Origin of the sequence: Pseudomonas sp. NPDC087639, assembly GCF_044743385.1 — a bacterium.
GTDB lineage: Bacteria > Pseudomonadota > Gammaproteobacteria > Pseudomonadales > Pseudomonadaceae > Aquipseudomonas.
Map to the genome: position 1 here is coordinate 4,374 of NZ_JBIUWI010000015.1, position 57,671 is coordinate 62,044.

The 57,671-nt window shown below is 61.3% G+C and carries 42 protein-coding genes (1 of these 42 only partly in view); 12 read left to right on the forward strand and 30 right to left on the reverse strand.

Going from position 1 to position 57,671, the window contains the following annotated elements:
- A partial coding sequence (locus tag ACIOVB_RS08890; protein ID WP_401266801.1) for a nitrite/sulfite reductase occupies positions 1-1,610 on the forward strand: 1,610 nt, incomplete at its 5' end.
- Positions 1,594-2,088 (forward strand): DUF934 domain-containing protein, encoded by a 495-nt coding sequence (locus ACIOVB_RS08895; RefSeq protein WP_187679813.1) that lies wholly within the window; start codon positions 1,594-1,596, stop codon positions 2,086-2,088. The genes ACIOVB_RS08890 and ACIOVB_RS08895, both read left to right, overlap by 17 nt.
- Before the next feature lie 64 nt (positions 2,089-2,152).
- Here the strand turns inward: ACIOVB_RS08895 and sohB are convergent, their stop codons facing one another.
- Positions 2,153-3,184, reverse strand: coding sequence for a protease SohB (sohB, locus tag ACIOVB_RS08900; RefSeq protein WP_187679811.1), 1,032 nt, complete (start codon positions 3,182-3,184; stop codon positions 2,153-2,155).
- Between the two features lie 204 nt (positions 3,185-3,388).
- On the opposite strand from sohB, the gene ACIOVB_RS08905 reads away from it, so the two are divergent.
- The 6 genes from ACIOVB_RS08905 (at position 3,389) to ACIOVB_RS08930 (ending at position 9,826) form a co-directional block, all read left to right on the forward strand.
- The gene (locus tag ACIOVB_RS08905) at positions 3,389-4,099 is read left to right on the forward strand and encodes a histidine phosphatase family protein (RefSeq protein WP_401266803.1); all 711 of its coding nucleotides are present in this window, start codon (positions 3,389-3,391) and stop codon (positions 4,097-4,099) included.
- Between the two features lie 64 nt (positions 4,100-4,163).
- Positions 4,164-4,478, forward strand: coding sequence for an SCP2 sterol-binding domain-containing protein (locus ACIOVB_RS08910; protein WP_150752030.1), 315 nt, complete (start codon positions 4,164-4,166; stop codon positions 4,476-4,478).
- 195 nt (positions 4,479-4,673) lie between these two features.
- Positions 4,674-6,392: a hydrogenase maturation protein gene (locus ACIOVB_RS08915; protein WP_401266807.1), complete on the forward strand. Its 1,719-nt coding sequence runs from the start codon at positions 4,674-4,676 to the stop codon at positions 6,390-6,392.
- A gap of 239 nt (positions 6,393-6,631) precedes the next feature.
- Complete coding sequence (locus ACIOVB_RS08920) at positions 6,632-7,495, forward strand: LysR family transcriptional regulator (RefSeq protein ID WP_187679828.1); 864 nt, start codon at positions 6,632-6,634, stop codon at positions 7,493-7,495.
- A 112-nt stretch (positions 7,496-7,607) separates the two neighbouring features.
- Positions 7,608-8,753: an SRPBCC family protein gene (locus ACIOVB_RS08925; RefSeq protein WP_401266809.1), complete on the forward strand. Its 1,146-nt coding sequence runs from the start codon at positions 7,608-7,610 to the stop codon at positions 8,751-8,753.
- Positions 8,750-9,826 (forward strand): SMP-30/gluconolactonase/LRE family protein, encoded by a 1,077-nt coding sequence (locus ACIOVB_RS08930; protein ID WP_401266811.1) that lies wholly within the window; start codon positions 8,750-8,752, stop codon positions 9,824-9,826. Before ACIOVB_RS08925 ends, ACIOVB_RS08930 begins: the two co-directional genes overlap by 4 nt.
- Before the next feature lie 62 nt (positions 9,827-9,888).
- On the opposite strand, the gene ACIOVB_RS08935 is transcribed toward ACIOVB_RS08930, so the two are convergent.
- Both ACIOVB_RS08935 and ACIOVB_RS08940 read right to left on the reverse strand, forming a co-directional pair.
- Positions 9,889-10,053: a hypothetical protein gene (locus tag ACIOVB_RS08935; RefSeq protein WP_187679806.1), complete on the reverse strand. Its 165-nt coding sequence runs from the start codon at positions 10,051-10,053 to the stop codon at positions 9,889-9,891.
- A gap of 109 nt (positions 10,054-10,162) precedes the next feature.
- Positions 10,163-10,405: a DUF465 domain-containing protein gene (locus tag ACIOVB_RS08940; protein WP_187679805.1), complete on the reverse strand. Its 243-nt coding sequence runs from the start codon at positions 10,403-10,405 to the stop codon at positions 10,163-10,165.
- 206 nt (positions 10,406-10,611) lie between these two features.
- Here ACIOVB_RS08940 and ACIOVB_RS08945 point away from each other — a divergent pair, with 206 nt between their 5' ends.
- Positions 10,612-11,133 (forward strand): DUF4142 domain-containing protein, encoded by a 522-nt coding sequence (locus ACIOVB_RS08945; protein WP_187679804.1) that lies wholly within the window; start codon positions 10,612-10,614, stop codon positions 11,131-11,133.
- 63 nt (positions 11,134-11,196) lie between these two features.
- Here the strand turns inward: ACIOVB_RS08945 and ACIOVB_RS08950 are convergent, their stop codons facing one another.
- The 12 genes from ACIOVB_RS08950 to ACIOVB_RS09005 form a co-directional block, all read right to left on the reverse strand.
- Positions 11,197-11,466, reverse strand: coding sequence for a hypothetical protein (locus ACIOVB_RS08950; RefSeq protein WP_401266815.1), 270 nt, complete (start codon positions 11,464-11,466; stop codon positions 11,197-11,199).
- Between the two features lie 121 nt (positions 11,467-11,587).
- Positions 11,588-14,221 carry an excinuclease ABC subunit A gene (locus tag ACIOVB_RS08955; protein WP_401266818.1) on the reverse strand — a complete coding sequence of 878 codons (2,634 nt, stop codon included), beginning with the start codon at positions 14,219-14,221 and terminating at the stop codon, positions 11,588-11,590.
- Positions 14,222-14,250: 29 nt separating this feature from the next.
- On the reverse strand, positions 14,251-16,362 hold the full coding sequence (locus ACIOVB_RS08960) for an ATP-binding protein (protein ID WP_401266821.1): 2,112 nt from the start codon (positions 16,360-16,362) through the stop codon (positions 14,251-14,253).
- 134 nt (positions 16,363-16,496) lie between these two features.
- Complete coding sequence (locus tag ACIOVB_RS08965) at positions 16,497-17,186, reverse strand: GntR family transcriptional regulator (RefSeq protein ID WP_187679800.1); 690 nt, start codon at positions 17,184-17,186, stop codon at positions 16,497-16,499.
- 213 nt (positions 17,187-17,399) lie between these two features.
- On the reverse strand, positions 17,400-18,059 hold the full coding sequence (locus ACIOVB_RS08970) for a DUF799 domain-containing protein (protein WP_401266824.1): 660 nt from the start codon (positions 18,057-18,059) through the stop codon (positions 17,400-17,402).
- Positions 18,056-18,424, reverse strand: coding sequence for a DUF4810 domain-containing protein (locus ACIOVB_RS08975; RefSeq protein ID WP_401266827.1), 369 nt, complete (start codon positions 18,422-18,424; stop codon positions 18,056-18,058). Before ACIOVB_RS08975 ends, ACIOVB_RS08970 begins: the two co-directional genes overlap by 4 nt.
- A 29-nt stretch (positions 18,425-18,453) precedes the next feature.
- On the reverse strand, positions 18,454-19,140 hold the full coding sequence (locus ACIOVB_RS08980) for a CsgG/HfaB family protein (RefSeq protein WP_161986630.1): 687 nt from the start codon (positions 19,138-19,140) through the stop codon (positions 18,454-18,456).
- A 170-nt stretch (positions 19,141-19,310) separates the two neighbouring features.
- Positions 19,311-22,388 carry an error-prone DNA polymerase gene (locus ACIOVB_RS08985; RefSeq protein WP_401266830.1) on the reverse strand — a complete coding sequence of 1,026 codons (3,078 nt, stop codon included), beginning with the start codon at positions 22,386-22,388 and terminating at the stop codon, positions 19,311-19,313.
- A complete protein-coding gene (locus ACIOVB_RS08990; protein ID WP_401266832.1) occupies positions 22,385-23,800 on the reverse strand; it encodes a Y-family DNA polymerase in 1,416 nt (471 codons plus the stop codon). The genes ACIOVB_RS08985 and ACIOVB_RS08990 overlap by 4 nt, the downstream gene beginning before the upstream one ends.
- A gap of 7 nt (positions 23,801-23,807) precedes the next feature.
- On the reverse strand, positions 23,808-24,425 hold the full coding sequence (gene imuA, locus ACIOVB_RS08995) for a translesion DNA synthesis-associated protein ImuA (RefSeq protein WP_401266835.1): 618 nt from the start codon (positions 24,423-24,425) through the stop codon (positions 23,808-23,810).
- Positions 24,425-25,042 (reverse strand): transcriptional repressor LexA, encoded by a 618-nt coding sequence (gene lexA / locus ACIOVB_RS09000; RefSeq protein ID WP_187679794.1) that lies wholly within the window; start codon positions 25,040-25,042, stop codon positions 24,425-24,427. The genes imuA and lexA overlap by 1 nt, the downstream gene beginning before the upstream one ends.
- Positions 25,043-25,080: 38 nt before the next feature.
- On the reverse strand, positions 25,081-25,998 hold the full coding sequence (locus ACIOVB_RS09005) for a LysR substrate-binding domain-containing protein (RefSeq protein ID WP_401266838.1): 918 nt from the start codon (positions 25,996-25,998) through the stop codon (positions 25,081-25,083).
- A gap of 103 nt (positions 25,999-26,101) precedes the next feature.
- On the opposite strand from ACIOVB_RS09005, the gene ACIOVB_RS09010 reads away from it, so the two are divergent.
- Together ACIOVB_RS09010 and ACIOVB_RS09015 are read left to right on the forward strand one after the other, a co-directional pair.
- Entirely contained in the window at positions 26,102-27,844 is a 1,743-nt protein-coding gene (locus tag ACIOVB_RS09010) for an amidohydrolase (RefSeq protein ID WP_401266840.1), read from the forward strand.
- A 146-nt stretch (positions 27,845-27,990) separates the two neighbouring features.
- The gene (locus ACIOVB_RS09015) at positions 27,991-28,728 is read left to right on the forward strand and encodes a TorF family putative porin (protein ID WP_401266843.1); all 738 of its coding nucleotides are present in this window, start codon (positions 27,991-27,993) and stop codon (positions 28,726-28,728) included.
- Between the two features lie 34 nt (positions 28,729-28,762).
- Here ACIOVB_RS09015 and ACIOVB_RS09020 read toward each other — a convergent pair whose 3' ends face one another.
- The 11 genes from ACIOVB_RS09020 to ACIOVB_RS09070 form a co-directional block, all read right to left on the reverse strand.
- Positions 28,763-29,041: a DUF971 domain-containing protein gene (locus tag ACIOVB_RS09020; protein WP_401266846.1), complete on the reverse strand. Its 279-nt coding sequence runs from the start codon at positions 29,039-29,041 to the stop codon at positions 28,763-28,765.
- Complete coding sequence (locus ACIOVB_RS09025; RefSeq protein ID WP_401266848.1) at positions 29,038-30,000, reverse strand: HEAT repeat domain-containing protein; 963 nt, start codon at positions 29,998-30,000, stop codon at positions 29,038-29,040. Before ACIOVB_RS09025 ends, ACIOVB_RS09020 begins: the two co-directional genes overlap by 4 nt.
- Entirely contained in the window at positions 29,997-30,845 is an 849-nt protein-coding gene (locus tag ACIOVB_RS09030) for an ABC transporter ATP-binding protein (RefSeq protein WP_401266851.1), read from the reverse strand. The genes ACIOVB_RS09025 and ACIOVB_RS09030 overlap by 4 nt, the downstream gene beginning before the upstream one ends.
- On the reverse strand, positions 30,845-31,630 hold the full coding sequence (locus ACIOVB_RS09035; RefSeq protein WP_401266854.1) for an ABC transporter permease: 786 nt from the start codon (positions 31,628-31,630) through the stop codon (positions 30,845-30,847). Before ACIOVB_RS09035 ends, ACIOVB_RS09030 begins: the two co-directional genes overlap by 1 nt.
- A 219-nt stretch (positions 31,631-31,849) precedes the next feature.
- Positions 31,850-33,253 carry an ABC transporter substrate-binding protein gene (locus tag ACIOVB_RS09040; protein ID WP_401266857.1) on the reverse strand — a complete coding sequence of 468 codons (1,404 nt, stop codon included), beginning with the start codon at positions 33,251-33,253 and terminating at the stop codon, positions 31,850-31,852.
- Positions 33,254-33,396: 143 nt separating this feature from the next.
- Positions 33,397-33,642 (reverse strand): ferredoxin family protein, encoded by a 246-nt coding sequence (locus ACIOVB_RS09045; protein ID WP_003225615.1) that lies wholly within the window; start codon positions 33,640-33,642, stop codon positions 33,397-33,399.
- Between the two features lie 26 nt (positions 33,643-33,668).
- The gene (locus ACIOVB_RS09050) at positions 33,669-35,399 is read right to left on the reverse strand and encodes a fumarate reductase/succinate dehydrogenase flavoprotein subunit (protein WP_401266860.1); all 1,731 of its coding nucleotides are present in this window, start codon (positions 35,397-35,399) and stop codon (positions 33,669-33,671) included.
- The gene (locus ACIOVB_RS09055) at positions 35,396-36,148 is read right to left on the reverse strand and encodes a GntR family transcriptional regulator (RefSeq protein ID WP_401266863.1); all 753 of its coding nucleotides are present in this window, start codon (positions 36,146-36,148) and stop codon (positions 35,396-35,398) included. Before ACIOVB_RS09055 ends, ACIOVB_RS09050 begins: the two co-directional genes overlap by 4 nt.
- 220 nt (positions 36,149-36,368) lie before the next feature.
- The gene (locus tag ACIOVB_RS09060; protein WP_401266865.1) at positions 36,369-37,337 is read right to left on the reverse strand and encodes a Gfo/Idh/MocA family protein; all 969 of its coding nucleotides are present in this window, start codon (positions 37,335-37,337) and stop codon (positions 36,369-36,371) included.
- A 12-nt stretch (positions 37,338-37,349) separates the two neighbouring features.
- The gene (locus ACIOVB_RS09065; protein WP_187679784.1) at positions 37,350-38,237 is read right to left on the reverse strand and encodes a Dyp-type peroxidase; all 888 of its coding nucleotides are present in this window, start codon (positions 38,235-38,237) and stop codon (positions 37,350-37,352) included.
- Between the two features lie 232 nt (positions 38,238-38,469).
- Entirely contained in the window at positions 38,470-39,510 is a 1,041-nt protein-coding gene (locus tag ACIOVB_RS09070; RefSeq protein WP_401266869.1) for an AraC family transcriptional regulator, read from the reverse strand.
- Positions 39,511-39,721: 211 nt separating this feature from the next.
- On the opposite strand from ACIOVB_RS09070, the gene ACIOVB_RS09075 reads away from it, so the two are divergent.
- Positions 39,722-40,669: a transporter gene (locus tag ACIOVB_RS09075; RefSeq protein ID WP_401266872.1), complete on the forward strand. Its 948-nt coding sequence runs from the start codon at positions 39,722-39,724 to the stop codon at positions 40,667-40,669.
- A gap of 189 nt (positions 40,670-40,858) precedes the next feature.
- On the opposite strand, the gene ACIOVB_RS09080 is transcribed toward ACIOVB_RS09075, so the two are convergent.
- The 4 genes from ACIOVB_RS09080 to gspE form a co-directional block, all read right to left on the reverse strand.
- Positions 40,859-53,344 (reverse strand): filamentous haemagglutinin family protein, encoded by a 12,486-nt coding sequence (locus ACIOVB_RS09080; RefSeq protein WP_401266875.1) that lies wholly within the window; start codon positions 53,342-53,344, stop codon positions 40,859-40,861.
- A 174-nt stretch (positions 53,345-53,518) separates the two neighbouring features.
- Positions 53,519-54,622, reverse strand: coding sequence for a substrate-binding domain-containing protein (locus ACIOVB_RS09085; RefSeq protein WP_401266878.1), 1,104 nt, complete (start codon positions 54,620-54,622; stop codon positions 53,519-53,521).
- 488 nt (positions 54,623-55,110) lie between these two features.
- A complete protein-coding gene (gspF, locus tag ACIOVB_RS09090) occupies positions 55,111-56,322 on the reverse strand; it encodes a type II secretion system inner membrane protein GspF (protein ID WP_187678575.1) in 1,212 nt (403 codons plus the stop codon).
- Positions 56,322-57,671: the 3' portion of a type II secretion system ATPase GspE gene (gene gspE / locus ACIOVB_RS09095; RefSeq protein WP_401266880.1), read on the reverse strand. 57 nt of this gene lie beyond the right edge of the window; only the last 1,350 of its 1,407 coding nucleotides appear in the window; the start codon falls outside the window, past its right edge — the gene reads right to left on this strand; it ends in the stop codon at positions 56,322-56,324. The genes gspF and gspE overlap by 1 nt, the downstream gene beginning before the upstream one ends.

Consider the following 57,671-nt stretch of genomic DNA (forward strand, 5'->3'; position numbering starts at 1 on the left):
AGCAGTTCCGTGATCAGACCCGACGCTATCTGGCAGGTGAGCTGAGCGAAGAAGAGTTCCGCCCCCTGCGCCTGCAAAATGGCCTGTACATCCAGCGTTTTGCGCCGATGTTGCGTGTGGCAGTGCCTTACGGCCAGCTGACTTCGCGTCAGACCCGCATGATGGCCAAGATTGCCCGTGACTACGACAAGGGCTACGCCCACATCAGTACGCGGCAGAACGTGCAGTTCAACTGGCCGGCGGTGGAAGACATCCCGGACATCCTCGCTGAACTGGCCACCGTGCAGATGCACGCGATCCAGACCAGTGGCAACTGCCTGCGCAACGTCACTACTGACCAGTTCGCCGGTGTCGCCGCCGACGAGGTGATCGACCCACGCCCATGGTGCGAAATCGTCCGTCAGTGGACTACGTTCCACCCGGAATTCGCTTACCTGCCGCGTAAATTCAAGATCGCCGTCAACGGTTCGACCGCTGACCGTGCAGCCATCGAAGTCCACGACATCGGCCTTGAGCCGGTGCACAACGAAACCGGCGAGCTGGGTTTCCGCGTGCTGGTGGGCGGCGGCCTCGGTCGTACCCCGGTAGTCGGCGCGTTCATCAATGAGTTCCTGCCGTGGCAGGACCTGTTGAGCTACCTCGACGCGATCCTGCGGGTCTACAACCGCTACGGCCGTCGCGACAACAAATACAAGGCGCGGATCAAAATCCTCGTCAAGGCACTGACGCCTGAAGTGTTCGCACAAAAAGTCGATGCGGAAATGGAACACCTGCGCGGTGGCCAGACCACATTGACCGAAGCCGAACTGGATCGCGTCGCCAAGCACTTCGTCGACCCGGACTACAAGGCGCTGGAAAACCAGACTACCCAGTTGGCCGATCTCGATAAAGAACATCCAGGCTTCGCTCGCTGGCGCACCCGCAATACCCTGGCGCACAAGAAGCCGGGTTATGTGGCCGTGACCCTGTCGCTGAAACCGACTGGCGTCGCGCCGGGCGACATCACCGACAAGCAGCTTGACGCCGTCGCCGATCTGGCCGACCGCTACAGCTTCGGCCAACTGCGCACCTCCCATGAGCAGAACATCATTCTGGCCGACGTCGAGCAGAGCCAGTTGTTCACCCTGTGGGGCGAGCTGCGTGAAGGCGGTTTTGCCACGCCGAACATCGGCCTGCTGACCGACATCATCTGCTGCCCGGGCGGTGATTTCTGCTCGCTGGCCAATGCCAAGTCGATCCCGATTGCCGAATCGATCCAGCGTCGTTTCGACGACCTGGACTATCTGTTCGACATCGGCGAACTGGACCTGAATATCTCCGGTTGCATGAACGCCTGCGGTCACCACCACGTCGGCCACATCGGCATCCTCGGGGTGGACAAGAAAGGTGAAGAGTTCTACCAGGTGTCCCTCGGCGGCAGCGCCAGCCGTGACGCGAGTCTGGGCAAGATCCTCGGCCCGTCCTTCGCTCAGGAAGCCATGCCTGACGTCATCTCGAAGCTGATCGACGTGTACGTGGAACAACGTACCGAAGACGAGCGCTTCATCGACACCTATCAGCGTATTGGCATCGACCTCTTCAAGGAACGCGTCTATGCAGCGAATCATTAAGAACAACGAAGTCGTCGACGAAACCTGGCATCTGCTGCCGAAGGATTTCAACATCGACGAGATCAGCAACTGTGACGATCTGATCGTGCCATTGCAGTTGTGGCGCGAACATAGCCGTATGCTCAAGGCCCGCGACGGCGGCCTGGGCGTATGGCTGGACGCCGATGAAGAAGCCGAGGAGATTGGTGACGACGTCGCCGATTTCCAGGTAATCGCGCTGAACTTCCCGGCGTTTACCGACGGCCGCAACTACTCCAACGCGCGTCTGCTGCGTGACCGTTACGGTTTCAAAGGTGAACTGCGGGCGATTGGCGATGTGCTGCGCGACCAACTGTTCTACATGCATCGCTGCGGTTTCGACGCCTTCGCTGTACGTCCGGACAAAGATCCCTATGAAGCCCTCGAAGGTCTCAAGGACTTCTCGGTGACCTATCAGGCCGCCACTGACGAACCGCTGCCGCTGTTCCGTCGCCGCTAAGCCTGCGGTTTACTGGACACAAAAAAACGCCGGTCATTGACCGGCGTTTTTTATGCCTGACTGTTTACCAGAAGCGTTGCTGGGTCAAACGACTCCACCAACTCAACAGCACGCGATCGACCGAACCGCTGGCCGCCATGCCAATGCGTTCCTGCAGGCTTTTGCGTTCGGCGTAATGCAGGTGATAAACCTCGGCCTGTTTGGCTTTCTGTGCGAGGTATTCATCGCTGGTCTTGAGTTCATCGACCAATTGCTTGTCCAGCGCCGCGACGCCGAGCCAGACTTCGCCGGTCGCCACGTCATCGATAGCCAGTTGCGGCCGGTAGCGGGCAACGAAGTTCTTGAACAGTTGATGGGTAATGTCGAGGTCTTCCTGAAATTTCTCGCGACCTTTCTCGGTGTTTTCGCCAAACACCGTCAGGGTGCGCTTGTATTCACCGGCGGTCAGCACCTCGAAATCGATGTCGTGTTTTTTCAGCAAGCGGTTGACGTTGGGCAATTGCGCGACCACGCCAATCGAGCCGAGAATTGCGAACGGCGCGCTGATAATCTTTTCGCCGATACACGCCATCATGTAGCCGCCGCTCGCCGCGACCTTGTCGATGCACACGGTCAGCGGCACGCCGGCTTCGCGGATTCGCGCCAGTTGCGACGAAGCCAGTCCATAGCTGTGCACCATGCCACCGCCGCTTTCCAGACGCAGGACGACTTCGTCCTTTGGTGTGGCGAGGGTCAGCAGCGCAGTGATCTCATGACGCAGACTCTCGGTGGCCGAGGCTTTGATGTCGCCGTCGAAATCCAGCACAAACACCCGTGGTTTAACCTCAGGCTTTTTCTTCTGTTTCTTCTCGCTTTTTTCGGTCTTGGCCTCGCTCTTGCGCAAGGCTTTGAGCTGATCCTTGTCGAGCAGGGTTTGCTCCAGGCGCTCACGCAGGCCTTTATAGAAATCATTGAGCTTGCTGACCTGCAACTGGCCAGCCGACTTGCGCCGCCCCTTGCTGCGCAATGCTGCAAAACTGGCGAGCACCACCAGAATGGCGATCACCAGAGTGACGGTCTTGGCCAGGAAGCTGGCGTATTCGGACAAAAACTCCACAGAGACTCCTTAAAACGATGCGTGGATGTAACACACACGCGGGATGGCTCCAGCATACCCATGCGCTGGCTCGTCGGCCAGCCGTGAAACCTCTGGCAACACGCCTGTAACGGGCATTTCAAACAAGCGTATGTTTTTTCATTGACAGCTCTCCATCATCCTCATAACCTCGCCAAACCTTCAACGTACCGGGATGACGCGGACGTGGGCAGCATCTACTTGATTCGACATGGCCAGGCCTCCTTTGGTGCAGACGACTATGACGTCCTGTCGCCGACCGGTGTGCGCCAGGCAGAAATCCTCGGTCAACACCTCGCCGAACTGGGGATCAGCTTCGATCGCTGCCTCTGCGGTGACCTGCGCCGCCAGCAGCACACGGCTACCAGCGCGCTGGAGCAATTCACCGCAAAAGGCCTGTCGGTGCCAACCCTGGAAACCGATTCCGCGTTCAACGAATTCGATGCCGACGCGGTGATCCGCGCCCTGCTCCCGGCGATGCTCCCGGACGAGCCGGAAGCCCTCGACATCCTGCGCAACGCCGCGCAAAACCGCAGTGAATTCCAGCGCATTTTCGCCCTGATCATCGAGCGCTGGCTGGCTGGCACTTACGACACCCCGGGGCTGGAAAGCTGGCTGGGTTTTGTCGCAAGAGTCCAGGCCGGATTGCACCGGATTCTCGAACAAGCAGAGAAAAACCAGAAAATCGCCGTGTTCACGTCCGGTGGCACCATCACTGCCCTGCTCCACCTCATTACGCAAATGCCTGCCAGACAGGCCTTTGAACTGAACTGGCAAATCGTCAACACCTCGCTCAACCAGCTGAAATTCCGCGGTCGCGAGGTGGCGTTGGCCTCCTTCAACAGTCATGCGCACCTGCAACTGTTGAAGGCTCCGGAACTCATCACTTTCCGCTGAGTCCGGATTACTGTGACCCTTGCTGTAATCAACCAGCTCTTATTACCCTAGAAAGGATCGAACCATGACCTCCGTAGCTGATGCCGTACAAGCAATGAAAGCCAAGTTCAACCCAGCCGCTGCTGCCGGTCTGGATCTGGTCTTCGGTTTCCGCATCGACGAGACCAAAAACTTCTCGCTGATCGTCAAAAACAGCACCTGTGAACTGCAAGAAGGCGAGAACCCGGACGCCCAGGTCACTCTGGTGATGGACGGCGAAACCCTGGAAGGCATCGTCGACGGTTCGACCGACGGCATGCAAGCGTTCATGGGCGGCAAACTGCGCGCTGAAGGCGACATGATGCTGGCAATGAAACTGTCCGAGCTGTTCCCTTCGTAAGACTGCAGTTCAGCTTCAAACAAATCCCGCCCTTATGGCGGGATTTTGCGTTTGAGCGCCAGGGAAATTGGCTGACACAACGTTGATCTCGATCACTGGTGTGCGAGCGGTCACTGATTAATCTTCCGGCTCCATCGAAGGCCAGGGAAGGCTCACCGGGAGCCTGCGGCTGATCCCATTCAAGGAAGAACTTTCATGCGACCACTCAACATCATTCTGCTGTCGTCGGCGTTTAACGGCCTGACCCAACGTGCCTGGCTGGACCTGCGTGAAGCTGGGCATTCGCCCAGTGTCGTGGTGTTTACCGACGAGGCCTCAGTGTGCGAGCAGATCGAACACAGCGGCGCCGATCTGGTGGTCTGCCCGTTCCTCAAAGACCGCGTCCCGCAAGCACTGTGGAGCAATACTGAACGCCCGGTGGTGATCATCCATCCCGGCATCGTTGGCGATCGTGGCGCCAGTGCGCTGGACTGGGCGATTACCAACGAGCTGACACGCTGGGGCGTGACGGCGCTGCAAGCGGTCGAGGAAATGGACGCCGGGCCGGTCTGGGCTACCTGCGAATTCAATCTGCCGCCCGGATTGCGCAAATCCGAGTTGTACAACGGTCGAGTCAGTGATGCGGCCATTCGCTGCATTCGCGAAGTGGTGGAAAAATTCGTTGAAGGCTTCGTGCCAGTGGTGCTGGACTACACCGACCCGACAGTACGCGGGCGTTTGCAGCCGAACATGAAGCAGGTTGATCGCAGCTTCAGTTGGCACGACTGCGCACGCTTCATCAAACGCAGCATAGACGCGGCGGACGGCCAGCCCGGCGTGCTGGCAAGCCTGGCCGGCGGGCAGTATTACCTGTACGACGGGCACCTGGACTCGCGCACTGGCATGCCCGGCGAAATTCTCGCGGTGCATGACGATGCGGTGCTGGTCGCGGCCGGTGATCAGAGTGTGTGGATCGGCTCGCTGCGGCGCAAACCGCAGCCCGGCGAAGAGACCTTCAAGCAACCGGCGCGGCACGTGCTGGCCGGGCAATTGGTCGATGTCCCGACGCTGGACGGGTCGATTGCCAGTCAGCCGTTCAGCGACGAGTCGTATCAGCCGATTCGTTACCGCGAGTCCGGGCATGTCGGCGAGCTCACCTTCGAGTTCTACAACGGCGCCATGAGCACCGAGCAATGCCGGCGCATGGTTGAAGCGTTGCGCTGGGCCAAGTCCCGCGACACTCAGGTGTTGCTGATCAAGGGTGGGCGCGGGAGCTTTTCCAACGGTGTGCATTTGAATGTGATTCAGGCCGCGCAGGATCCGGGCGCTGAAGCCTGGGCGAATATTCAGGCGATCGATGACGTCTGTGAAGAGTTGCTGAGTGCCCGGCAACTGGTGGTCAGCGGGGTGACGGGCAGTGCCGGCGCCGGTGGTGTGATGCTCGCTCTGACTGCCGATGTTGTATTTGCCCGGGCCGATATCGTGCTCAATCCGCATTACAAGAGCATGGGCCTGTATGGCTCGGAATACTGGACGTACAGCCTGCCTCGCGCCGTCGGCCCGGCAATGGCCGAGCAATTGGCTCAAGCGTGTCTGCCGGTGAGTGCCAGCCAGGCGCTGCAACTGGGCATGGTTCAGGAAATCGGCCCGCGTTGCCCTGATGAGTTTTCATTGTGGTTGTTGCAACGGGCCAACAGCGTTTTGAGCGATCCGACTTACGCCGCTGTGCGTGAACGCAAGTCACGGATTGATCAAGTGCTGATCCAGCAATGCCGCGAAAGCGAGTTGCAGGAAATGCAGGAAGACATGCTTTACAACCGCAACGGGTTTGCCGAGAAATGCCGCAATTTTGTTTACAAGCGCAAGGCGTGTGGCACCCCGGCGCGGCTGGTGGAGGATTGGGCGCGGGTGCGTTCGGTCGAGTTGGCCAGTTGAGTCGGTGGTGACCGCTTTCCCCTCACCCTGGCCCTCTCCCGAGGGAGAGGGAACCGAGCCGGTGATATTGGCGATCTAAACCGACCTGAGGGTCTTGCTTTGAATCCATAATCGATTCGATCTTTCAGGTCGATGTGTGACGCAAGACACCTCGGTCAATCCCCTCTCCCTCAGGGAGAGGGTTAGGGTGAGGGGCTTTTGCCTTTACAATGCTCGCCACCTCAAACACCGGCCCGCCCATGGACATCGACCTCGCCCGCACCTTCCTCGAAATCGTCCGCCACGGCAGTCTCGCCGCTGCTGCGCAGAAGTTGTTCGTTACGCAAACGGCGATCACCGCCCGGGTGCAAAAGCTCGAAAGTCAGTTGGGCAGTACCTTGTTTGTACGCAATCGCGCCGGGGCGAAATTGACGCCCAATGGCGAAGCGTTCGTGGTCTACGCCAATCAACTGGTGCAGACCTGGGAAGCCGCCCGCCGCGATTTGCCGCTGCCCGAGGGTTATCACAACGTGCTGCACATCGGCGGTGAAGTCAGCCTGTGCAACCCGTTGATGCTCAGTTGGGCGGCCCAATTGCGCGAGAAAATCCCCGGCCATGCCCTGCGCATGGAAATCCGCGATGGCGAAAACCTGCTGCGCCAACTCGAGCTCGGCGTGCTCGACGCCGCGTTGGTCTATCAACCGGAATACTGGCCGGGATTGCAGGTCGAGCAGGTGCTGGAAGAAAAACTGATTCTGGTGCGTGCGCCGGATCGGCCCGATCCGTACGTTTACATCGACTGGGGGCCGGACTTCCGCCGTCAGCATGATGCCGCTCTGCCGGAAAAAGCCAAAGCAGCGCTGAGTTTCAATCTCGGCCCGCTGGCCCTGCAATACATCCTCGAAAATGGCGGCAGCGGCTACTTCCGTACGCGCGTAGTGCGCACCTATCTGGAAAGCGGCGCACTGGAACCGGTGACCAAAGCCCCTGAATTCGGCTATCCGACCTATCTGGTGTACTCGCGCGATCGCGACTCGGCGACGCTGCAGCAAGCCTTCAATCTGCTGCGCGAAGTGATCCGCACCGATGACGACTGGTCACAACGCTGGAACCCGTTGAGCTGACGCTACCGATTTGCCGCGCAGCATGGCGCATGTGGCCTCAAGGTCTGGGCTGCACAAACGGCGGGATCGGCTAATCTGCCGGGTATAACAACAATACCCACAGGTGAACGCAGTGAGGCAGACCACCGAGGCATTTCGCAGCCGCTATCGCGCGGCGATCCATCCGTTTTACAACCCGTGGCTGCACGGCGTCTTCGTGCTGCTGTTCGGTGTGTTGGCCATCGGTGCGTTCTGGAGCACCGTGCAACAGGTCGGTTGGCTGGAATGGCTGACCGTGCCGCTGACGCTGTTGTTGTTCAACTTTGGCGTGTACATGGTCCATCGCCATCTCGGCCACCATAAAAAAGCTTTCGCAAAAATGTTCTACGCCCGGCATGCGGGCGACCATCACAGCTTCTTCACCCCCGGCCACATGACTTACGACAGCGCCCGGGATTGGCGAGTGATTCTGTTCCCGGCGTGGTTGATCGTGATTCACACGCTGGTCATCACTCTGCCGTTGTGGTGGCTTGTCGCGCAGGTCAACGCCAATGTTGCCGGGTTATTTGGCGGCTGCATGGTCCTGGGTTATCTGGCCTACGAGGTGTTTCACGCTGCTGAACACCTGCCGCCAGACAACCCGCTGACGCGCCTGCCGTGGATTCGCCAGATGCGGCGTTTGCACGAACTGCATCACCGTCGCGAGCGCATGCAGGAGCGCAATTTCAATATCGTCCTGCCACTGATGGACTACCTGTTCGGCACCCTGTACTGGGAGCCGGAAACCTCCCCTTCGAGCTATTCGAGAATGCCCATGACCCGCATGCAGCACACGATCGATATCGCCGGCGACCCGATTGCCGTGCTCGCCTATGCCGCCAGTGTCAGCCACTGGCCCGAGTGGCACCCGTCTTCATTAAAGATCGACGGCGCGCAAGGCCCGTTGCACGCCGGGTCACGGTTTGAAGAAGATATTCATGCCGGCGGACGTGCCGGTCACCTCAGTTGGGAAGTCACCGAGTACCTGCCCGGCCGACGCTGGTGCGCGCGAGCGCAAGGCGATCACGGTTTGTCATTGCTGTTGACCTACGAGTGCTCGGCTGAAGGCAACGGCACACGGTTTGTGCGCACGCTTGATTATCGCTTCGACGGTTTGGGCATGCGCATTGCCAATCAGTTATTGCTCAAACGCCGCATCGAGCGGGAGTCGGCGGCATCGATGCTCGCGTTGCGCGATAGAGCGGCACAGCATCTGGCGTCCGTGAGGGCCAGCGCATGAGGTGGCGGCGGTTTTTATTGCTGCTGATTGTTGTCGTCATCGCGTATCTGCTGCTGATGCCCACCCGGGTGGAACCGGTCGCGTGGAAACCGGCGTCGGCGCCCTCCCTCAGTGAAGGCGTCTATGCCGACAACCAGCGTCTCAAAGCGACCGAACAGGTCGGGCCCAGTGATATCGAAGGCCCGGAAGCGCTGCTACTGGAGAGCGATTTTCTGATCACCGGGCTGCATGACGGGCGGCTGATCCGCACCAGTCTCGACGGCAAGACGCGCAAAGTTCTGGCTGATACCGGCGGAAGACCGTTGGGGCTGGCGCGGCATCCCAACGGGTTGCTGGTGATCGCCGACGGGGTCAAAGGCTTGCTCTCGCTGGATGCTCAAGGCCAGTTGATTCCCTTGACCACCGCTGCCAACGACCTTGAATTTGGTTTCACCGACGACGTAGCGATCGACAAGTCCGGGCATTACGCCTATTTCAGCGATGCCTCCAGTCGCTGGGGTTACGGCCATGACGGCGAGGCAATCATCGAGCACGGCGGCGACGGCCGTCTGCTGCGCTATGACTTCCAGACTGGCAAAACCAGCGTACTGCTGGACAAACTGGAGTTCGCCAACGGTGTAACCCTCGGCCCGGATGACGCCTACGTGCTGGTCAACGAGACCGGCGCCTACCGCATCAGCCGCTTCTGGCTGACCGGGCCGAAGGCTGGCACCCACGACGTGTTCATCGACAATTTGCCGGGGCTGCCGGACAACCTGGCGTTCAATGGCAGCAACCGCTTTTGGGTGGCCCTCTATGCACCGCGCAATGCGTTACTGGATGGCACCGCCGGATATCCGTTCGTACGCAAGATGATCGTGCGGGCGCTGACCGTATTCCCCAAACCGGTGGAAAAGCGCGGATTTGTGTTGGGGCTGGATCTTGAGGGCAAGGTGATTGCCAATTTGCAAGATGCCAGCAGCGGCAATTATTCGCCGATCACCACGGTGCGCGAGTATGGGGATTGGTTGTATTTCGGATCGCTCAAGGCAACGCATATGGCGCGGTTGCCACTGACTGAAGCCCTGAAGTAAGCCTGCTGAATTTGCGCTGGAGTGACTGACGCCATCGCTGGCTTGCCAGCGATGGCGGTCTGTCAATTAGAGGATTTATCGAACTTGTCGGGGTCTTCATCCTCCGGCAGTTCTTCAACCGGCTCTTCAGGGAATGCGGTGGTATGCGCCGGGCTATTAGGCTCGGGATGGGTCGGAACCGGGTCGAATGCGCCCTGCTCTTCACTGGGGAATTTGGGATCGTTCATAAGGCACCTCGCAAAGAGTCGATGATGGAAGACTCTGAACATTCGAGGTGCCGGGCGTGGCCGTCGTTCCAGTCAATCTGCAACCGTAGGTCGGCAGGTTAATCAGGGGTCAGGCTTTCGCCTGTAACTGCTGGACGATCTTGTCTTTGACCTGCAAGCGCTTCTCTTTGAGTTTCTTCAGTGCGTCGTCACTGGGGGCATCCGACTGGGCGGTTTCGGCCTTGACCACTTCGGCATCAGCTTCGGCATACTTGTTGATCAATGAATCCAGTAACGGATCGTTGGAGCGTTTGTGCTGGATCTCTTCCTTTGCAATCTTCAAGTCCTGTAACAGGTCATGGGGAACCGGCATGGAACACCTCCATCAGTTGATCGGGTGGCCAACGCGACCGATTGCGCTGCCCAGTTACCAGAATGGCCTCGGTTGAGCCGTTCTGTCGACCACCTGTCAGACCAGCGGTGGCCGTTCGTCGCCCTGTCGCAAATGCGATAAAACCTTTGTCCGTCGCCCTGCCTCCACTGCATAACGCTCACAACAAACTGCGTGGAGATACACAAATGGACGGATTCAAGCTGCGTCATCTGGTACTGGCTGTCGCTTTGAGCACTGGCATGAGCAGCGCCTTCGCTGCCACCGACAACAACTTCGTCGATAACGCCGCTGCCGGTGGCATTGCTGAAATCGAAACCAGCCGCCTCGCTCTGGAAAAAAGCCAATCAGCGGACATCAAGGCGTTCGCCACCATGATGATTACCGACCATGGCAACGCCAATGATGAACTGGCGACGATTGCCAAGGCCCATGACATCGAGGTGCCGGACACCACCACGCTGGTCAAGCAGGCCAAAGAGAAAATCCTCGACATGCGCGACGAGTCCTTCGACGCGGCCTACGCCAACAATCAGGTGAAGGCTCACGAAGACACCATCGAGTTGTTCAAGAAGCAGGCCAACACCGTGACGGATGACAAGGTCAAAGGCGCGACTGAGCTGAAAGCGTTCGCCCAGAAAATGCTGCCGGCGCTGGAAAAACATCTGGCAGCGGCGAAGGAACTGCAAGCCAAGCATCCGAGCAAATAAATGATCGGCTGCGAATAACGAGGCCGCATCCAATGGATGCGGCCTCGTTATTTGCGACCCTGATTAACCCCCATCCGTGTCTATATCTGCATCCGTCTCCTCACCCGGTTTCGCACGATCCGGCTCAGGCTCGAAACCCGGGCTGAACTCATTGTCGTTGTCGGTGTGCTGGTTCTTCTGATCCACCGCCGGATCAGCACTTTGCGCCTGCTCCGTATCACCCTGGCGTTGTGCAGGTTGCGTCGGCGCCGGTTGCCCCGGCACTTGCGGGTCGATGGCCGGATCATTGCGATTGATCGGCTGCCCCGACTGATTTTGCTGTTGATCGCTCATAAGCACCTCGTTGTTCAAAGCCAGCGCGACTGAAACCAGTCGGGCCTTGAAAGTTCGAAGCCGGCGCCGCGCCAACGTTCAAAACATCGCAATCGCCAGCCGTGCCCATCGACGCGCGCGACTATCGGCTCAAGGCCCGGGCCAGAAACGGCGCTGTCCGGCTCTTTTTACTCGCAGCGACTTTCTGCGGTGTACCCGCCACAACAATCTTGCCGCCCTGATCCCCCGCCCCCGGGCCGATGTCGATCACCCAGTCACTCTGGGCGACCACGCGCATTTCATGCTCGACCACGATCACCGTGTGCCCCGCTGTCACCAGCGTATCGAGCTGTTCCAGCAATCGATCGACATCCCGTGGATGCAGGCCGGTGGTCGGTTCATCCAGCACATACAAGGTCGCGCCGCGCTGGTTGCGCTGCAGTTCGGTGGCCAGTTTGATCCGCTGCGCCTCGCCGCCGGACAGTTCCGTGGCCGGTTGCCCCAGCCGTAGATAACCGAGGCCGATATCACGCAGCACCTCCAGCGAACGACGAATACCCGGCTGTCCGGCAAACACCGTCACCGCTTCATCGACCGTCAATTGCAGCACTTGGGCAATGCTCAAGCCTTCCCAGAGAATCGCCAGGGTCTGCGGGTTGTAACGCGCGCCATGACAGGTCGGGCACGGCGCATACACGCTGGGCATAAACAACAACTCGACGCTGACAAAACCCTCTCCTTCGCAGGTCGGGCAACGGCCCTTGGCGACGTTGAAGGAAAACTGCCCGGCGTCATAACCGGCCGCCTGCGCCTCGGGCGTCGCGGCGAACAGCTTGCGCACGTTGTCGAACAGACCGGTGTAGGTCGCCAGATTGGAGCGTGGCGTGCGGCCGATGGGCTTTTGATCGACCTGCACCAGGCGCTTGATCGACTCCAGCCCGGCGATCACCTGACCGCTGCTGACCTGCGGCGCGTCGTCCTCAAGGCTGAGTTCTTCAGGTTCGGCATCAACGCTCGGCCGCCCCAGTTGCGCGCCGACCAATTCCAGTAAGGCCTGACTGACCAGACTCGACTTGCCGGAACCGGACACGCCGGTCACCGAGGTGAAGCAACCCAAAGGAAATTCGGCGCTGAGATGACTCAGGTTATTGCGGCTGATGCCATCGAGTTTCAGCCAGCCCGATGGCTTGCGCGCCGCTCGTGTCGGACGCTGCTGCTCAGCGAACAGATAAGCGCGGGTCTGCGATTGCTCGATGTCGGCCAGACCCGCTGGCGGGCCGCTGTACAGGATCTGCCCACCCTTCTCACCCGCCGCCGGGCCAACGTCGATCAACCAGTCGGCGCCGCGCATGGTTTCCAGATCATGCTCGACCACAAACAGCGTGTTGCCGTCGGCCTTCAAACGCTGCAAGGCTTCGAACAGCGCCTCGCCATCAGCGGGATGCAGCCCGGCGGACGGTTCGTCGAGCACGTAGATCACGCCAAACAACTGCGAACCCAATTGTGTGGCCAGGCGCAAACGCTGCAATTCACCGGACGACAAGGTCGGCGTGCTGCGCTCCAGCGCCAGATAACCCAGCCCCAGATCAGTCAGTGTGCTGACCCGCTCCAGCAGATCTTCGGCAATGCGCTGCGCCGCCAGCCGCTTTTCCAGCGACAGGTTCGGCGTGTGGCGCACATCCGGCGCGCCGGCATGGCCGCTCGCACCGTGGACGACGCGTTGCTGGCGCGCTTCGCGGGTCTGCGCATGGCTCAAGGTTTCGCCGCTTTCTTCGGCGTGTTCCAGGTAACTGGCCGCCGCCACCGGTTTCAATACTTCGGCGACTTGCAGCAACGGCATCTGAGACAGTTCACCGATGTCGTAGCCGGCAAACGTCACTGACAACGCTTCGCGCTTCAGGCGTTTGCCATCGCACAGCGGACAAGGACTGCCAAGCATGTACCGCGAAACGCGCTTCTTCATCAGCGCACTTTGCGAGTGGGTGAAGGTGTGCAGGATGTAGCGACGGGCACCGGTGAACGTGCCCTGATAACTCGGCTCCATTTTGCGCTTGAGGGCGACGCGGGTTTCTTCTGGCGTCAGCCCGGCATACACCGGCACGGTCGGGGTTTCTTCGGTAAAGAGAATCCAGTCGCGTTGCTTTTTCGGCAGTTTGCGCCACGGGATATCGACATCAATGCCCATGGTCACGAGGATGTCGCGCAGGTTCTGCCCCTGCCAGGCCAACGGCCAGGAAGCGACGGCCCGTTGGCGGATGGTCAGGTCTGGATCAGGCACCATCAGTGCTTCGGTGACTTCATACACCCGGCCCAGCCCATGACACTCCGGACAGGCGCCCTGCGGGGTGTTCGGTGAAAAGTCCTCGGCGTACAACATCGCCTGACCCGGCGCATAACTGCCGGCGCGGGAATAAAGCATGCGGATCAGGCTCGACAACGTGGTCACGCTGCCCACCGACGAGCGTGTGCTGGGCGTACCGCGCTGCTGTTGCAGGGCCACGGCGGGCGGCAAGCCTTCAATAGAGTCGACATCCGGCACACCCACCTGATCGATCAGCCGTCGCGCGTACGGCGCAACTGACTCGAAATAGCGGCGCTGGGCTTCGGCATACAAGGTGGAAAACGCCAGCGACGACTTGCCCGAACCGGACACGCCGGTGAACACCACCAGCGCATCGCGGGGGATGTCGACGTCGACGTTCTTCAGATTGTGCTCACGGGCGCCACGCACCCGAACCATACCGGCGGGTGCTTTGGAGGTGCGTTTGGAAGTCATCAGCCTGCCTTGGTGAGGGAGTTTTCAGCTCAGTCGTTAAGCACCGCACGAATCATCTGCAATAGCGCTTCGGGGCCATAGGGTTTGCCCAGCAAATGGGTGTCGGGGCTGAGTTGGTGATTGCGCGAAATGATGTCGCGGGTATGGCCGGAGGTGAACAGCACTGCCACCTGTGGTGCCTGCACCTTGGCCCACCCGGCCAGATCGGAACTCTTGATCAGCCCCGGCATGACCACGTCGGTGAAAATCAGATCGACATCGGCGCCCTCCAGCAGCATCTGCATGGCCGCATCGCCGTTGCCTGCGGTCAACACCCGGTAACCTTCTTCACGCAACAACTCGACGGCCGAGGTGCGCACCGCGTCGTTGTCCTCGACCACCAGAATCGTCTCGTGACCACCTCTCTGATGATTGTCGATGCTCGGTGACTCTTCGCGGATCGGCCGCAGGCTGCGCGGGAAATACAGCTGCACCCGCGTGCCCTCGCCGAGCGTACTGTCGATCTCGACGTGTCCGCCACTTTGTTTGACGAAACCAAACACCATGCTCAGGCCCAGCCCGGTGCCCTGGCCGTCGGCCTTGGTGGTGAAGAACGGTTCAAACACCTGCTCCAGCATCTGCGGCGGAATGCCTGGACCGGTATCGCTGACCGCCACCCGCACAAAATCGCCTGCGCAGATGCCTTTACCGGCGCAAAACGTGCTGTCGAGTCGGGTATTGAGGGCGCTGAGGACAATGGTGCCCTCACCCTGCATCGCGTCCCGGGCGTTGATCGCCAGGTTGAGAATCGCGTTTTCCAGTTGATTGCGGTCGACGTTGATGTGCCACGGTTCTTGCGGCAACTGCATATCGATCTGAATGGTTTCGCCCAACGCCCGTTGCAATAACTCGCCCACGCCGTCGAAGATCTGCTGCGGTTTGCACACTGCCGGTGATAGCGGCTGACGCCGGGCAAACGCAAGCAATTGCGAGGACAGCTTGGCACCGCGCTCGACTGCTGCCAGCGAGGCACTGACGCGCCGTTGCACGTTGGCATTGTCCGGCTCATGGCGTGCCAGCAAGTGCAGGTTGCCGGCGATCACTTGCAACAGGTTATTGAAGTCATGGGCCACGCCGCCAGTCAGTCCGCCGATCGCTTCGAGCTTCTGCGACTGACGCAATTGCTCCTCGGCGGCCAGCCGCGCCCCCACTTCACTGGCCACGCGTTGTTCAAGGTTGCGGGTGAATTTGAGCAGCGACTCTTCGGCGATCTTGCGCTCGTGGATGTCGATCAACACACCGGGGAAACGAAACGGTTCGCCCTGTTCATTGAACTCGCAGGCACCGCTGGCCAGTACCCACAGATAACTGCCATCGCTGCGCTGTACACGGTATTCGGCGTTGTAGGGCTCACCGGTCTGCATTGAATGGACGACCCGCTCCTGCACCCAGGGCAAGTCATCGGGGTGGATGCGCGAGCGAGCGACGTCTTGCGCCAGGTTGCTCAGATCCTGGTTCGGTGGATAAGAGAACGTCCGGGCGAAACGTTCGTCTGCCGACATCGTGTCGCTTTTCACATCCCAGACAAACGAGCCGAGCAAGGCGCCGGCATTCAATGCCAGACGCACCCGTTCGTTATCGGCGCGGTAGGCATCTTCGGCGGCCTGACGCAGCTGTTCGGCAACCACCCGTTCAGTGGTTTCCACCACCGTCGCCATCACACCGGCAGGCGCGCCCGTGTCGTCGGGTACGGGGTTGTAATACAGATCCATCCAGACGTCTTCGGGCACGCCATCGCGCAGTAATACCAGTTCCTTGTTGCGGTAAGACAAGGTGCCACCGGCCAGACACGTATCCACCACATGCCGGTTGAACTCGGCGACTTCCGGCCAGCCCAGTTCCACCGGTGAACCCAGCAGGTAGGGATGCCGGCCACCCGCGAACTCCGAATAACCGTCGTTGTAGATCATGTAGCCAGCGCGGCCCCACAGCATGACCATCGGCAACGGCGAAGCGAGCAGCATTTGCACGGCGCTGCGCAAGCTGGTGGGCCAGGTATCCAGCGGCCCCAGGTCAGTCTGGCTCCAGTCGAACGCACAAATGCGCCCGGCCATTTCGCCTTTCCAACCGTCACAACCGTGGCTATCGGATAAAAACTGCATCGGTTGACTCGGTGTCCTGTGCTGATTGCCCGATAAACCGCGACGCCGAAAGGACGCGATGCCCGTCTGTTTCGAGCATCGCCGAGCGTATTGGTTTCATTAGATGTATAGCCGATTTCAGACGCCGTTCAGGTTTAAACACCGATCAGATGTTTGAGCGGATGGTAGCCAGTTTTCATTTTGGCGGCGACGTCGAGAATGGCCTTCTCGATACCGTTCAGGTGCACGCAGGTCAGTTCGATGGCGGCGCTCTGATTGCCGGCCTCGATGTACTCGATCAAGCGCAGGTGCTCATTGTCGCGGCAGGCTTCGTGGCTGTCGTCATCCAGTGCGGCAATGTACAGCGAGGCGCGGGAAATCAGCTTCTGGAACCAGTCGAGCAGCACCGGATTATTCAGGCTGCGGGCAAGCTTGAGGTGGAACTCGCCGAGCAGGTAGATCAGTCGCTCGTGATCGCCGGCCTCATGGGCTTGATCTTCCAGCAGCAAGTGTTCACGCAGGACCTGCATGGCGGCGATGTCTTTGCGTCGGCATAGCTCGGTGACAATGCCGATCTCGATCAGGCGCCGGGTTTCAAACAGCGAACGAATCTCTTCGTTACTGGGCAACGAAACCGATGCGCCTTTATTGGGCTCGGTAGTCACCAGTCCGTCGGCCTCCAAATGCTTGAGCGCGGCGCGCACCGACGTGCGGCTGACATTAAACAACTCCGCCAGCGAAGCCTCGCCCAGTTTCATCCCCGGACGCAGCGAACGCTTGCTGATCGCCTCGTAAACCCCTTGGTAGACGCGGTCGACGGTGGTTTCCGGTTTCTTCTCGGTCACTCGAAAGCTCCTTCCGTGCTGGCAACGTTGCCGTGGCGCATGAACTGTCGCGCAGGATATCGCCTTCGGCCGCAAGATGCAGGGTCTTGATTGCAAGTCGATATCGAAGAAAGTCGAGAAGTGTTCAGGCAAAAAAAATCGCAGCCTGTTGCCGCTTCTCGCAAATGTATTTACAAGAAGCGACCGCAGGCTGCGATCTTTTTATCTTCGCTGTCAGTCCGTGCCGTATTTAGGCGAACGTGGCCCGTACAGCAGGCCCGCCGGATGTCCGGCCGACAACAGACGATTGCTGGCGACACCGGCAATCGGATAACCGGCGTCGGTAGAACTGTTGATGATCTGCTTCATCGCTGCGGTAATCAGCATGCCAACCAGGCCACCCGCGTTACCGTTGTTACCCTCTTCACTCGAGGCCCGCGCCGAACCGGTCCACAGCGTGGTGCCGGATTTCAGATCGACCAGTCTGGCGGTAGCGGTCACTGCGGTTTCGCTGCTGATCACCATGTAACGCGTACCGTACTCGGTCACGGTGATGTACAGCGCCGCATCCGCGCCGAAGATTTCCTTCAGTTTGTCGGGCGGTGCCTGATGGATATCATCCGGCGTGGTCAGGCCGTTCTGGCGGAACGTCTCGTCAACCAGCGCGATCGGCAGCACGTAATAACCGGCCTCGGCCAGCGGAAACGTCACTTGCGACAACAGGCTGTAGGAGGCCTTGACGTCCGGCGAGGTGTTCAGCGGCGGCAGCACCAGAATGGTCTTCGGACGCGCTTGTTTATACGCCGAGTAATCCACGGTCTTGGGTTTTACGCAGCCCCCCAGAAGGGTCAGTGCCAGCACGCCCACCAGCAGTTTCACTGCACGCGGGATCATTTGGCGTCTCCGGTCTTGGCGTTTTTAAGCAGGAAATCCATGTACGTGCCGGACTCGGGAAACAGGGTCTTTTCGGTACGGAACTGCTGCACCATCTGATCGTCCTTACCCATGCTCAGGTACAGCAGACCGAGGTGCGCGTGGTAACCCGGTGGCACGGCCTTACCCGTGGAGCGGATCTTCTGCAGGTCGGCTTCCAGTGCTTCAGCCTGGGCTTCTTTCGGTGTTTCGCTTTTGAAATACTCGTAGACCTGGGGTTCGTAGCCTTCCCACTGGTACAGGGTTTGCGGGCCGGCGCAACCCGCCAGCAAGGCGCTGGCGGCCAGCGTCAGGGTCATCAGCGACCGCGACAGATTCAAGCTCATGGGTTGTTGCTCCTTGCAATGGGCGTCGATCAGTTGCCCGGTTTCCAGGCACCGGCGTTCATGCCATCAACCAGGCGATTGATCGCCTCGCGCATGGCCAGATCCAGGACTTTGCCGTTGAGGGTGGAGTCGTAGGCAGCGGTGCCGCCGAAGCCGATGATTTCGCGATTGGACAAGGCGTATTCGCCGGCGCCCTGGGTCGAATACACCACTTCCGAAGTGCTGATGTTGACGATGTTCAGGTTGACCTTGGCGTAGGCCACTTGAGTTTTGCCGCGACCAAGAATGCCGAACAACTGGTGGTCGCCAGTCTCTTTGCGGCCAAACTCGGTGACATCACCGGTGACCACGTAATCAGCGCCCTTAAGGCGCTGGGCCTGGCCCTTGATCGCCGCTTCCTGCTGGATTTCGCCCATGTTGTCGCGATCCAGCACGGAGAAACGGTTGGTCTGCTGCAAGTGCGTGATCAGGATGGTCTTGGCCTGACCACCGAGACGGTCGACGCCATCGGAGAAGATCCCGCGCATATAGCTGGAGCGGTTATCGAACTTGCCCACGGCCATCGGCACGCGAACGCCAGTCCAGACTTGCGTGGCGCTTTCAACCTTGGCTACCGGCAGCGCGCGGGAGCTTTCGGTCGCGCAACCGGCGAGCGTGCCGGCGATTGTGCCCAGCACAGCAATCGCAACGCCTGAGACCAGCATCCGGGAGATCATTCTCACTGAGTATTTCCTTCTTGAAAAACGGGGGGTGTCCCGGCACAGCAACGCGGTGGGGAGCGGAAAAGGGGCGGCATTATGACAAAGTGCCATCATTGATGACAGGTTTTTTTTGACGCCAATGGATTGGCTGCTCTGGGAACGATCAGACAGAGAATTTTGTGGTGTCAGTGGAAATCGCGGCTCTGCACGCGGATGCCGTTGAGCAGCGGACTCAGGTCGCTCAGGCGGCCGGCGATCAAGTGGCGCACGTCGCCCTCGCGCTCCCAGCGGCCATCGACCTTGAGCAGTTGCGAGCCGACCAGTACCTGGCGCTGACGCTCGGCCAGGTCGCGCCAGACCACCACATTGACGTTGCCGAACTCGTCTTCCAGGGTGACAAACGTCACGCCGCTGGCAGTGCCCGGTCGTTGCCGGCCCGTCACCAGTCCGGCAATGCTGACCGGGCGACCATGCTCAACGTCGAGCAACTCTTTTGAACTGCGGCAACGCCGCGCCTTCAGTTCGTCGCGCAACAACGCCAACGGATGCGGCCCCAGGGTGGTGCCGACCGTCGTGTAATCGGCGTGCAGATCTTCACCGACACTGGGCTTGGGTAGCACCACGTCAGGCTCTTCCTGGCTCGGCAAACCGGCAAACAACCCCAGCTGTTTCTGCACCCCGGCCACCTCCCAGCGCGCCCGATGCCGATGACCGGCCAGGCCGCGCAACGCTCCGGAATCTGCCAGCAGCGCCTGCGCCCGACTGTCGAGTGCGGCCCGCTCGCCCAAATCGGCAACATCGGCAAATGCCCCGCGCATCCGCGCCGCTTCAATGCGTCGGGCATCGTCCTCGCGAAAACCCTTGATCATGCGCAGCCCCATGCGAATCGCCGGTTGTGCGCCGCTGATCGGTTCCAGGCTGCAATCCCAGTCACTGGCGCGCACGTCCACCGGGCGGATCTGCAGCTGATGCCGACGGGCGTCCTGAAGAATCTGGTCGGGGCTGTAGAAGCCCATCGGCCAACTGTTGATCAGCGCGCAGGCGAACGCCGCCGGTTCGTGGCACTTGAGCCAGCAACTGGCGTAGGTCAGCAAGGCGAAACTGGCCGCGTGGGATTCGGGAAAACCGTAGCTGCCGAAGCCTTTGATCTGCTCGAAAATCTGCGCGGCGAACTCGGGCGTGTAGCCGTTTTTCTTCATGCCGGCGGCGAGTCGCTCCTTGTGCGGCTCAAGCCCGCCGTGACGCTTCCACGCGGCCATGGAGCGGCGCAACTGATCGGCCTCGCCGGGGCTGTAGTCGGCGGCGACGATGGCGATCTGCATCACTTGTTCCTGAAACAGCGGCACGCCGAGGGTGCGTTTGAGCACCACTTCCAGTTCCGGTGACGGATAGGTTTCCGGCTCTTCCTTGTTCCGCCGGCGCAGGTACGGATGGACCATGCCGCCCTGAATCGGACCCGGCCGGACGATGGCCACCTCAATCACCAGATCGTAGAACTTCGCCGGTCTCAGGCGCGGCAGCATCGACATCTGTGCGCGGGACTCGATCTGGAACACGCCAATGGTGTCGGCGCGGCTGATCATGTCGTAGGTCGGTTTGTCTTCGGCCGGAATCGTCGCCAGTGTCAGATCCAGATGACGATGACGGCGCAGCAGATCGAAACAGCGGCGAATCGCGCTGAGCATGCCCAGCGCGAGGATGTCGACCTTGAGCAGCCCGACCGCATCGAGATCGTCCTTGTCCCACTGAATGATCGTGCGGTCGGCCATGGCGGCGTTTTCCACCGGCACCAGACTGTCCAGCGGTTGCTCGGAAATCACAAAACCACCGGGGTGCTGCGACAGGTGCCGGGGGAAACCGATCAGTTGCCCGGTCAGGCTCAACACCCGGCGCAGCACCGGGCTGTCGGGATCGAATCCGCCCTCAATCAGGCGTGCCACTGGCGGTGTTTCATCGCTCCAATGGCCGCAGCAATCGGCTAGCGCATTGATCTGATCCGGCGGCAGACCCAGAGCCTTGGCCACATCGCGCACCGCACCGGCGGCGTGATAAGTGCTGACCACCGCTGTCAGCGCCGCGCGATGGCGGCCGTAACGGCGAAACACGTATTGCAGGACTTCCTCGCGGCGTTCGTGCTCGAAGTCGACGTCGATATCCGGCGGCTCGTTGCGCTCTTTCGACATGAAGCGTTCGAACAGCAACGTGGTGCGATCCGGGTCGATTTCGGTGATGCCCAAGGCAAAGCACACCGCCGAGTTGGCCGCCGAACCACGGCCCTGACAGAGAATGTGCTGCTCGCGGGCGAAGCGCACCACGTCGTGTACGGTGAGGAAATAGCTTTCGTAGCCGAGTTCGGCGATCAGCTTCAGCTCATCGTCGATCTGCTTGAGCACTTTGGCCTGCGGCCCTTTCGGCCAGCGCCAGGCGATGCCTTCTTCGGTCAGGTGGCGCAACCAGGAACTGGCGCTGTGCCCGTCCGGCACCAGCTCTTTGGGATATTGATAACGCAACTGGCCCAGATCAAAGGTGCAGCGCCGGGCCAGACTCACCGACGCCTCCAGCAAGGCCGGCGGATACAGTTCGCGCAACACCTCGACACTGCGCAAATGCCGCTCGCCATTGGGGTGCAGGCGCAATCCGGCTTCCGCCACCGGGACGTGATGACGAATCGCAGTCATGGTGTCCTGCAAGGCGCGTCGGCCTCGGGCATGCATGTGTACATCACCACTGGCCACGGCAGGAATTCCCAACTCACCCGCCAGACTCGACAACGCCGCCAGCCGCCGCTGATCGTCCTGCCCGCGATGCAACTGCACCGCCAGCCACAGCCGTTCGCCGAAGGTTTGTTTCAGCCAACGGCCCTCTTGCACGTCATCTACCGAGTCCGGCACCCACAACACCAACAACCCGGGCAGCGCTTCGTTGAAGTCCTCGCGCAGCACCTGATACTGGCCCTTTTGCGTGCGCCGCCGGGCGCGGGTGATCAAGCCGCACAGCGCCTGATACCCCTCAAGGTTCTCCACCAGCAGCACCAGTTTCGGGCCGTTGTCGATGCGAATCTCGCTGCCGATAATCAGCGGCAATTCAACGGATTTCGCCGCTTGCCAGGCCCGGACAATCCCCGCCAGCGTGCATTCGTCGGTGATCGCCAGCGCCTGATAGCCGTGCTTTTTCGCCCGCTGGAACAACTCCAGCGCACTGGACGCACCGCGCTGGAAACTGAAGTTCGACAGGCAATGCAGTTCGGCGTAGCCATCGTTCATCCGAACCAGCCCTGCAGCCACAGCGGACCGCCCTCGCCCACCGCCCGATAGGCCCAGCCTTGCTGACCGGCGCGGTTCTGGATCAGGTAGTAATCGCGGCGCACATCGTCACCGTCCCACCAGCCGGATTCGATGCGCTCAGGGCCCATGAGGATGCGTGCCGAACCTTGCGCCACGCTCTGCGGTTCACCGAGCAACCAGCCCGGGCGGTAGACACTCGGCAAACCGGCGCAACGTTGTTTGTCGACGCCGTTCTGCCACGCGCACTCGGGCCGATGATCGGCCTGAAAGCGCAGGCCTTGCACGGCGTCATCGCCCAGCCGTGCGCGCAGGCGTTCGCGCAACTGCTCCCAAGGCAAGGTCTGCTGCGGACGATCATCGAACAGTTCCTGAAACTGCGGCACAAAACTCGGCAAATCTTCGGCACGCAGACGGAAACCGCGCACTGGCGCCTCAACCTGCACCTGTTCCAGCCTTCCACGGGCCAGTTCGAAGAGCATCGCCGGGTCGCGTTCGGCGCTGAGCAGGCCGACCTTGATCAAGGTGTCCGGCAACCCGGCGTGTTCCAGATGCAGGTCGAAACGCTGCACGCCGCTGTCGCGCCCACACAGAAACGCCGACAGATCGCCGGTCAAGCGTCGTAAAGGGAACAGCAGCGCCTGATGAGATTGCACATCGAAATTGAGCTCGATGCGCACATCGAAACGATCCGGCGGCAGGTAGAACGCCAGCGCCAGCGGCCGCGCACCGAACAAGGTGTCGAGATGTTTGAGCATCGGCGCTTCGAAGCGTCGGGCCAGTGCCTGACGCGGCAGGCTCTGCACCTGACTCAGGTTGCGCAGGCCCATGCGCGACAATGCTGTGGCCACCCCCGGCTCCAGACCGACCCGATCGATGGGCAATTGCCCTAGATGATGCTGCAAGGCTTCACCGTCCGGCACCACCAGTCCGTCATAGGCGTTGGCCAGAATGCGTGCCGCCACCGGGTTGGGTGCAGCGACGATGCGATGACGGAAACCCAGATCGGTCAGTTCCTTGCGCAACCGCCCTTCAAACTGCGCCCAGGAACCGAACAGGCCAAGACTGGACTCGATCTCGAACACCACGGTGCGCGGGTAATGCACGCTGACCTGCGCGCTGAAGCGGTAGGCCCACGCGGCCAGAAACTGCTGCCAGTGTTCGACCTCGGCCACTTCATAATCGGCGGTGGCAAAACCTTTGCTCAGGGCTTGCGCAGCGGTCATCGACTGGCCGGGACGCAAGCCGAGTTTGCGCGCTGCCGGGTTGACCGCTTGCAGCACCCGGCGCTGGGCCGGGCCGCTGAGCAACACCAACGGCTCATCGGGATCGGGCCGCTGACGCAACACGGCGTCGAGGGCCAATTGCGGGAACAGAATACACACCCAGCGCATGACGACCTCAGTGACCCACGGCAAAGGCAATCGGCGCCGTGCGCGCCAGTCCGCCACGGCACTTGAGTACGCGCAGTTGGGCCGGTTTTGCGTCGATGGCGATGCGCAACGCTGCCGGTGACGGGTTGATCGCTTCGCTCAAGGGGCGCCACGCAAAGGCCAGGGTATGGCCGGTTTCCGCCGCCACCTGCAAACGCCGCAACGCTCGGTCATCAGCCTTGTGCGGCCAGCACAGCACGGCGCCGCAACTGCCTGAACGCAGGCATTGTTCCGCCGCCCACAAGGCATCGCGTTCACTGGCCTGAATCACCGACAACTGACGCAGGTCGACCCCGGCGTTTTCCCACGCCTGCGGGTACGGCACGAAAGGTGGCGCTACCAGCACGATGCGCTCACCCGCCGCCGACAACCGCGCCAGCGTCGGCCACACCAGTTGCAGCTCACCGACACCGGGGCCGGCCAGGAGAATTTCGCTCAATGCCGCTTCCGGCCAGCCACCGCTGGGCAATGCTGCATCCAGCGCGGCATGCCCGGTCGGTTGTGGGCTGGCGGCCGGTGGCGCAGGACGGCCCTTCCAGACCTGGCCGCCATTGAACAGGGTATCCAACGCAACGACGGCGCCCATCAGCCTTGCCTCACCAGACCGCAGAACACCCCTTCGATGGCCAGATCCTGATCGTCACGCACGACAATCGGCTGATACGCCGGGTTGCGCGGTAACAGCCGCACCACATCGCCGACGCGCTCGAAACGCTTGATGGTGACTTCACCGTCGAGCCGCGCCACGACGATCTGGCCGTTGAGCGCCTCGGGATTGCGCCGCACACCGACCAGATCACCATCGAGAATGCCGTCCTCGATCATCGAGTCGCCTTGCACCCTCAGCATGTAATCAGGAGTGCGGGAGAACAGCGCCGGGTCGAGCATCAGGCGGTTATGAATGTCGGCATCAGCACCAATCGGCGCACCGGCGGCCACCCGGCCGAGTACAGGAATCTCCAGCAACTCCGCACGTGCCGGTTGCCCGAGCAAGCGAATGCCCCGGGCCTGATGCGGGTTGACCTCGATAAACCCGGCTTCGGTGAGCGCCAGCACATGCTTGCGCGCCACGCTGCGCGAGGCAAAACCAAAAGCCTCGCTGATTTCAGCGAGGCTTGGGGGCTGACCGTGTTCGGCGATGCGTTCGCGGATAAAGGTCAGGATGGCGGTACGGCGGGGAGTCAGGTTCGTCATGGAGTACATTTGTACTCCTGTAGGATTTTCCTGACAAGCACCGCCAGTCAGCTCAAACCACGCTCGGCCAGAAACCCTGCGATGTAATCGATAAACGCCACGACTTTCGCCGTGGCGCGCCGATGGCTCGGGTACACCGCGAGAATGTGCGGGCCGAAGCTGTCCGGATCGATGGCGTATTCGGCCATGACCCGCACCAGTCGCCCGTCCGCAATATAAGGCGCGGCACTCCACAACGGCGTATGCAGCAAACCGCGCCCGGCCAAAGCGCTGGCCAGCAGCAAGTCGTAATTGTCACTGCGCAAGCGTGGCGTTGCCGGTTGCGGCAGGCTCAGGCGTTGACCGTCACGCTCGGCCCACCAGAATTCACGGCTGAGCAACGGGTGCCGGTACAGCAGCCATTCATGCTGATCAAGGGTTTGCGGATTCACCGGCAAGCCCTTGCGCGCCAGATACTCAGGGCTGCCGCACAGGGCCAGGCGATTGCTGCCGACCACCCGCGCGATCAGCCCCGGCAAGTCATCGTGACCTTCGCGCAAGGCAAGGTCGTAGCCGCTTTCCAGCAGATTGACGAACTCGTCGCACAGATCCACTTGCAGGCTGATCTGCGGGTATTGCTGCAAAAAGCCGTCGCACACTTGATCGAGAAACGCCCGCCCGTACGCCAGCGGCGCGGTGATTTTCAGGCTGCCGCGCAAACCGTGCTGCAGTTGCTCGATTTCCTCGCTGGCCTCTTCCAGGCGCTGCAGCACCAAGCGTGCGGTTTCCAGATACACCCGGCCGATTTCGGTGAGCAAAATCCGCCGGGTACTGCGCTCAAACAGCCGCGCCCCGAGTTCGGCTTCCAGGTGGTTGACCGCTTTGGTCAGCGCCGACGGCGTCTTGCCCAGTTGCTCGGCGGCGCGGCTGAAACTGCCGAGTTGCGCGGTAACCACGAACATTTTCAATGCACCCAACTTGTCCATGCTTTTTCCATTCAGGCAAAAACGTTTTTCGTGAGGGAGGCGTTCTGTCGGTCGTTGCCAGCCACTAATCTGGCCATCAGACGCAATAACAAGGAAATCTTCAATGAAAAGATTCATCCCGAATCTGCTTGTCGCTGCAGTAAGTTTTGCCTCGATGGAAGCCATGGCCGCTGCCGATCTGGTGTTGGTCAATGGCAAGATTTTCACCGCCGACCGCGCTCAACCCAAGGTGCAGGCGCTGGCCGTAGAGAACGGCAAAGTGTTGAAAGTCGGCACGGATGCACAGATCAAAGCGCTGATCGAACCCGGCACAAAAGTTATCGATCTAGGCGGCAAAGCGCTGATGCCCGGCCTGATCGATAGCCATTCCCACGCGATTTTCGGTGGTCTGGAAATGGTCTCGGCGAACATGGAAGACGACGTCGTTGCCCTCGACGAACTGGAAAAAAACCTGCGCACCTGGCGGGACGACGGCACGGCCAGGCATGGCGATGTGCTGAGCATTGCCGGCATGAGTTCGAAGTATTGGGCGCAGGCTGAAGCCTTGGGCAAAACCTTCAACAACGGTGAATGGGCCAACGTGCCGGTGGTGTTCACCGGCAGCGACCACCACACCGCGTGGGCCAACAACGTGATGCTCAAACGCGCAGGCATCGACGCCGCGCTGCTGAAAAGCCTGCCAGACGCGGAAAGAGATACGATCGGCAAACTGGCCAACGGCGAACCCAACGGTTTTCTGGTCGATGCCGGTTGGGATCGGGTCGCCTCGAAAATGCCGGTGCCAAGCGCCGCCGCCATGCTCAACGCGGCGAAGTCCGCCGTGCGCTACAACAACAGCCTCGGCATTACGGCGTGGATGGATCCCGCCGCCAACGCCGCACCGGGCGAGCCGGTGTTCGCTCTCAAACCCACCGAGAAAACCGTCGGCGTGCTGCCGGCCTATAAGGCGCTGGCAGAAAGCGGCGAGATGAGCGTACACGTCGCCGCGCTGCTGGTGGCCAATTCGAAAAGCGTACCTGCCGATCTCGATACCCTCGACAAGGTTCGCCAGCAGTTTCAGGGCATCCCCAACCTCACCCTGCCCGGCATCAAAATCTTCGCTGACGGGGTGATCGAATACCCGGCGCAAAGTGCGGCGATGATCGACCCGTACAGCAACTCGCACAAACAGGGCGAATTGCTGATCGACCCGCAGCATTTCGGCGCATTGGTCAGCGCCATTGATCAACGCGGTTGGCTAGTGCACATCCACGCTATCGGCGACCGTGCGGTGCGCGAAGCGTTGAACGGCATCGCCCAGGCGCGCCAGGATCGGCAAAGCGGCGTGACGCACTCGATCACTCACTTGCAAATGGTCAACCCGAAAGAATTCGCCCGTTTCAAACCACTGAACGTGATCGCCTCGATGCAGCTGCTGTGGGCCAGTGCCGACGATTACACCACCGACATGATCAAGCCCTACGTCAGCGCACTCGCCTTCCGTTATCAATACCCGGCGCACTCGCTGCTCAAACAGGGCGCGACGATTGCCGGCGCCAGTGACTGGCCGGTGTCGTCACCGAACCCGTTCAACGCCATGGCCCAGGCCATCAACCGCGTCGGCCCGCTGGGCGTGCTCAATGCCGAGGAGCGTCTGGACCGCGAAACCATGTTCTACGCCTACACCGCCAACGCCGCGCGAACCATTGGCCTGGACAAGCAGATCGGTTCGCTGACACCGGGCAAACAGGCGGATTTCATCGTCCTTGATCGCGACGTGTTCAGCGTCGACGACAAAGCCCTGCATGACACCCAGGTCCTGCAAACCTGGTTCGGCGGCCGTCAGGTCTATACCGCCGCTCAATAACAACACCGCCCTTCCCTGTAGGAGCAGCCGAAGGCTGCGATCTTTTGATGTTGATTGTAAAAAACAAGATCAAAAGATCGCAGCCTTCGGCAGCTCCTACAGGTTTCTCTTTCTGCCCCATAACAATCACAACATCGGGACTTCACATGAAAGCCTTGCCCCTGTTCGCCCTGAGTTTCTTGAGCCTGCTGCCTTTGAGCAGCCACGCGATCCCCTTGAACGACGACTTCGCCGTGCTGGTGGATTTGACTGTGGCCAGCGATTACCGCACTCGCGGCATCTCGCAGACCCAGAACGACCCCGCCGTGCAGGCCGGTTTGACCCTGGCCCACAGCAGCGGTTTGTACCTCGGCGCCTGGAGTTCCAACGTCGATTTCGGCGGCGGCCTGAAAACCCGTCAGGAAGTCGATTACTACGCCGGTTGGCTGTGGCAGGCGAGCGAAGAGGTCAGCCTTGATCTGGGCTACCTCAAGTACGCCTATCCCGGGGAAAGTCAGTTCAACCAGAGTGAGGTGTACGGGATTCTCGGTGTGTATGGGGTGAAATTCGCGGCGTATTACTCAAGCGATGCGCCCGGCATCGATAGCCAGCAGAGTTCGCTTTACAGCTACGTCAGCTATGAAACCGAACTGCCGTTCGATTCGGGCCTGAAGTTGCGTTACGGCCATATGGATTTCAAGGATCCGCATGTGTATTCGGCCTCCGGGCATGGCGAAGCGTCGTACCGCGAATGGGAAGTGAAAGTCACCCACAATCTGGCCGGAGTGCTGCTGGGTTTGAGCTACATCGACACCGATCTGTCGCAAACCCAGTGCTTGAGCAACTGGGGATTCAAGGACGTGTGCACCGCGACTGTGGTTGCCAGCGTCAGTAAATCTTTCTGACACACCACACTCCTACATTGGGCTTTTGGTGGGTTCAGGAAGTGAGCTGTGCGAGATATTGCCACGGGTAGATCCCGCGTTGGTGGCCATCGCTGAACACCAGCTGCACGCCATAGCCTTGGGGATTGATTTCGATGAGGCGCACGCGTTCATCCACCAGCGGCGTCAAGCCGCGCAGGCGAAACGCGCGGCATTGCGAGCAGGGACATTGCCGGCGCAGTTCGGCGTGATCGAGCACCGATTCGCTGCCATCAGGCCAGCTTAGTCGCAGGGTCTGCTCACTCTGCGAGTTGCCAACAGATACCGGACTCATTGCAGCTGACTCAAGGCAATCCGCACAGCTTTGCGCACTTCCGGATCACCATCGTCTTGCGCCGCCTGCAACGCCGCCACTGCACCGCGATCATTCAACTCGCCCAAGGCCAACGCGGCTTCCTTGCGCAGGTTGCTGATGCGGTGACCAAGGGTTTCGATCAAGGCGTCGAGCGCAGGAGCGAAACGCAAGCGACCGAGGCTGCGGGTGGCGCGCAGGCGGACTTGCCAGTAATCGTCGCCCAGCGCTTCGATCAATGCCGGGCCGGCGTCGATGTGGCCGACTTTGCCCAACGTAGTCGCCGCTTCCTCGCGCACTTGCCAGGCGTCGTCCTGCAAGGCCTGGCGCAGGGCCGGCAGCACATCGGCGCCAGAGGCCAGACCGAGCGCACCGGTGGCGGCGCGGCGCACCTCGGTGTCAGGGTCAGCGCTGGCCAGTCGCGCCAATGCCGGCAGCGCGTCGAGTTGTTTGAGCCAGCCGAGCACGCCCACGGCTTCGCGGCGTACATGGGCGTCGGCATCCTGCAGTGCGGCGACTGCAGCGGGCGCGGCAGCGACAAAACGCAACTCACGTAAAGCACGGAACGCGGCGATCCGCACGCTGACGTCGACATGATCGGTCCACGGCAGAATCACCCGCCCGGCGGCTTCGGTCTTGAGCAGGCTGAGGCTCTGTGCGGCGGCAGATTGCACGGCCGGCGACGGATCGGTCAGCGCGTCACACAAGGCGGCGACCACAGGCTCGTCTTCCCAGGCCTCCAGCAGCCGCGCGGCTTCGGCGCGGACTTCTTCGGCGGGATCATGCGCGAGACGCTCCACCAGCCAGAGCAAGCCATCCGGTTCTTCGAGATCCGCCAGATCGATCAGGGCAATGCGCCGCACGCCAGCGTCTTCAGCGGTCAGTCGTGGTTGCAGGTCGAGAATGTCTTGGTTATCGGTCAAAGCAAAAATAGAAGTCATAGGGCAAATCGCGGCAAAGGGTTTTCGAGAGGCAGGCCGAGCGGATTGAGGCGCGGCAGCGGTCGGTCGTTGTCGTGGCGTAACAGGTCGAGACAGTGGCGCTTCAGACGCGAGAATTCATGGCTGGTGACCAGCTCAGTAGTGCGCGGACGCGGGAAATCCAGGCGCAGATCTTCGATGATTCGCCCCGGCCGCGCGCTCATCACCAGCAAGCGGTCGGCAAGAAACAGCGCCTCGTCGATGTCGTGGGTGACGAACACCACGGTGGTGCGGATGCGCGTCCAGATGTCCAGCAACAGTTCCTGCATGTTCAGCCGGGTCAAGGCGTCCAGCGCGCCGAACGGCTCGTCCATCAGCAACAGCCGTGGACGATTGACCAGCACCCGGGCGATCTCCACCCGTTGCTGCATGCCGCCGGAGAGTTGGTCGGGCCAGCGTTCGGCGAAACCGTCGAGGCCCACCAGTTTGAGAATTTCGTCGGCGGCGCGATGACGTTCAGCCTTGCCGATGCCCTGCATCTTCAGGCCGAAGGCGACGTTTTCGCGCACCGTGCGCCACGGGAACAGCGTGTGATGCTGGAACACCATGCCGCGCTGCGGCGACGGGCCGGACACCTCGGCGCCATCGACTTTGAGGCTACCGGCATGCGCGTTCAAGTGCCCGGCCAAGGCGCCGAGCAAGGTCGATTTGCCGCAACCGGACGGGCCGAGAATGCACACGAACTGGCCGGGTTCGATCTGGCAATCGAGGCCCTGCACCGCTTCAAACGCGTGCCGACCTTCGCCGAGGACGATGGACAACTTGCGGATATCAATCCGCCCTTCCGGGGTTTGCATCATGCTCATCAGGCTTTACCTCGTGGACGATGCCAAGGCGTGAACAACCCGCCCAGACGCTTGATCAACAAACTGCTGCCCATACCCAGTACGCCGATCAGCAACATGCCGACGACAATGTCGGCGTAGTTCTGAATGGTGTAGGACTCCCAGGTGTAGTAACCGATGCCGAACTGGCCAGAGATCATTTCCGCGGTCACCAGACAGAACCATGAGGTGCCCATGCCGATCGCCAATCCCGTGATGATGCTCGGCGCGGCGCCGGGCAGGATCACTTCCAGCAGAATCGCCCGGCGCCCTGCTCCGAGGCTTTTCGCCGAAGCGATCAGGCGCGGATCGACACCTTCGACGCCGTGCACAGTGTTGAGCAGGATCGGGAACAACGCGCCGGTGAAGGTGATGAAGACCATCGACAACTCCGAGGACGGGAACATCAGGATCGCCAATGGAATCCATGCCACGGCCGGGATCGGGCGCAGGACTTCCAGCGGTGGCAGCAGCACGTCTTCAGCCCATTTAGAACGGCCGATGGCCAGACCCAAAGCAATGCCGATGACCGATGCGGCGAGGTAGCCGGCGAAGACTCGGCTGAGGCTGGCGGTCAGGTGTTGCAGGAGCTTGCCGGAGTCGCCCAGACCGAGTGCGGCTTCGATGACCGCCAATGGCGTAGGCACATTGGCGAAGGTGACGAGGCCGAGGTTCCAGTGGTGGCTGGCAGCGAGTTGCCAGAATAGAAGGCAGAGCAGCAGTGAGGCGGATCTTGATGTCCAGCGCAAGGCGGAAGGTGTTTTCATGGAGCGGGTTTCCAGTTCCGGATCTGTGTGACGGCTAAGATTTACCCCCTCACCCCAGCCCTCTCCCCCAAGGGGGCGAGGGGGAAAGGGAGCCGATTTTGTGTGTTTCAAAACCTGAGTTCGGCTCGGTATTCCAGGTCGGCGTATCTCGCCCAAACATCCCGGTCAGTCCCCTCTCCCTCCGGGAGAGGGTTAGGGTGAGGGGCTCTTGATCTGCCCTTAACGAGCGACCACAGCCTGTGCCGTGGCATCGGTAAAGTCGAAAACCTTCCCCCCCTGCGCCGCCGCAAATTGCTGGGCCTGGCCTTTGAGCAGGAACGCGCTCAACTGCCCCTTGGCATCACTGGCAAACCAAGCCTGATCCGCCAGCAATTTGATCCCGCTGTCACTGGCCTGGGCATACACCGCACGGATGTTTTTACCTTCCTGTTTCAAAGCGGCCAACGCGGTGAACGCACCTTCGGCCGAGGCGTATTGGCGTACCTTGTCCTCGCCACGCACCCAGATCTCGGCAACATGGCTGAAGTCAGTGATGGTTTTGCCACTGGCCGCATCCAGCGCCTTCAAAGGCGTCTGCGCGTAGTTGGCGAGTTGCGCGGTGTAATCCAGGTTCGAAGCCTTGAATGCGGCGCGGATGTACTGGTCGTCGATGAAGTTGTTCAGATCGAGTCCACGATCAGCCTTTTTCAGCAGTTTCAATGTGTCGATGGCCGTTCCGACTGCCTGGCGATATTCCGGCTTCCAGCTCAGATCTCGGGTCTGCACACCGAGCGGACCGTGGAACAGGTAATTGACCTCGGCATCGACGCCAGTGACTTTGGCGATCAGCTCGCTGTACCTCTCAGGCTCGGCGGCCAGCAACTGATTGGCCTCGATGCTTGCGCGCAGATAAGCGACGACGATTTCCGGGTACTTTTTCGCGTACGCCTGATCGACCAGAGCACCGTGAAAGGTCGGCGAATTGGCCTGGGCGCCGTCGTAGATCTTGCGAGCGAAACCACGGCTGGGGAACAGTTCGGCGAACGGCACAAAATCAGCATGGGCGTCGATCTTGCCGGCCTGCAACGCGGAGCCGGCGACTTCTGGCGGCTGAGCGATGATGTTCACGTCTTTAAGTGGGTCCCAGCCCTGCTCCGCCACCGCACGCAGCAACATACCGTGCGCCGTGGAAGCGAACGGCACGGAGATGGTCTTGCCCTTGAGTTCGCTCAGCGACTGCACGCCCGACGCGCTCGGCACGACGATGCCGTTGCCGCTGCCCTTGGTGCTGCCCGACAACACGCTGATGAACAGGCTGTGCTTGCCGGCGGTTTCGAATGCCACGCCATTGAACGCACCGGGGAAATCGGCCATGGCGCCAAAGTCGAGTTTGCCGGCGACCATTTCGTTGGTCAGCGGTGCGCCGCTGGTGAAGTTCTTCCACTGCACGTCGTATTTCGCGTCTTTGTAGGCGCCGTCGTGGGGCAGGTACTTGTCGAGCAGGCCGAGCTCACGAATCAACAGACCGCCGGCGGCGCAGTTGATGGTGGTGTCTTGGGTGCCGATAGCAATACGGATGGTTTCGGCCGAGGCCGAGAAGGTGAACGAGGCCAGTACGAGACCGGCGATTGCTGCACGCAACATGAGTGTTTCCCCTCGAATCATTTATAGGATGTTCGTCTCCGCCGCGATCAGGGCGCGGTGGGAAACGAGGGGTGTTTTTGAATCCAGCGTCCGGGGTTTCCGGATGGCTTTGTGTTCTCACAGTTCCAATGTGGGAGCGGGTTTCAACGCAGGAGATAAGGGATATCGACTTTCACCGCACCGGTCGGACAATCCTTCTCACACGGCATGCAGTACCAGCATTCATCGAACGCCATGTAGGCCTTTTGCGTGGCAGGGTTGATCGCCAGCAGATCCATCGGGCAGACGTCGACGCACACGGTGCAGCCCTTTTCGGCGATGCATTTGTCCTCGTCCACGGTGACGGGGGCGTTGGAGCGGAAGAAGATTTCCTGGGCTTGATAGGCCATGGTTCGGGTTCTCTATGGGTGATGCATCACGCGGCAAAAGCGCCGACCCGCAAGCGGTCGTAAGCCTGCATTTCTTCGGCATCGAGCGGGATGATGTAAGGCTCGACGGCTTTTTTGAAACTGGTCATCTGGCCGTCGTCGCCCTTCTTCAGGTGGCAATGGCAGAACCATTCAGCGTCGTTGCGCTGCGGGTGATCGACCCGGTAGTGGTAAAGCCCCCAGCGGCTTTCGGCGCGGAACAGCGAAGCGCGGGCAGCCATTTCGGCGCAGTCGCGGATCACGCTGGTTTCCATGGCGCGCATCAGTTCGTGGGCGTTGCTGGCCTTCATCTGGTCGAGATCACGTTCGATGTCGCTGAAGCGTTGCAGGCTGATCTGCATTTTCTTTGTCACTTTTGGCGGTTGCAGGTAGTCGTTGACAAAGCGCCGCAGCTTGTACTCGACCTGCGCCGGCGGCAGACCGTGTTCACGATCCAGCGGTGCATAGACCCGCGCTTGCTCTTTCTCGATCTGCCCGGCATCCAGCGCGGAGAACTCACGTCCGGCGACAAAATCCGCCGCGTTGTGCCCGGCGAACCAGCCGTAGGTAAACGCGCCGAGCATGTAGTTGTGCGGCACGGCAGCCATGTCCCCGGCCGAATACAAGCCTTTCACCGAAGTCTCGGCGCGCTCGTTGACCCACACACCGGACGCCGAGTGACCACTGCAAAACCCGATCTCGGAAATGTGCATCTCGACCATTTGGCTGCGGTAATCGGTGCCGCGATTGGCGTGAAACTGGCCACGGCTCGGGCGTTCGTTGCTGTGCAGGATTTCCTCGATGTTCTGGATGGTTTCCTCGGCCAGATGATCGAGTTTGAGGAATACCGGGCCGTTGCCGCTTTCCAGTTCCTGGTGGAACTCCCACATCATCTGCCCGCTCCAGTAGTCGCACTCGATGAAGCGTTCGCCCTTGTTGTTGGCGGTGTAGCCGCCCAGCGGGCCGGTGACGTAAGCGCACGCCGGGCCGTTGTAATCCTTGATCAGCGGGTTGATCTGGAAGCATTCGAGGTTCGCCAGTTCGGCCCCGGCGTGATAGGCCATCGCGTAGCCGTCGCCGGCATTGGTCGAGTTTTCGTAGGTGCCCATCAAATAGCCCGACGATGGCAAACCGAGGCGCCCGGCCGCGCCACAGGCAAGGATCACCGCTTTGGCCTTGATCACATGGAAGTCGGCGGTGCGGCAATCGAAGCCCATCACACCGTTGACCGCGCCCTCTTCGTCGGTCAGCAAACGGGTGCAGACCAGTCGATTGGTGATGCTGACCCGCGCGCGCTTCAACTGGCGATAAAGGACTTTCTTGATGTCGTGACCTTCCGGCATCGGCAGCACGTAGGCGCCCATGTGGTGGACTTTTTTCACCGCGTAATCGCCGGTTTCGTCCTTCTCGAACTTCACACCCCAGCGGTCGAGTTGCTCGATGGTTTCGAAGCTGTGGGTGGCGTAGGCGTACACCGCCGCCTGATTGACGATGCCGTCGTTGGCGATGGTGATTTCCTTGGTGTACTGCTCGGGCGTCGAGTGGCCAGGGATGATCGCGTTGTTCAGACCGTCCATGCCCATGCTGATCGCGCCGCTGCGTTTGACGTTGGCCTTGTCGACCAGCAGCACGCGCAGATCACGGTTCTTCTCTTTGGCCTTGATCGCGGCCATCGGGCCGGCAGTGCCGCCGCCGATCACGACGATGTCGTATTCCTGCTCAAGCGTGCTGCGTGTCATGCCTGCTCCCCTTTTTGCCGGTCGATCCGCAGGCGGTACTGGAACGCATCGCCACGGTAGTAAAGGTGTTCAAAGTCCAGCGGCTGCCCCTGCGCGTCGTGAGTCAGACGTTCGATACGCATGATCGGCGAGCCGGCCTCGACGTTCAGCGCCTGAGTCAGATCGCTGTCAGCGAGCACCGCGTCGATGGCCAGATCGGCGTGGCCAAGGGCGATGCCGCAGTCGTTTTCGAGGATCAGGAAGATGTCGCGAGTAACCAGATCAGCCTTCTCCAGCCGCTCGCCGACGGCTTTGGGCAGGTAGGTGATTTCCAGCGAGATCGGCTCACGGTTGATCAACCGCACGCGTTTGATCTGCGCGACGATCTCGCCCTCGGCGACCTGCAAACGCTCGGCGACGCGCTTGTCGGCCGGGATGAATTTGAAGCTGCGCAGGCGGTTGATCACCTCGTAGCCGCGACCGGTCATGGACTCGGCGAGACCTTGCAAGCTGCTGACGTTCTGGAAGGTTTTGGGCTTGGCAACGAAGGTGCCTTTGCCGTGGATCTTGAAGATCAGCCCTTCCTTTTGCAGATCACCCAGCGCCTGGCGCACAGTGATGCGGCTGACTTTGAACAGCGCGCCGAGTTCGCTTTCGGATGGCATCTGGCTTTCTTGCGGGTATTCGCCATCGAGAATGCGCGCGCGGAGGACGTCGCGCAGTTGGGTGTGCAGAGGAACGCTGCTTAGGGAGAGAACGTTATCGGTCATCTTCGGATCACTTGTTATAACGAGTTATGACGTGATCTTAGAGTTGTTATGACAAGGTTGAGAAATATTGTTTGGGCATATCCTTAGATGCGACAACACAGGAGCAAATGTGGGAGCGAGCCTGCTCGCGAAGACGGTGTGTCAGTATTCGAATGGGAACCTGACACGACGCCTTCGCGAGCAGGCTCGCTCCCACAGGGGATGTTGTATGTCAGGGGGATCAGTGACGCTTGAGAATCTGATCCATGACCCAGTCGGTTTTCAGTGCCTGCTCAGCCACCGCCGGATGCTGCGCGTCACCACAGATATGCGCATTCATGCCCAATACGTGATGCCACTGAATGTGCGCGTGATGCGGGATTTGCAGGCTGATCTGTTCGTCGGCAAATAACTGCACCGGGTGCTCATCAAACACTGAAAAACTGATTCGCCCTTCGCTGCCGATGATCTCGACCCGATCTTCTCGCTTGTCCGCAACAAAGCTCCAGCAACCCATGCCCAGCGCTCCGGATGAAAACCGCCAACTGGCGCTGACCGCATCTTCAGCCGCATACAAGCCAGCCTGTCGTGCGGTGAATCCGGCGACTTCAACGATGTCGCCGAGCAGGTACTGGAACAGGTCGAAACCGTGGCTGGCCAGGTCGGCAAAGTAGCCACCGCCGGCCACAGCGGGGTCGGTTCGCCAGTTGTTGCTGCCCTCCAGGTCTGCCGCCGACGGCGCCTTGGTCAATGTCCAGCTCAGGTGCCGCACCGCGCCGATGCGCCCTTCCTCCAGCCATTGGCGCACTTGTTGAAAGCGCGGCAACGAACGGCGGTAGTAGGAAACGAACAGGTGCAAACCGGCGTCGGCAAACGCCTGCTGCATCTCGCGGCTTTGCCCCGAGCTGAGTGCCATGGGTTTTTCCACGCAGCAATGCTTGCCGGCGGCGGCGACTTTGAGGCTGTAGGCGTGGTGGCTGTCGGGTGGCGTGGCGATGTACACCGCGTCCACCTCGGAATCGTTGATCAGTGCATCGACGTCGGTGTAGACCCGGGCGATGCCGTGGCGCGTGGCGTAATCGCTCACCGCTTCAAGACGCCGGCCCATCACCGCCACCAACGCCGAACCGGGGGCCTTGTAGAAGGCCGGCCCGCTCTTGCGCTCGGTGACGTCACCGCAACCGATCATGCCCCAACGCACCACGTCCATTTGTTTTGCTCCTTAGCCGATGCGCAAAGCGCGCAGATCCAGATGCCCGTCCTTGAGTGGTGGACACCAGTAGTAACCGCCGGTAATCGGACGGCTGATGCGATAGAGACCATCGGTGATGCCATCTTCCAGACCGCTCATACGCCGCAGTTGCGCTTCGAACGCATCCAGCGAGAAGCCGAAGGCAAGGAACATCAAGCCCGCGCGATCGCCTTCGATCCACGGCATCGAGCGGCGCACGACGAACGCCTCAGGCGCGAAACTTTCCTGCGCGGTGCGTTTGACGTGGGCGGAAACCGGCGCGTCGTCAATCTCTTCGTTGTCGCTGAGGCGACGGCCCATGATGTTGTCCTTGTCTTCGGCGGACAACTGATGGAAGCCCTTGAGGTCGTGCTGCCACTGCTGGATCGCGGCGAAGCTGCCACCGACCAGACCGTCGGCACCCGCGCTTTGCAGGGCGGCGGCAACGGCGGCGTCATCGTGAGGGTTTTCGGTGCCATCTTCGTAGCCGGTCAGGTCGTGGCCGTCCTTGTGGCGGAAGGCTTCCTGAGCCTCAACCAGACGCAGGGCCGGGGCCAGTGCGGCTTCGAAAGCATTGCAGCGGTTGAGCAGTTCACCACGGTCGACGCCGTGCAGCCAGACCCACAGGGCGTGCTGGGTCGACGGGTTCTCCACACCGACGCCGGTCATGGCCGGGAAGCTGCGCAGGCCGTCGATTTGCACGTTGAGCGCCTTGGCCAGGGATTCACCGAAACCGACCACCGCCGACTTGCCGTCCACCAGATTCATCAGGTTGTCGATCGCCTGCGGCAGTGCTTCAACCGAGGCGAGGGCGAAAAACAGATGACGTGCTTGCGCAGGAACAGGGGTGGCGAGAATGCCCGGCTGGTAGTAACTCATGTGAACTCCTTGGGAAAGTGCGCGGGAGTTTACCTGTGGCCGGAGGGTTTGTGGGGTTGAAACGCCGATGTACTGAGCACGAAGTTCCCTTGTGGCGAGGAGATTTATCCCCGATCGGCGGCGCAGCCGTCGCAAAACAGGTATATGCCGCCTTCCAGAAAAACCGCGCTTGCAGGTTTTTGGAGCCGCTTCGCTGCCCATCGGGGATGAATCCCCTCGCCACAGGGTTCATCTAAACCGTTGCGGTGCTCTCAACGCGCCACGTACTCGGACTCATCCCCGTCCAGCGCTTGAACGCTCGGCGAAAGCTGCGCACATCGCTGTAACCGACCTCTTCGGTAATGCGCTCGATCGGCATGTCGGGATTGGCCAGCAGACTCATCGTCCGCGCCTGGCGCACTTGTTCCAGCAACGCCTCAAAGGTCAACGAATGCTCGGTCAGGCGCCGGCGCAAGGTGCGGCTGCTCATGTTCAGGTCGCCGGCAATCTTCTCGATATGACTGCCCCGGCTCAGATCCCGGGCGATCGCCCGCTCCACCGCTTGAATCAGGTCGAGCTTCTGGTGCACCTGCGCCGCTTCCAGCTCCAGCAAGGCGACCGCCTGACGCAACGCCAGCGAGTGATGATTGGGCAGGTTCACGTCCAGCCAACGCGCATCAATCAGCATGCGATTGTGCAGGCAACCGAAGCGCACCTGCGGGCCGAGCAAACGGTGATATTCGCTGAGGTAATCCGGCGTGGCATGCACGAACTCCACGGCAATCGGCTTGAAATCGGCACCGGCCAACGCCCGCCCGTACACCAGCAGACTGGCGAAAAACTCCTCGACCGCGAACACCTGCACATCGGCGAACGGCAAGCGGCATTCGGCATCCAGATGCACGTGCTCGCCGACCACATCGACGCTGGAAACCACAATCCCGCCGGTGGTGTGCTGATGGCGAATGCCCAGAGCAAAGGCATCGCGCAGGGTCTTGCACAGCGACAGCACATGGCCGAGTAAACCCAAAGTACCCAGCACATTCTGTGCCCCGACCCACAAACCCAGGCCCTGATTGGGCAGCACTTTGAGCGCACGCTGAATCATCGCCACAGCCTGCCGATAGGAAATCCGCTGCGTCGGGTCCTGCAAATCTTCGAGGGTAAATCCCAGGCCACGACACAGGCTCTCGGGCTCGACGCCCTTGCTCTGCGCGACTTCGGCGAGGGTTTGCAGAAGAAACGGCGAGACCAGCGCCAGTTCAAAGGTCGGGTCTTGGACTTTTACGTTCATGGGGGCTAGACATTCCGGAGCACGCTTGATTGTTATTTTTGTTACCGGTTATGTCGAAGGAAGTTAGCACAGGGTTTGTCGACTGTCCGCAGAAGCCCCCCTCAGTGTCCGCCAATACCCTGCCCCGTCGGGCGCCAAGCGCTTATTTCTAGTGTGCCGGGAGTTCTGCGTGCCGGCGTTGCGCCCCACCACAATAATAATGAGGACGGATATGCACCCGAATCGCGCGACATTGCCCTTGCGCCTGGCCCTGACTTTGCTTGGCTGCGCCGCGACCCTGCCAGCCCTGGCCACCGAAGCCGGCGTCGACAACATCGGCACCGGCACCGACGGCTTTTTCATGCTGCCGATGGAGGTCGACAGCCTTCCTGAGAACATGGTCGCGTTCAACCTCTACTACAACCATTACAAGGCGCGAGAGCTCAACATCAGTTCGCTCGGCGGCAAGGTGCCCAATGTCGAGATCGAGTCCACGGCGGTGATCCCGCGCATCGACTATTTGAGTCCGGTGCGCGTATTCGGTGGTCGTCTGGCCGGCTATATCGCCCAGCCGTGGCTGAAGCAGGAAGTCTCGGTGTTCGGCTTGAGCGACACCCGCGAAGGCATGGGCGACACCACCATCGCACCGATCATTCTGTGGGACATGGGCAAGAATCTGACCCTCGGCGCGGCCGTGGAAATCACCGTGCCCACCGGTGAATACAGCGTCGATCGGCTGGCCAATACCAGCAACAACTTCTACACCTACAAACCGCTGTTCTCCTTCACCTGGCTGCCAACGGACAGGACCGAGGTCTCGATGAAGACCACCTACAGTTTCAACGAGAAGAACAAGGACACCGATTACAAGTCCGGGCAGATCTTCCACTTCGATTATTCGGCCAGTTATAAGCTCACCGACGACCTGATGCTCGGCATCAACGGCTACTACCTCAAGCAAACCAGCGACGACAAACAGTTCGGCCACACCGTGCAGTTTGCTGGCGAAGACGTGAACGATGGCGTGCGCGGCAAGGTATTCGCGATTGGCCCGGCGCTGCACTTCACCTTCCTCAAATACGCCAGCGCGGAGATTCGCTGGGTCAAGGAATTCGACGTGGAGAACCGGCCTGAAGGTGAAATGCTTTGGGCGAAAGTCAGCATTCCTTACGCCTTCTGAAACCCACCCCAATCCCCTGTAGGAGTGAGCCTGCTCGCGATAGCGGTGTATCAGTTAATGATGTGTTGCCTGACACACTGCTATCGCGAGCAGGCTCACTCCTACAAGGTATTGCGGCCAATCAAAAGTTTTTAGCAGACAAAAAAAGGGCGACCAACAGGCCGCCAAAACGTACTACACGAGAGTCTTTTACAAGGTCAGTTGCCCACGCTCCTCCTCGGTCAACTGCTGCTTCGCCTGTTCATCCAGCGCCCCTGCCCCCAGCACTTGCACCGGACTGTTCGGGTTGTAGCCCGGCGCCTGTGTGCGGCTGGCGCCATCGCGGGACGGGGCGAGTTGTTCGTTGCCGAAACTCAACACCTGCACGGTGAATACCGACGCCTGGTTCTGCCGCGCTGCCGCTTGTTGCTGACGCGCGACATCTTCGGCGGCCTGGGTGGCAGACGATGCGGCGGAACTGGCCGAGGTGATCGCGCCCGTGTTGACCGCCGAAACCACCGGCACGCCGGTCGCCTTGCCCTGCACCGAGATGTTGGCGGCGTTGACCACCGTCAGGGCGGCGATGTTGACGTTGCCCGACACACGAATGCCCGCCTCGCCCGCATCGATGGTGCCCAACGGCGCGATCAGATCGATGTCGCCCGGCTTCACTTCCGCAATCGGATTAAGCGTGGCGATACCGGCACCGGTGCTCGGCACCGATGGCGACAGCGACACGTTGCCCCAAGTGTCGTAAACGCGTTTTGGCGGTGTGTAGACCACGGTGGTTTTCGAACCGCGACCGGCGTTGATATCCCCCTCGGCCGACCAACCGAGAATCGAGCCGCCGAAGGTGGTCATGATCCGGCTCTGCCCCAGCAAAATGCTGCCCTGGGAGTAGAGCTGAATATTGCCCGAACCCTGGGTGATGATCCCCGCCGTCGATGGCGGCGCCGCGCCTTCGATGCCGAAAACCTGACCACCGCCCGGGGTGAGCATCTGGATATCGCCGCCGAACAGGGTCTTGACCCCGGCGCCGCCGTACAGGGTGATATCGCCGTCGTAGCGGATCGGATTGCCCGCCACATCAACCGTCGGGAACAACGACGCAATGGCGTTGCGACCACGCAGGTAACTGCCCTGACGCGGCCCATCGACATCGTTGTATTCCAGGCCACCGGCACGCAGTTCGGCGAAGTACACCTGGCGCGCAAAAATCGCCTGCTCGGCACTTGGCAGTGCGGCGAAGAAGGCTTGCGCCTGTTCTGCGTCACCACTGAAGTCGTAGCCGAGGGTCAGCCAGCTCTGCAATTCGTCCACGTAGGTCTTGACCACTTTGCCCGGTTGAGCGCTCAACGAGGTATCCGGATTGGCGAGATTCTGCGTGTTCAGATACCGGGCGATGAAGCGCGAATAGTCCGGACCTTGTGCGCCCGCGCCAGCCTGCAACACCACGCTCGCACCCGGCCGGTTATCCCCCGCCACCACCGGCCCTATGCTGTTGATGCTGGCGCGATTATCCATAAGGATGTTGCGCCCGGCATTCACGTCCAGAACCCCTGGCCCCGCGATGTCGAAATTGCTGTAAAGGATGTCGCGCCCGGCCGAAACCCGAGAGACATCGCTTGGCCGACTGTGCACGAACAGATTGCCGGTAGACTGGATCTGTTCGTTGTTGCGCCCCATGCCCCCGGTGGGCGCAAACGTGGGTTGCCCCAGGTTGGTACCGGACGCCACGATGTCGCGCCCCGCCACCATCCAGACCGGGCCTGCCGATTCATACCAGGTGCGTTTCGTGGTCGCGAACGCCAGCGTTTCACCCGTGCGAATACCCACCAGATCACCGGTCAAGGCATAGAAGCGCGCCGGCCCCTGAACACTGCTCAAACCCGAGTAGCTATCGGGACCAAAAGCAAAGAGTGGATAGCGCGAATTGGTCTCCGCCAGCACACCGTCACTGCCGGCGTTGGTCATGATCGGGCGACTGAATGTGTTGTTGCCGTAGCCATTGAACGCAGGCGTAAACGGTGTGGCGAGCGCCGATGGGCTGGCACCCGACTGGTTGATGGCGTAGCCCCCGGCATAGATCGAATCACCGGCGATCAGTTCGAGCTGCCCCGCGTTCGAAGGCGCCAGCAGCAGCGAATAGGTCAAGGCCGGTGCTGCGTTGCCTACACCGTAAGCCGCTGACGGCCCGAGATAAATCGAACCCTGGCCAGCGACGGCGCGCAGTATCGACGGGATCACGTAGCGATCATCGGTGGGCGAAGTGTTAAGCCCGGCGACAGGACCCTGCCCAGTGGTTTCCAGCAACTGGGTGTTCGGCGTCAGGTTGCCGCCCGCCGAGAACAGATCGATGGCGGTGTGATCGGTCCACAGCGAAAAACCAGTCAAGCCGCCACCGGCGTGGTAAACGCCATCGGCCGTGGTAAACGGTGTGGAGTTCTGCAAACGCACTCGGCCTGGGTCAGTCGCACCACCCAATACCAGATCACCTCGGGTATTGAGGCGCATGCCCGAGTCGCCGGGAATCAGCACCACCCCGCCACTGGCATTACTGGCCGTCGAATTGAACGGATCGAAGGCACGCGTTTCCCGTGGATCGTGAAACAGCGCGGATGCGCCGTACTGCAGATTGATCCCGCCCAATGCGGCGCCCGTCAGTTGTGCCGCACCGCGCAGGTTGATGATCGCGCCCTGCAAGTCATGCGTCGGCGTGCCGCTGCCCGACAGACCGGCACGTGCTTGCAGAGAGGGATTGAGGGTGCCACCCAGACGAATATCCAGGTCGCCGCCGCCGGTCAGTTGCAGGTTGCCGTCGCTGTCCACGCGCCCCGTGCTGCCGACAGCCACGATCAAACCCTGACTGCGAGGGTACGACGCATACTTGTCGTCCCCCATGGCCTTGAGCATGCCGGCATCCCCGGCGGCACTCAGGCTGAGGTTACCGCCGCCCAACGTGCCGAATCCGGTAAAGCCCACCAGATACGGTTTGCTTTCCACGCCCTGTTCTGGCAATGGCTGCGCTGCGTAGCTGCCGAAATTGATCCACCAGGCCGTCGGCACATCGTTGTTGCCGGTGCCCTGGCGCCACAGCCAATTGCCCACCGCGACGCTTGGAACCTGCTCACGGGTACCGTCGCCCGTACCGACCGCACGACGACCGAGCACATCACCGGACACCGACCCGCCGGCATTGATCGTCAGATTACCGCCCATCTGCGGATACCAGGCCTGGTAAAGGCTGGCAGTGCCGCCATCGACCCATTTTTCGGCATCGCTGCCGGCGCTGCCCAACACCGAACCATCAGCCGACAAGCGCCCTCGCGCCTGGTTGTAACGCGCATCGACGTTGCTCGATTGAGTGCCGGCGGTGTACACGCCAAAAGGTGAAGCCATGCTCACGTTACCGGCAGCCATCAGATCCAGGTCGCCGGTGCCGGTGCGCAAAACGCTGAACATCTGCGTATGGGCTTCGGCGCTCTTGCGGGGATTGTTTTCAATGCACAGCGCCGGATCGATGGTGCACCAGAACAATTCGTCATCGTTCATCGGCGTGTAATCCGGCATGCCCATCCAGTTACCCGGCGCCCACACCGTGCGCGCCATCGGCGCACAGGCGGCTGGCGCGATGTCACAGAGCACGAGGTATTCCTCGGGAACCGGCTCGTACGGTGTAAAGCCATACTCGTTACCCACGGCCCAGACCAGTTTGCCGGCCACCTCGACCATGGTCAGACCGTAATGGGTGTCCGCCAACTGCAAATGACCGGCGCTGGCCTGAGGCCTCACGGAACGGCTGTCGGCCGCCGAGAGATCAGCCCCTGCCACCATGCGCATCGACCACGACGCACTGCCCGCCGGCAGCATGCTGGCGATGGCCCAGTTGCGACCTTGTTGTGTGCCGTTGGAGGGACGCAGATCCAGGAACACAGTGCCATCTGCCAGCTTCACATCGGTCATGGAGGGAATCAGCGAACCACGCAACAGCTCCAGCGTGGTGCTCAGCATGACACCGACCGTTTTATTGTCGGCATCGACAGCGCCCGGCAGCGGCACGCCTTTGGGCCAGAGCAGGGCCTGCAATGCGGTGGCGTTGTTCAGGCGGATACCCGCGCCCAAACGACTGCCGGCCGGCAGGGTCACACCGCTGTCGAGCAACGTGCCGGCGGCATACAGCAGATTGCCCGCCGCGTCGTGCACATCGCCGGCCAGCACGGTTCCGGCCAGAAGCGTATAGGCTGCGGCCAGCGTGCCCTGTGCGGGCAACACCGTGCCCGCTGCCAGCGTGGCGGCTTGAATCGGCAAGTCGTAGTTCAAGGTGGCGCCGACCGGGAAAAGCGTACCAGGGGCAAGGCTGACCCCGGCGCCCGGCACGATGAGATCACCACCGAACGGCTGTATCCCCGGCACCAGTTTCCAGCCGGCGTCGTCCACGGTTTCCGGCGGCGGCGCGAAACCGTCGTTGATGCTGCCATAGATATCGAGGTTGCCGCCGGCACGAATCAACAGGCTGCCCGCTTCGCCGCTGCCATACACCGAGGTGCGGCGAGTGTGCGGGTTGAGGCTGGCATAACGGTAGCCGGACAAGTCGAGGTCGCCCTGCACCACCAGATCACCCTCGGCGGTTTTGCTGACGATTTCGACACCCGGGCGCAAGTGAAACACATCCGTATAGGCCGCATTGTTGAGGCCGGCCAGTTTGCGTTGCAGCAGATCACTGTTGTTCAGCGCCGCATTGATAAAGCCGTCGCTGTCCGTGTGAATGCGGTCCAGGTAGGCCTGATCGATCACTTGATACGGACGACCGCTGGCCGCCGGGTCGGTGCCGTCGGCGGCATCGCTGTAGCGACGCACGGCGTTCAGCCCGATAGAGCGGGCACCTTGAATATTGACGGCACCGCTGGCATCGATGGCAATGTCATTGCCACCCAGGCGTGGTGCATTCAGCTCCAGCGTTCCCCGCGGCAAGCCATCGCGTTGTCCCGCCAGGTTTCCAGCCAGCGCATCGGTGCCGTGGCGCAGGTCGATTCGTGCGCCGGCCGCCAATGTCAGCACGCCATCACCGGAATTGAGTTCGACCATGGCCCGGTTCGGGGCGTCGATGATCTTGCCGTAGCTGTCGACACGCAGTATGCGGCCATGGGCATCCAGCACCGCGTTGCCCGTCAGGCTCAAACCGTTTTTGCCGGCCAGGCGAATGCTGCCGACCCGCTCGCCACTGGCATCGATCAGCCCGGCCACGGTCAGGCTACCGCTGTCCACCGAGACATTGACCTCGCCTGCTTTGAGCTCGTTACCGATGACCAGATCACCCTGCTTGAACTGAAAGCTGCGACTGCCGGTCACCCCTCCCGAATTAAGGCGCTGGTTGAGGCTGGCAAAGGCCGGGCTCAACTCGCCGTCCAGGCGCTGGGCACGAATGTCCACACCCCCGGCCTTGTACGGTACCCACGTGCCGCCGGCATCGTAGTAGCCGCTGCTGGTGCCGACGATCTGCCCTTGCAGATCAACCTGTCCGGCGCCGCTGGCCAGGGCCACAACGCTCAATTGACCGGCCTGATTATTGACGGCCGACAGATCGATTCGCGAACCGGCCGACTGACGAATATTGCCGTTGTTGCTGTGCAACGACACATCGCCGCCCCAACTGTATTTCTTCACATCGTTGAACGGCAGAACCCGACCCGCCATGTCCACCTGCGCGCCGCCGCCAAGGATCAGATCATCCTCGGCATTGACCAGCAGTTTGCCGCTGGCCAGGACGATGCGGCTGTCGAGCACGACGCTGCGTGCCGTCAGACTCAGTTGCGCACCGAGGGCATCCGCCGCGGCCGTTGTCGCGGTGCCGCTCAGGGTCAGGAGGTTGCCGGCCTTGAGTTCACTGACCGAGGCGGCTTCCCCGGTCAACAGTGGCGTGCGCAGATTGAGATTGCCACCGCTGTAGCTGAAACCCGTGACCGCGTCGTAAGCCCCTTGGGACTCGTACACCGCCAGGCTGCCCTTGTGGTTGGCGGTGATGCGCTCGCTGGCATTGAGGTTGACGTTGGCAAAACCCAGGGTCAGGCGGTTGTTGAGATCCAGCCCGTTGGGTTGCGGATTCGGGCCATAACCCAGTTCGATCCGTTGCGCTTGAATATCCAGCGTGCCGTGCCCGTTACCGGCGCCATCCGTGACCACCGTTCCCGGAGCCTGAGTCGCCCCGTTCCAGATCAGATTCCGGGTGCGGATCGTCGCCACGTCACTGGCCGCGCCCGAACCGTAAATGGCCGGGGTGCCCAGCACCAGATTCTGCAAGCGGCTCTCGCCGGTCTGTGGGTCTAGTGTGTCGAGGGTAACGCTGCCGAAAAAGTTGAACGCATCGCGGGCCACCAGATTCAGGGTCTCCAGGGCGGGTGCGCCAAATTGCGTGTCGCCCTGCAACAGCCGATCCAGCACGTTCTGGTTAAGCGTCAGGCCCGCCGGCATACGGCCGCTGGCCGCTGCCAGTGCTTGCGTACTGCCGGCATTGACCACGCCAACCGACAGTCCGAGTTGGCGGGTGCCGAAGCGCACGCTCTCGCCCAGTTCGAAGTCTTTGTCGGTGGCGGCGATGATGCTGCCGTTGGAGTACAGCAACGCCGGGGCGGTGCACTCAGCCGTCGGACAGTTGCCGATACGAATGCTGCCACCTCCGCCCCCGGCAGGCGCAAGCACCGGCGTCCAGCCGTTGGAGACCACCAGCAGACTGGAACGCTCCGGTACATAGACGAAACCGGCCGCCGCATCGTACGGGACGGCACCTCGTCCCAAGGTATTGATGCCCGCTCCCGCATCAATGGTGATGCCGCCACTCTCGCTGTTGGTGCTCAAAACAACTTCCGGCGCTGACAGGATCGCGCCCTCCCGCAGGCGGATGGCGGAGGTATTGCTGAGCACCTTGATCGAGCTGCCCTCCGAACCGTAATACACGGTCGGGGTGCCACCGATGGTCAGACGTCCGGCATTCAACCCGTTGAGGGTGTCGGCGTACAGCGATACACCGGCGAACCCGGCCGTTCGCGTATGCCCGGCGCCGAGAATCTCGAACTCACCGCCGGTATAACCGCCCTGGACAACCGCAGTGCCGATGACCCCGCCGTCGGCAGGCTTGAACAGCACTTGCCCGTTGAAGTCCAGTGCCGAGTCATGGTCGCCACCGCTGACCATGCGCAGGTGCAGCGTGTTGCCGTCCAGCGGCGTGCGGGCACGTGGCAGACCGCGTCGCGCAGCATCGTTGAGCACAAATTGGGTGAACCCGGTTTCGTTGTACTGCGAATAGCGCCGCAGGACATCGGCCGACGTCACAGTCACCTGGTTGGGCAGGCTGTCGCGAATACCGGTGTTTGCAATCGACATCTGCCCGGCCGTGGTCCACGAACCATTGCGCAACTTCAACGCATTGCCCATGGGACCGGCAATCGCCGGACTATTGATTTCGACCCGGAAGGCACCGGGTAACAAGGCAAAGGTCGATGGCAACAAGGTGTAGGTGCCTGGCGCCAGCCCTGCGATACCCGCCCCGAGAGTGATTTGCTGGCCGATACGCGGATCGACTGCACCGGCCTCGGCCAGCATCGGCGCGTAGCGGCTCTGGTCACCCGCGACGATGGCATACACCGGGTTGCTCGCCAGCCCCGGCAGACTGAAGGTGCCATCGGTGGCATTGCGTACCAGCGGATTGAAACGCGCGTCGGTAGAGCCGCCTCGCCCGGAAACAAAACCGGCCCCGCGCAAATCGCCGCCGCCCGAAAGATCGATCAGCGCTCCGGCCTGCACATCGGTGTATTGCGCATCGAGTATGACCCCGGAGGCCGCACCGGCGATGCCATTCAGAATCACCGACTTGCCGTTGTATTGATAGTCGATGCCGTCGGTGGTGCCACCATAAGGCATTACCAGTCCGGCGGCGCTGACAGACGTCACGCTCCCCGGCAGCAGATGAAGCTCACGGGTTTTGACAAGGATGTCGTCACCCAAGGAGATCAACCCCAAAGGCGCACGAATGACGCCACCCTGCTCGATCTGACCTGCACTGAGTGTCAGGCTGCCGAACACCGAATAAGGCAGTGTGGTCGGCGCTGGCCCGTGGCTGCCGATACGCAACGTATGCTCCGGCACCGATCCGGCCTGACTCTGATAGCCCACTCGCACTTCAGCCGAGACCCCGCTGGCCGGGTAGATTTGCGCAGCCCGCAACTGCATGTCACCCGGAGTCCACAGACGGCTTCGCTGCTGCTCATCGGTCGGCGCGAGGAATCGCATATCACCCTGGCTGTCGAGCGTCACCAGACCAAAGCCACTTCGGCTGACCGCAAGCGCGGGTGCGCCCGATTGCACGAGGGTCCCCTCGGTACCGAATGAAAGCGAGTTGCCCAGGTCCAGCAGGTTCGCGCTGGCATTGAATTGCGCGCTGGACAAGTGCGCGGTCGGGTTGCTCAGGACCCGTGGACGAATCTTGGCGTCCGAACTCAGGTAAGTGCCCGGCCCTGACAGGCGCAGATAAGGTGCGCTGAGATTGATCCGGGCGCTGTCTTTCGCCGACTCGGCCAGGGACAGGGAACCGGCGAACAGACTCAGGCTCTGCCCCATGTGCAGGTCGACATCGCCATCGAATGTCATCAGTCCATTGCTCAGCAGACTCACGCTATCGAAGCCGCCGCTCATCAACTGATCAGCACTCAAGCGCGTACGTCCGTAGCGCAAAAGTGGCGAGGCTTGCCCCGCTTGCAGCGCCTGCGGCAGTGCCTGTGCCGGCCCTTGGCCGATGATCAGTTCCCGTGGCACCCGTACCGCATTGCTCAAGTTCGCAGCACCGTACGCCGGAGTATCCAGAGCAATCTCCAGACGCCCGCCCGCCGCCCCGGCACCACCGGCATTGGCCTGCAGGCTGCCCTCGATGAACAGGCCATTGTAGGAACTCAGGGTGATCCGGCCGCCATCGGTGGCTACGCGAGCGGGACCTTGTCCGCCGTTGTCGAGGACGGCTTGCGTACCGGACGCGTCCAGGCGCGCACCCTGACGGACGATGACATAAGCGTCGGCGGCGGTCGCAGTGATCTTCTTCGCATCAATCTCGCCACCGAGGATGATCGAGCCACCCTTGCCGACCTGGCCGTAAACGCGGCCCAGCGCATCAACAGCAGTCGCTGCCCGGCCGGCCACGTCGAGCACGGCATGTTCACCGATCCAGATAGAACGGTTGTGTGCCGTCGGATCGGCCTCCTGCAAGGACGTCGCCACATCAATCGAACCGAATTGCTGTTGACGGATATCGATGGCGCCGCCCCAGGCGTTGAGTTCCCCGTCAACCGTGATCTGACCGGCCCCGCGCACGCTGATGCGCTGGCCGGGATCGACGCTGATACGTGCGCCCTCGCCAATCGACAACGGGCTGTTGGCGGGATCAATCAAGCCCACTAGCGTCCCGCCTGCCTGTAAGGCGACAGAAGCGCCGGCCCTTTGCGTCAATACGCCCTTGAGCGGGTTTTCCTGGAACAGCGAAGGCGTCCACAGCTCAAGCGCCGTGCGCGGCGACGTACCGGAGGCAAGGGTCGAGACGGATTCGCCGAATCGATAGACCGGCATCAGCACATCGACGGCGGTTTGATCGGCCACTTCCAGGCCCTTCAGACCGATGATGTTGTAAGCGCTGAACCCCGTGCGGAACAACTCCGGAGTCAGACGCAAGGTCTGTTCATCGGTAACGTTGCCGGAGGACCCGATCAGGACCTTGTTGGCCTGCACGGTCAGCGTACCGCCGCCACTCACGCCATAACCCTGCACATCGCCATCGAGCACCATGCGTGACTGGCCGGGCGCACTGTTGGCGCTGGCTTCCAGGGTCACGTCGCCGCCCTTGCCGCCCCGTGTCTTGCCGTTGGCCAAGACAGCGCCGCCCGAGGTGACATCGACCAGACTGCCGCCGGCCAACTGAATGTCGCCGCTGCTGCGGATCGACACCGTCCCGCCATTGAGGTAGGCCAGGCTGGCAGCGTCGTCCGGGCTACTCAACAGGTTGCTCCACAGGCCGCGAGTCTGCAGCTGCACACCTTGCGCAACCGTGACGCGAGCCTGCTGGCCTGCTGGCACCTGGAGAGCGGTGTCATCACGCCGATCCGTGGCGAGCTGGTTCAAAACGTTGCCCAGATGCAGGCTGCCGCCCTGCGCAACCAGATCGGCATTGATCTGCACGTCAGGGCTGAACAGGGTGATGTCTGCCCCGTGATCCACCGTCACGCCGTCATTGACTTCAATCGTGTTTTTGGCCGAGATCTTCAGCGCCCCCAGCTGGAAACCATTGAGCAGCCCGGCATCGAGAAACAGTTTGCCCTGACGCTCTTCAGCAACCGCGTCTGTCAGCCCTGCGCTCACAGCGCTGGCACGCTCGCCACCCACCTGCACCTGATCGAGCAACGGGTTGAGTTGATAGAGCACGCCCGCACTGGCGGCAACATAAGCGGCGTCGTAACTGCCAATGACCAACTGCCCGCGCCGCGCCCGGGCGGTCTGGGCCTGGGCATAACCGTCCAGGCCTGCGCGCGGTGCCTGGTTCTGCCGTTCGCCCTGAAACACCTCACCCAACAACTGGCCGTCCAGCACGGCGTTGCTCGTGGCGATCACCAACTGTCCGGCGTCACGGCCCACGGTGTACCCGGCTTCCTGACGACGTGTCGGCGCGATCAGCGGACTATAGAAATATTCAGTCTGGCCCCAGCGCTCGCTGTGACTTTCGTAACCTTTGTAAAGACCGCTGTAGAGAATATCGCCCGGCGCACGCGACACTTCGTATAACCGCCCGTCCGTACCGCGCAGCCAACTCTGGCGAATCTCGCCGCCTTGCACATCGAGCGTGCCGCCGGACACATTGATCAGCGAACCTTTTTCGCTGATCACGTCATTCCCGGAAAAACGCACCTCGCCGCCCTGAGCCATCCATTCACCGATGCCATGGCCCTGAGTGCCAAGGTATCCGCCGACCTCCAACAAGCCACCGGCGGTGTACCAGCGGTCGGTAGCGTAACCGTTGGTGCCGGCCGGCACGAACACCAGTTCGCGGACATCGACCCAGATATCGTTACTGTTGAGCGCACCCTTCTCGCGATTGACCGGCGCATCACGCTGCTCGTTGCCCTGCACATTGATCTTGATGTTGTTGGCGTCCATGGCCACTTTCACGCCCAGCGCGCCGGACACGTCGACCACCGCCCCCTCGCGCAACAGACTGCGTCGTCCGGCCGCGACCGCCACCTGCCCGCCGGTGGCGAGCGTGATCGAGCCGCTTTTGAATTCGACGGTGCCGCCACTGCCGATATCAATCCGCGACTGGTCGCTGCGAATCCGGTTATTGGCGTTCACACCGATCAACGCCGCCTCGCGCTGACTGTCCAGCGCAGTCAGATCGCTGCTGTCGAGCAAGATCGCACTGACGCTGCCTTCACCCAGCGTCACACTGCCTTGAGCATCGCTGGCTGGATTGAGCAAATGCACGGTGCCGCGCGTCGCGACCGAGGTGCTCGCCAACAGCACGCCGTTCTGCCGAACGTCGCGGCCGGTCAGGGTGATATCGCCGGTAGACGCCTGAATCAGACCGGTGTTGCTGACCTTGCCAGTGCTGTCAGCCTTGAAACCGGGAATGACTTCGCTGCCCAAAGTGGTGGAATAACCATTGCCTTCGGTGCCCGAGCCCTTGCGGATGTAGAAACGGTCGCCCGCGCCCAGCACTGTCTGACCTTTGGCCGTGCTGATAGAACCGTCGTTGTGCACTTCCTGGCCAAGCAACAAGGTGTAGCCACCGGAGTCGGTCGAGAGCGCAGGTTGATGCGTTTGTATCGACGCGCCACGCTCCACCAGGACATTGCCAGCGGCGTCGGTAAACGTCGGCTGACTGCCGGTGCTGTCGAAATACAGACCCCGATCGCGAAACTGTGCATCGCTCATGTTCGCGGCTGCCGCCACCAGATTGCGCACATTGACCTGACTGCTGCCGCTAAACACGATGCCGTTGCGGTTGATCAGCATCACCGTGCCGTCCGCTTTGATCTGCCCCTGAATCTGGCTGGGCCGTGCGCTCGGATCGTTGATGCGGTTGAGCACCGCCCAATTGGACTGCTGGGCAAATTCCACCGTCGTATTGCGCCCGACGTTGAAGGTTTCCCAGTTGAGAATCGCCTTGTCGGCGGTCTGCTCGATCTTGACCGTGGTCTTGCCGTCCGCCTGGGTTTGTTGCGGGCCTTTGGCGTTCATCCAACCCTGAGACAGGCTGTTATCGACCTTCAGGCCGCCCTCGCCCAATCCATCCGGAACGACCTGCACGCTGCCCAACGCGGCGGCACGTCCAGCGGCTTGTGCCGCCTGCTGAGCGGCGATCGCCGCCACGGTGTTATTGAGTGTCTGCAAAGAACGCTGCAACTGCTGGCTGGCCCGTTGCTGCTGCGCCAGCGGCGGGGTCATCCCCGGCAGACCGCCCACACCCGGACGCGATGCCGCCGCCTGCTGCGCCGCCCCCTTGGCGGCAAACCAACCGGAACTGAACGCCGTCGCCGCTTCGGCACTGCCCGCCACCAGACACAAGGCGACGGCTTGCGCCAACGGCTTGAGCAGCCACTGTGCGGGATCGCCCACGCCACGTTTGATCGGCTGGATACGGGTACTGCGACGGGAGGTGCGAGCAAGCATCACTACAGGTCCTTTTGGGTGGCAGGTCGGATCAGCCCTGCTGTTACGACATAGGCGGTTGGCGAGCCTCACGACCGAACGGATGTCACACAAACTTCATGATCAAGGTGTAAATCGGCAAAAAAAAGCAGCAGCCCGAAGGCTGCTGCCGTTTTATTGCGCTTGAAACGAGGCTTACTGAGGACGACCAATGCCGTTGCAGGCGTTGGCGTTGTTGATGTCCAGGTTGTTGCCCGAGGTGTTGGTGATGAAGTTGGCGGTCACAGCGGTTTTCCAGTTGTTTGGAACCGGCGTGAAGCTGTGAGCGACGGTGGCAACGTTGTTGCCCGGATTGCTGTAGTGAGTGGTCAGGAAGGCTTTGACATCAGCGGCCACGGCTGCGTCCTTGTAGCACTGGCCGAAGATGAAGTTGGTGTAAGCCACGATTGGATAACCGCTGGCCGGGTTAGGCACGACTGGCGCCCACTGTGCAGGGTTGGAAGGCGTGGTTGGCAGGGCTGCGGTGCTCAGCGCCAGCGTCACGTTGGCGTTGGTTGGCTGAACGCCATTGATGCGGGCAACCACGGCATTGCTGGTGGCATTCACGCCGTCCGGACCGACATAACCGATGGAACCGTCTACAGCGTTCACGGCAGTCGCCACTTCAGCGGTGTTGGCTACGCCAACCCAAGTCGATGGCAGTGCAGAACCGGCTGGCAGACGAGCGTTGGTGAAGGTGGAGTTGACGGCGAATTTGCCTGGGCAGACGGCATTCAGGTGGCGGCTGAGGATTTCAGTGGTGCCACTGGAAACGCTGCGGTAAACCACACGGATCGGTGTGGTGTCGGCGGTGCCCAGCAAAGTGCCCCAAGTGGTCGCGGTGCCCGAGAGCGCATCGCACAGTTGAGCGCTGGTCAGGTTAAGTGCGGTCTGACCGGTTTTTTTGTAAGGAATGGCAACCGACGTGGCCACCGATGGCAACTGGATCAGCGGACCGTACGAAGTACCGAAGTTGGTGGTGTAGGTGCTCAGTTCCGAAGCGCTGAGGATCGAGTCGCTACCGGCGAAATGCACAGTGCCGGTGGTGCTGAACTGTGCAGCGTTGTTGGTCAGGAAAGCACTTTTGCCGACGCCGCTACCGGTCACGGCGTAGCTGAAGTTGGCAGGCAGGATGCTGTTGGCAGAGCCTTTGTACAGAGCGGCAGGCAGTGAAGCGCCACCACCGGTAACGGCCATGGCTTGAGCGGAGGCCAGAGCGGCGACGGTCAGGGAAGCTGCGATCAGAGTGCGCTTGAACATGAAGAATCTCCTTTTCAACGTTGGTGTTTGAACACAGGTTTTCAGGGAACTTGCATGAAACCGGGAGGACTCACCGGGCCCTCGCTAGCGCTGGCCTTGGTTAAGTCGCACTGAGAAATTCGCAGCTTCCGGTGACAGATAAAGGAAAAAACCTCGGGAGGTGCGCGGTGATTTTCGGGGGGATTTCTCGGGTGTTCAGGGGGATATGCGCAGCGTCTGGATCAAGGCTTTGGCTGAATCGGGCTGGAGCCGTTGACGGGTCGTTGCAGATGACAGAAAGGAGAACCCGAGGATGGGGGAGTCAACGGTCGGGTGATGCTGAAGTCCTGGGAAAAAATCTGGATTATTTATTGCCTTGACTGGCCCCTTCGCGAGCAGGCTCGCTCCCACAGGGTTCTGTGTTGTGAATTAAATTGCATTAACAACTTCAATCCCTGTGGGAGCGAGCCTGCTCGCGAAGAGGCCCGATCAGACACCATCAAAACCTGCTACTGCACCAACTGATTGATCTCAATGATCGGCAACAACACCGCCATCACAATCACCAGCACCACCCCACCCATCACCACAATCATCAGCGGCTCAAGCAGCGCCGTCATGCCCATCGCCCGGCGCTCGATATCCCGGGACAAGGTTTGCGCCGCGCGTTCAAGCATCGGCGGCAGCGAGCCGGTTTTCTCGCCGCTGGCAATCAAGTGAATCAACACCGGCGGGAACACATTCTCCACCCGCAACGCTGCCGCAAGGTTCACGCCTTCGCGCACCTTGGCCGTGGCGTCGCTGACGCTCAGGCTCAAGCGGTCGTTGGACAAGGTCTGGCGCGCTGCTTCCAGCGCCCGCAGCAACGGCACGCCAGCACCACCGAGAATCGCCAGCGTCGAGGCGAAACGCGCGGTGTTCAGCCCCAATATGAAACGCCCGAACAGCGGCAACTTCAGCACCCGATGATGCCAACTCAGGCGCGCCGCCGGATTACGCAAATACAAACGCCAACTCCAGAACGCCCCGGCCATGACCGCAGCACACAACCAGCCCCACGCCCGAATGAAATCACTGGCGGTGAGCATCGCCAGCGTCAGCCCCGGCAGATCCTGCCGCGCCTGGGAAAACGCACTGACCACCTGCGGCACCACGTAACTGAGCAAGAAAATCACAATGCCGATCGACACCAACCCGACCACGCCGGGATAGATAAACGCCGTGAGAATCTTGCCGCGCAGGTTATTACGCTCCTCGATGTAATCGGCCAGCCGCTCCATCACCTGCGCCAGATCGCCGGACTCTTCCCCCGCCGCGATCAGCGCGCGGTAGATCTCGGGAAAATCCCGTGGCCGCGCCGCCAGCGATTCAGCCAGACGCATGCCGCTGCGCACGTCGGCACGCACGGCGCTGAGGGTGTGGGCGATGTGCTTTTTCTCGGCCTGTTCGACCGTGGCGCTCAACGCCGCTTCCAGTGGCAGACTGGCGCCGAGCAGGCTCGCCAGTTGCCGCGTGGCCCACGCCAGATCGTTGTCCGAGAGTTTCGCGCTGAACAATCCACCGCCGCCATGCTGGGCGACATTGCTTTCCTTTTGCACCGACAACGCAGTCAAACCACGTCCGCGCAAGGCACTGAACGCGGCCGTCTGACTCTCGGCCTCCAGATGCCCGGACTCGATCTTGCCGGTCGCGTCGGCGGCTTCAAAACGATAGCGATTCATCAGGCGTCCCGTGTCACACGCAGAATTTCTTCGGGGGCGGTGGCGCCACTGCGAATCCAGCGCTCACCGTCCTCGCGCAGGCTGAACATCCCGGCCTTGGCGGCAGCCGCGCGCAAGGCCTGCTCCCCTGCCCCTTGGTGAATCAGCGTGCGGATGTCGTCGTCGATGCAGAACAATTCGTGAATGCCGGTGCGGCCGCTGTAGCCGGTGTGATTGCACGCTGCGCAACCGACCGGGCGCCAGGTGCCGGGGCTGGACGGGTCTTCCTGTTTGCACTGGTTGCATAGCCGTCGCACCAGTCGTTGCGCCAACACCCCGAGCATCGACGACGCCAAAAGAAACGGCTCCACGCCCATGTCGATCAAACGGTTCACCGCCGACACCGCGTCGTTGGTGTGCAACGTCGCCAGCACCAGGTGACCGGTCAGCGAGGCCTGCACGGCGATTTGTGCGGTTTCCAGATCGCGGATCTCGCCGATCATGATGATGTCCGGGTCTTGCCGCAGAATTGCCCGCAGTGCCAGGGCAAAGGTCATGTCGATCTTGGCGTTGACCTGAATCTGGCTGATGCCCGGCAGGTCATATTCCACCGGGTCTTCCACGGTGAGGATGTTGCTGGTGCTCGCATCCAGCCGCGCCAGCGCCGCGTAGAGGCTGGTGGTCTTGCCGCTGCCCGTGGGGCCGGTGACCAGCACGATGCCGTGGGGCTGGCGGATCAGGTGATCGAGCTTGGCCAGCACCTGCGCGTCCATGCCCAACGTTTCCAGATGCAAACGCCCGGCCTGTTTGTCGAGCAGCCGCATCACCACCCGTTCGCCGTGGCCGGTGGGCACGGTGGAGACGCGAATATCAATCGGCCGCCCGGCCACACGCAAAGCAATCCGACCATCCTGCGGCAGGCGTTTTTCGGCGATATCGAGCTGCGCCATGATCTTGATCCGAGACACCAGCGCGCCGTGCAAGGCCTTGCGCGGCGAGACCACGTCACGCAGGGTGCCGTCGACGCGATAGCGCACCACCGAATGGGTTTCGAACGGTTCGATGTGAATGTCACTGGCCTCGTCGCGGGCGGCCTGGGTGAGCAAGGCGTTGATCATGCGAATCACCGGCGCGCCGTCCTGGGTGTCGAGCAGGTCGGTGATCTCCGGCATGTCCTGCATGAGGCGATCGAGGTCGACTTCGTTTTCGGCGGCACCGACCACAGCGGCAGCGCTGCCGGTATCGGCGTAAGCACTGGTGAGCAACCCATCGAGTTCATCGTCGCGCACCCGCTCGACCTTGGCCGCACCGAACTGCCGGCGCACTTCGCTGATCGACCACCCCGGCGTCGACGGGCACACCGTCAACAC

Bases quoted from the DNA above. Each gene is read 5' to 3' on its own strand.
- ACIOVB_RS08895 (WP_187679813.1), top strand. From the start codon at position 1,594: ATGCAGCGAATCATTAAGAACAACGAAGTCGTCGACGAAACCTGGCAT.
- ACIOVB_RS08930 (WP_401266811.1), top strand. From the start codon at position 8,750: ATGAGGTGGCGGCGGTTTTTATTGCTGCTGATTGTTGTCGTCATCGCG.
- lexA (WP_187679794.1), bottom strand. From the start codon at position 25,042: ATGTACTCCATGACGAACCTGACTCCCCGCCGTACCGCCATCCTGACC.
- ACIOVB_RS08935 (WP_187679806.1), bottom strand. From the start codon at position 10,053: ATGAACGATCCCAAATTCCCCAGTGAAGAGCAGGGCGCATTCGACCCG.
- ACIOVB_RS09070 (WP_401266869.1), bottom strand. From the start codon at position 39,510: ATGAACGTAAAAGTCCAAGACCCGACCTTTGAACTGGCGCTGGTCTCG.
- ACIOVB_RS08945 (WP_187679804.1), top strand. From the start codon at position 10,612: ATGGACGGATTCAAGCTGCGTCATCTGGTACTGGCTGTCGCTTTGAGC.
- gspF (WP_187678575.1), bottom strand. From the start codon at position 56,322: ATGAATCGCTATCGTTTTGAAGCCGCCGACGCGACCGGCAAGATCGAG.
- ACIOVB_RS09045 (WP_003225615.1), bottom strand. From the start codon at position 33,642: ATGGCCTATCAAGCCCAGGAAATCTTCTTCCGCTCCAACGCCCCCGTC.
- ACIOVB_RS08990 (WP_401266832.1), bottom strand. From the start codon at position 23,800: ATGCGCTGGGTGTGTATTCTGTTCCCGCAATTGGCCCTCGACGCCGTG.
- ACIOVB_RS09050 (WP_401266860.1), bottom strand. From the start codon at position 35,399: ATGACACGCAGCACGCTTGAGCAGGAATACGACATCGTCGTGATCGGC.
- ACIOVB_RS08980 (WP_161986630.1), bottom strand. From the start codon at position 19,140: ATGATCTCCCGGATGCTGGTCTCAGGCGTTGCGATTGCTGTGCTGGGC.
- ACIOVB_RS09040 (WP_401266857.1), bottom strand. From the start codon at position 33,253: ATGTTGCGTGCAGCAATCGCCGGTCTCGTACTGGCCTCGTTCACCTTC.
- ACIOVB_RS08985 (WP_401266830.1), bottom strand. From the start codon at position 22,388: ATGAACGATGGCTACGCCGAACTGCATTGCCTGTCGAACTTCAGTTTC.
- ACIOVB_RS09055 (WP_401266863.1), bottom strand. From the start codon at position 36,148: ATGACCGATAACGTTCTCTCCCTAAGCAGCGTTCCTCTGCACACCCAA.
- ACIOVB_RS08960 (WP_401266821.1), bottom strand. From the start codon at position 16,362: ATGCAGTTTTTATCCGATAGCCACGGTTGTGACGGTTGGAAAGGCGAA.
- ACIOVB_RS09080 (WP_401266875.1), bottom strand. From the start codon at position 53,344: ATGCTTGCTCGCACCTCCCGTCGCAGTACCCGTATCCAGCCGATCAAA.
- ACIOVB_RS08950 (WP_401266815.1), bottom strand. From the start codon at position 11,466: ATGAGCGATCAACAGCAAAATCAGTCGGGGCAGCCGATCAATCGCAAT.
- ACIOVB_RS08975 (WP_401266827.1), bottom strand. From the start codon at position 18,424: ATGAGCTTGAATCTGTCGCGGTCGCTGATGACCCTGACGCTGGCCGCC.
- ACIOVB_RS09085 (WP_401266878.1), bottom strand. From the start codon at position 54,622: ATGTTCAAGCGCACTCTGATCGCAGCTTCCCTGACCGTCGCCGCTCTG.
- ACIOVB_RS09035 (WP_401266854.1), bottom strand. From the start codon at position 31,630: ATGAAAACACCTTCCGCCTTGCGCTGGACATCAAGATCCGCCTCACTG.
- ACIOVB_RS08940 (WP_187679805.1), bottom strand. From the start codon at position 10,405: ATGCCGGTTCCCCATGACCTGTTACAGGACTTGAAGATTGCAAAGGAA.
- ACIOVB_RS09075 (WP_401266872.1), top strand. From the start codon at position 39,722: ATGCACCCGAATCGCGCGACATTGCCCTTGCGCCTGGCCCTGACTTTG.
- ACIOVB_RS09060 (WP_401266865.1), bottom strand. From the start codon at position 37,337: ATGGACGTGGTGCGTTGGGGCATGATCGGTTGCGGTGACGTCACCGAG.
- ACIOVB_RS08915 (WP_401266807.1), top strand. From the start codon at position 4,674: ATGCGACCACTCAACATCATTCTGCTGTCGTCGGCGTTTAACGGCCTG.
- ACIOVB_RS09025 (WP_401266848.1), bottom strand. From the start codon at position 30,000: ATGACTTCTATTTTTGCTTTGACCGATAACCAAGACATTCTCGACCTG.
- ACIOVB_RS08970 (WP_401266824.1), bottom strand. From the start codon at position 18,059: ATGATCCCGCGTGCAGTGAAACTGCTGGTGGGCGTGCTGGCACTGACC.
- ACIOVB_RS09065 (WP_187679784.1), bottom strand. From the start codon at position 38,237: ATGAGTTACTACCAGCCGGGCATTCTCGCCACCCCTGTTCCTGCGCAA.
- ACIOVB_RS09005 (WP_401266838.1), bottom strand. From the start codon at position 25,998: ATGGACAAGTTGGGTGCATTGAAAATGTTCGTGGTTACCGCGCAACTC.
- imuA (WP_401266835.1), bottom strand. From the start codon at position 24,425: ATGGGCGCCGTCGTTGCGTTGGATACCCTGTTCAATGGCGGCCAGGTC.
- ACIOVB_RS08910 (WP_150752030.1), top strand. From the start codon at position 4,164: ATGACCTCCGTAGCTGATGCCGTACAAGCAATGAAAGCCAAGTTCAAC.
- ACIOVB_RS09010 (WP_401266840.1), top strand. From the start codon at position 26,102: ATGAAAAGATTCATCCCGAATCTGCTTGTCGCTGCAGTAAGTTTTGCC.
- ACIOVB_RS08920 (WP_187679828.1), top strand. From the start codon at position 6,632: ATGGACATCGACCTCGCCCGCACCTTCCTCGAAATCGTCCGCCACGGC.
- ACIOVB_RS08955 (WP_401266818.1), bottom strand. From the start codon at position 14,221: ATGACTTCCAAACGCACCTCCAAAGCACCCGCCGGTATGGTTCGGGTG.
- ACIOVB_RS09030 (WP_401266851.1), bottom strand. From the start codon at position 30,845: ATGAGCATGATGCAAACCCCGGAAGGGCGGATTGATATCCGCAAGTTG.
- ACIOVB_RS09020 (WP_401266846.1), bottom strand. From the start codon at position 29,041: ATGAGTCCGGTATCTGTTGGCAACTCGCAGAGTGAGCAGACCCTGCGA.
- ACIOVB_RS09015 (WP_401266843.1), top strand. From the start codon at position 27,991: ATGAAAGCCTTGCCCCTGTTCGCCCTGAGTTTCTTGAGCCTGCTGCCT.